Genomic DNA, 57,671 nt, shown 5'->3' on the forward strand with positions numbered 1-57,671 from the left:
AGCTCTTACCACAGGACTTTATCAGAATGAAATTGCCATTTTGATAACACAAATGCCCTATGAGTTATCAAAAGCGCTCATAACAAATCCACTCAATGATACACAATTAATGAATTTACTGGACACAGCAGCAACCAAAGGATTTCAATATGCAGGCCGCCTTTTCCAAGAAACCGTCTTCTTCGAAGCCAATGGACTGCTTTACAGTCTCTTAGGCATCATTATCTTGCTAGCAACAAGCCTCGTAGTAGCAATCGGCGGTGGTCTCGTGCTCCTAACAAAAATCGCTATTACACTTCTCGTAGGATTGGGACCACTCTTCATCATTGCTTTGCTCTGGCAACCAACTCATCGCCTTTTCGAGCAATGGATAATCCAAGTCGTCAATTATATAATCCTCTTTCTACTCTTAGCAACTGTATTTAATCTGATGATGAATATCTTTGCAAACTATTTGAGCGATATGAAACTCGACTACGACCAGAATGTAAGTTTCATGTTTGGGGGAGCTCTCATCTTGTCCATTATATCCATCATGCTGTTACTCAAACTATCAAGCATGGCCAATTCTCTCGCAAAAGGCATTACATTTGGACATCTATGGAGACATAAAAACTAGATGAGATAAAAAGCAATGGTTCCCGTAACAGACGCCCTTAATATCCATATGACAAAATAACAAGGATATCCAATCCTAAAGTAAAAAATATTCGCACTGAAATTGAGCTATTTTCATAAATTAAAAAATGAAATTAAGAAAAGATAAATTATCGTAAACTATACACTTTACTTTAGTGTCAAAATTATAATAATGACAACAAATATCAGAATGTATATAACAGTAAAAAAGAGTCATATTAAAATGAGGTCAATCATACTTGTGATTTTGATTGCAAACCTTTTATCGGCTTGTGCATTAGCACCAAAGCTAAAACAGCCTAATGATAGAAATCGTGTGCCTATTAATAAAACAATCCCTGCCGAAATCAAGCGAGGAGACAGATGAAAAAGCGATTTATTATAACAGGAATGATTACCCTTTTGGGGATGATAAATTTAACTCTAACGTCTAGCTTTAGTTGGGGTTCTGGGACACAAAGTTCAACTGTTAAAAGTCCTTTTTCAAAAGCAGAATATCTGGAAATTATTAAGTTGTTAGAACAACAAATTAAAACAAACGAAAACCAGATCGAAAACGCGAAAAAAATTCATCAGTCTATAACAGGAAATAGGATACAAAAACCAACAATAGGAGAAAACAAGAATTATTTCATACAAGATTTGTTTTCTATCTACCCAAAAACACAGACAAACTACCAAAACATAACTACTGGGGAATTTAAAAAAAGATTTAATGAGATTATTCTCGAAGAGAAAAGGTACGGCTTCCAGCATTTGCCGTATGACCAAATGCGCGAAACAATTAATACGCGTCTTAAATATAGTGGAATTGTCGAAAAAGCTGTAAGTTTTCAAACTTTCCAAGACGCAGAGAACCGCTTTAAACAAATGAACGATTTCTTAGATAAGATAAATAAAACAAAAGATCTCAAAGAAGTTTTCGAACTGCAAACACGCATCAAGACCATGTCAGCCATGATCCAAAATGAATATACAAAGCTACAAATGGTCAGAAATTTAAGCGATGACGAAGAGACTCTTATCGAAATACAAAAACGTAAATTGTACAGAAAAATTGTAGCCTCTAACTACAAAAATATGCCTATAATAAGATCTACCCAATAAAGCTTTTTACAGCATTTGCTTTTTTTCATGAAAACAAAAATCAATGTAGAAGGTTCAGTACTCTCTGAACAATTAAGAGAAGCACAAAGATTTTATCAAAGCCAAAACATCGTAATGAAAATACTTAGGTAATGTATAAATGCAAATGAAGCGTTTAGCATGTATCTATGTTTCAAGGTGATAAAAAGTTGAAAATTTGTTAAAGAGGAATTCCATGGACTTTACAGTGTTCACGCAACTTTTCAATAAAATTGATCAGATAACAAAAACATATGTCACGGATCTTTCCTCAAAAGCAATTGTTACAATTACACCCTTTGTATCAATCGGTATCACAATCGCTTTCATCATCTACGGATGGCTCATCATCCGGGGCGCTATAGATATGCCTCTCTCCGGATTCGTAAACCGTTTCCTGCGAATAAGTATTATTACTTCAATAGCTCTTACCACAGGACTTTATCAACCAAGATATCCAATCCTAAAGTAAAAAATATTTGCACTGAAATTGAGCTATTTTCATAAATTAAAAAATGAAATTAAGAAAAGATAAATTATCGTAAACTATACACTTTACTTTAGTGTCAAAATTATAATAATGACAACAAATATCAGAATGTATATAACAGTAAAAAGAGTCATATTAAAATGAAGTCAATCATTCTTGTGATTTTGATTGCAAACCTTTTATCGGCTTGTGCATTAGCACCAAAGCTAAAACAGCCTAATGATAGAAATCGTGTGCCTATTAATAAAACAATCCCTGCCGAAATCAAGCGAGGAGACAGATGAAAAAGCGATTTATTATAACAGGAATGATTACCCTTTTGGGAATGCTAAATCTGGCACATGCAAACAATGTTGATGATATATCTACTTGCATATGGGAAAGTCTTTTAAGGGCACAGATTCCTTCGGAATCACATACTAAACAGAGTTCACTTGCTTCACCGCCACAATCTGCTCTACCAGCAGAATATCTGGAGCTTATTGATCTATTAAAAAAAGGGGAAATTATTGAGCTCTTAAAAAAACAGCTTGAGTTGAAAAAAGAACAACTTTCGCAAACAGAAAAAACCTATCAGGCTATAACAAATAGTCAAAAAATTGGACCTAAAACTATAGATTTTTCTAGTTTTTTTCTCAAAGAACCAGAATCGCTCTATAAGAGTGATAAGCTTTCAAGGAAATCATATCAAGAGGTATTAGAGGACGAAAACAAAATTTCTGAGCCTTTTGATCAAATGGGTACGTTGCTTTTTGAGCGTTTAGAATTTTTCTCAATACTAAATAAAGCTATAACTTTAAAAAGTTTTGAAAACGTAGAAAATCGTTTTCAATACCTCAAAAGTCTATTTAATGAACTTCAAACNCAATGATAGGAACCGCGTGCCCATTAATAAAACAATCCCTGCCGAAATCAAGCGAGGAGACAGATGAAAACAAAACAAGCAAAACCAGTGAAAGCCGAACAACTTAGAAGTTATTATGAAGAAAGCCGTGGCTTAGAACGTGATCTTATCAATGAATTTATAAGGTCGCGCAGAACGGCATGGCGTGTTGCGAGTACTGTGGGTCTTTTTGGCTTATTCGGTATGATATGTGGAGTTGTTGGATTTTCTCAACCAGCTCCAACTCCCTTAGTATTGCGCGTTGATAATACGACGGGTGCAGTTGATGTTATCTCAATCATGCGTGAACACGAAGAAAGCTATGGCGAAGTTGTAGATAGATATTGGCTAAATCAATATGTGCTTAACCGCGAAACTTACGACTACGATACTATTCAACTGAACTATGACACAACAGCACTTTTAAGTGCGGCATCTGTTCAACAAGAATATTATAAAATCTATGATGGAGAAAATGCACGGGACAAAGTGCTTTCCAACAAAGCACGTATTACAGTTAAAGTACGATCAATCCAGCCTAATGGACTCGGTCAAGCAACTGTACGTTTTACGACTCAGCAACTTGACAGCAACGGTGCTGCTACTGGACCAAAACAGCACCAAATTGCAACAATTGGTTACACCTATGTTGGTGCACCCATGAAATCATCTGATCGATTGCTTAACCCCCTTGGTTTTCAAGTAACAAGTTACCGTTCTGACCCAGAAATACTGTTGAATGATTAAGGAATTGATTGTTATGAAAAAACTTGCGTTCGTTGTTCTATTGTCTTCGTTTTCTTCTCTTTATACGGTACCTGTGCAGGCGCTCAAAAGTCCATCAAATTCACAATATGATCATCGCATTCGCTATATAACATATAACGAAGCCGATGTGGTTCAAATTGAAACAGTTCTTGGTGTGGCAACACATATTATTCTTGAAGAAGGTGAACAGTACATAACTCATGCCTTTGGCGATTCTGAAGCCTATGCCTTTGCTCATAAAGGGCGGCATATTTTTATTAAACCAAAAGCAGAACTTGCCAATACCAATCTCATCGTTGTAACCGACAAACGGAGTTATAAATTCCGACTACAATTTCGGAATGACCGTGCGGGATCAACATATGAATTGGCTTTCCATTATCCCGATTCAAACGATGAAAAGTCAGAAGAAAACAATCGACGCCTTGCGATTGAACGTGGTTTTCACCAAAGCGTCAACGGCTATAATCTCAGTTATACCATGAGTGGTCACCAAGATATTGCTCCGATAAATGCTTGGGACAATGGGCGTATTACTTACTTCAAATTTCCCGCTAACATGGATATGCCATCGATTTATGTCGTAGATGCTGAAGGCAATGAAAGCTTAATACCACGCACCGTTATCGGCAGTTCTAATGATATTATCGCCGTTCATAAGGTCAATCCTAAATGGCTCATACGGCTTGGTAAACGCGCTCTAGCTGTTTTTAATGAAGCCTATGACCCCAATGGCGTACCAAACACAACAGGGACAGTATCTTCGGTGGTTTATCGTATCAATAAAGGAGGAAAATGATGTTTGACAATAAGGAAGGAGAGGGAAAAGGTACAAAACTGGACAACGTCGATCAAAAACATATTGAAGGTGCCTATGGAGGGTCCGAACTAGGTTCTGAACGTCGTCCAACAATTCCAGGTACCCGTGCATTGTTAATGGTAGGACTTATTGTCATAGTAGCGATACCGATTGCCTTGACTTGGAAAGCTTTTAAAATGCGTAATACCGTGGAGGTTGAGGAAGAAAAATCACAACAAATAGTACAGCAAATTATACCAAACTATGTCCCTCGAATTATAGAAGAACCAAAGATTGTAGAAGAAGCAGAAAAATCAACACAAATAGAAGATTCAAACTTGGATATTCCACCGGCCTTAAGTAAGCTTCTTCAAACAGCCATTCCTCCACATATGCTCCAAGATTCTGAAGAATTAGCACGCAAACGTATGCTCAGTTCTAGCCTTAACAACGGTGGTAGCGAAGGATCTACAGATACAAATAATAAAGCATCGAATAATGATAGAGGTAATGGCGTATTATTTGATAACCTTCAGCCCGTGCGTTTAGGTCAATCACATGCGATGCAACTTCGTAACCGTGACTTTTTGATTACACAAGGAACGCAAATAGATTGTACGTTAGAAACAAAAATCATTACATCACAACCCGGAATGACGACGTGTCATTTAACACGCGATATTTATTCCACGAGTGGACGTGTTGTTTTGCTTGACCGTGGTTCTAAAGTTGTTGGTTTTTACCAAAGTGGCATACAACAAGGACAAACGCGCGTGTTTGTGCAATGGTTACGCATTGAAACGCCTTCTGGTGTTGTTGTCAATCTTGACTCACCAGGCACAGGTCCTCTGGGTGAAGCGGGTATTGGTGGCTGGGTTGACAGACATTTTTGGGAACGATTTGGTAGTGCAATTATGGTAAGCATTATCGGTGATTTAGGAGAATGGGTAAGAGGAAAAGTTGGTAAAAGCAGCAAAGAAAATAAAGATAACTCACAAAATAAAGGAGCTCAGAATGCTGAATCTATAGCAATCGATGTTCTTCAAAATTCCATCAATATCACACCAACACTTTACAAAAACCAAGGCGAACGAGTAAATATTTTTGTTGCTCGTGATCTGGATTTCAGCGATGTCTACAGTCTCGTCACACGTTAACCCGATACAAAAAGATCAAGCAGTTTTTCAGCTTCTGCAACCGCTTGATTGTTTTTTAGAAGATCCCACGATCACTGAATTATCGATTTGCCGCCCCTGTGAAGTATGGACGAAAAGCTTTAAGGGTTGGCAAGTACATAGCGTACCAGAGTTAACAACCACTTTTTTGCAAACGCTTATTACAGCTATTATCGTTTATAACGGTATGGCTCCCAGAAGTATTAATTATGTGCTCTTGCCTGGTGGACAACGTGGTACAATTATACAAACACCAGCTGTTGTTGATGGTGCTCTTTCCTTTGTAATTCGTAAACATTCTCTCATAGTTAAAACGTTAGAAGAACTCAAAGAAGAAGGGGCATTTGACGATTTTTCTGATGTAAGTTTTAATAAGCCTTCAGCAAAAGAAGCCAATAACTTGTTATCGAGGCAGGACTTCACACGGTTGGAACCATTTGAAGTTCAACTCTTACAAAGTAAACGTGAGGGAAAAATTCTTGAATTTTTGGAAGAATGCGTCCTTCACAAACGCAACATTATTATTGCAGGCAAAACAGGATCTGGTAAAACAACATTTGCTCGCTCTTTAATTGAAAAGGTCCCTGTAGAGGAGCGTATTATCACAATTGAAGATGTTCATGAGCTTTTTCTACCCAATCATCCCAATCATGTACATATGATTTATGGTAACAATGTAGGCCGTGTTTCAGCTGAAGAATGCCTAGATGCGTGTATGCGTCAGTCGCCTGACAGAATTTTTCTCGCTGAATTGCGAGGCAATGAAGCATGGGAATATCTCAATTCGCTCAACACTGGTCATCCCGGATCAATTACAACAACGCATGCCAACAGCGCTTTGCAAACATTTGAGCGATGTGCCACCTTGATTAAAAGATCAGAAATTGGCCGGCAACTCGAGTTAGAAATGATAAAAATCGTTCTCTATACAACAGTTGACGTAGTGTTGTTCTTTAAAGATAGAAAACTCTCTGAAGTCTTTTACGACCCGATTTTTGCTAAATCAAAAATCGCTTAAGGGGAGCTTCCTCTCTCGGTAATATGAAGCAAACAAAAATAGCCGTAACTAATTGTTACGGCTATTTATTTAACTTTTCCTATTCTCTTTGCTTCTCCAATGGATTTTCTACACTCTTCATGAAGAAAAAAAGAAAAAAGTTAATAGACAACAACTCTACGAGAAAACCAAATTATACATAAGGCTCTCTTTATTCTCTTGCCTTTGATCATTCTTTCCATTTACCTTTTGAAAAAGTATCTTTGATGCAAAAAAGAAAAAATAGCTGCAAAATAAATATTTAAACAAAAGAAAAGAATAAATTTTGATTCGCCTATCAATGAAAGCTTCGTAAAATAGGTACTTTCGATCATCACAAATAATTATCGTCATCAAGACCAAAACTTATCGTTTAAAAATTCTAAGCGCTATTTTCAAGTGATTAATAAATATGTTTTTTAACCAAACAATCTCCAAATACGGAAAACCTCATACGAAATAAATTATCATTTCGATTTAGCATCCATAAACCACGTTCTATTTGGTAATAAAAAGTATAGTGGTATATAGACGTCTTCTTCAGACGAAGAAAGATTCTTAACCTCCAGTTGTTCGTAAACAACCAAATTTCTCTTAGGCAAGCTTTGCTAACCATATCACGTGGCTTATGTCCCTCTCCTAAAGACGATATCCATAGATTCCATAAGGTAAGCTCTACTCTGAATATTCCTGCTCTCTTCTCTGCACCACAAAAAGCAAAAATTCCTAAAAGAACAGATCTACAATCACTCTTCTTAAGCCACGTCACATTGACTTATAAAGAGTGTTCATTATTTTGCGTGTTGGATAAAAGATCTTAGTACCGTAGGATTCTCTCATTTCAAAGCTGTTTATTAACCAAAACCATGTCTCTTGCACATTATAAGTAAATAAAGCCGTATAGAATGAAACTGTACAAAAAGCACTAAAAATGCCTTTTATAAACCATCCAAAATGCCCCAAATTGTCACAATATTGGGAGTTTGCAAAGTGTCTAATGGCACCCAACTTGCTCTTTTATGAAGTGTAAAAATGGAGATGCTCTATAAATTTTATATTATTCATCAGGGCTTTACCATTATACCATCCACGAGCTCTGTAGTGAAATAAGCTTAGGCACCTTAAAGAAAGGTTTCTTAAAAACAAGCGTGTAAATTGACAAGCAAAGTGTATTTGGTTCGGGGCGTTCTGTTTTACATAAGGGTTTTGATCTTATTAAAGAACGAGAGAAACAAAAGCGTGAAGCAATGCATAATCTCTATTATTTAAAAGACATTACTCTAGATGCTTTTGAAAGCTGTAAAGCAGAATTAAAAAATGATGCTAAAAATGGAAACTGGTTTGCACCTTTACAGCTTCATATTCTCCTCAAATTAGGCGGCTGTATAGCAACTTTCAAAGATTACGCCAACAGAGATACATAATACTCTTAACTCCCATTTGATAAGTAAAAGCTGCAACAGCAAAAGCTCTTTTAGAAAAACAACGCCATAAAGTCATTAATAAACCGGCAATGAATTGGAGAAATGTTCCAGATTTTTATCAAACACTCTGCAAAGCAACAAGAATGATACAACTGGCTTTGCGTCTGCTTATTCTTACAGGTGTTCGTACCCATCTCTTGCATCAATTCGTGAAGATCAGATTGAAGAGGATATATGGACAACTCTTGGCTCGAGAATACGAACGGTCTGCGTGATACTACAGGAGATTTCGCATGTCACTATGATCACAAATATTAAAAATTTTAAAACAAGCACGCTTGTTTTTTCGCAATGATTTCTGTTTTCTGTAACCGGTCGTAGTCCTTATTAAGGTGAATTTCCTATCACAATATATAAGAGAGGTTAGGTTAAAAACCTGTCCACGTAGATTTCGCTCTAGTTTACGTAATTGGCTAACAGACTCCACCTATCACACCTCAAAGGACGAAGCCTCTTAACACGCCACTGATCTGCAAACAATCCGCCCCCCTCACCTAGCAGATTTCACCTTCTAACCACTCTAATTACCACATCCTAAATAAGATAGTGTTTTACAGCACAACAGAATAAATACCAAAACAATGGCTGATTATACCGTTAATACTTGGACACCTCTCTTTCATGTTAAGAAATATCTTTTATGCTAAAAAATAAAAAACACTTTTACTGCTTAAATAACTTTCTTCAGCATATATACAAGAACAATGAAATACCCTAACATAATAAATAAGACCTAAACCTAGAAATCTCTATTTTTTATAGATAAAAACATATAAAATCAAAACCTATGAAACTCATAAAAACACAACATGTTTTCTTTGATGATTGAATTCATTCAACTCAAACGAACCTATAAACATCCCTATTCCACATTCGCAACACGTGTTCTTAGAATTCTCACTAGCCTTTTCTAAATTTTTGGAAAAAACTATAAATTTGATATTTTTTAAAAACGCCTTATTTGCTCTTTAATGAATTTAAATCTATGACGTTACAATAATTTTAAATTACTTCCCCCTTAACTGTATGATCTATCTCTACAATAGAGAGGGATTTTACGTTCTCCATTTTTTAAGAACTATAAATTTTGCTTTTTAATGCGATTAACAATCCAATCTTTAAAACAAAAAATATGACCTTTATATATATAATGATATTATCAAAAATTCCTAATCCTTGAATATTAGCAATGTTTTCGATATTACAATAAATGTGTCGTAAAATGACGAATTGTCATAATGATCACTCCTTTGTATTTCATTTAGATAATTTACATGCGTTTAATATTTGTATCAGCATTTATTTTTTCTTCTATATTTATACAGAGTAATCATTTTTTATAAAAAATGATTACTTGAATCTGCATCAAAGTATAAATTATGATGCGAATTTAATAAAAATAAAAACACATGGCATATTGATTTTATTGTTTTTACATAGAACGCTATTTAAAGTATAGTTTGCTCGAAAGACTAATGCCTTTTTAAAGGCAATAATAACTATACTAACCGCCTCATAGAAGCCAATAAATTTTTAGAGATTAAGCCTCAAAGAGGCACAAAAACACGCACAATTTTCTATTTTTCTTTTTACTGTTCGTTAATCGGTCAATTTTCAAAGATAATATTCAACTATGAGTTTTCTACTCAGCCATTGCAAGGATTGCTTCTACAAGGATTGCTTAATTTTTAGAGATTACTTCGCTTTTAGAATGATTATAGCTACTGCACCCTCATAAGCAGCCGATCTTCTTTTAGAGATTTAATTGCTAAAAGGAGATACAATTTTCCACCTTACGCTTTATTTTGATCAATCAGTAAATTTTCAGAGGCGGCGTTCAACCATGAGTTTTTTAATTTCAGCAATCGCTTTCGCTGGATTTAATCCCTTTGGACAAGTTTGCGCACAATTCATAATCGTATGGCAACGATAAAGGCGGAAAGGATCTTCTAAATTATCAAGACGTTCACCACACATCTCATCACGTGAATCCGCAATCCAGCGATAAGCTTGAAGCAAAACAGCGGGCCCCAAATAACGATCACCGTTCCACCAATAACTTGGACATGAAGTCTGACAACACGCACACAAAATACACTCATAAAGACCATCGATTTTTTGGCGATCGGAGTGACTTTGCAACCATTCTTTTGCAGGTTCAGGAGAAACTGTTTGTAACCAAGGCTCAATAACTCGGTGTTGCGCATAAAAGCGATTCAAGTCAGGAACCAAATCTTTAACAACCGGCATGGAAGGCAAAGGATAGACTTTAATGGGGTGTTTTACATCATCCATCCCTTTGGTACAAGCTAATGTATTGGTTCCATCAATATTCATCGCACATGAACCACAGATGCCTTCACGGCATGATCGACGAAGTGTCAAAGTTGGATCAATATGGTTTTTAATAAACAAAAGCCCATCAAGAATCATAGGACCACAAGCAGAACGATCCACATAATAAGTATCTAAATGAGGATTTTCCTCATCATCAGGCGACCAACGATACACGTGAAATTCCGTCAGCTTTGTAGCACCTTCAGGTTTAGGCCAAACCTTTCCCGGTTTTACTTGAGAATTTTTGGGAAGCTTAATTTGTACCATATTTTATTCTCCCCTTAATAAACCCGTTTTTTAGGTGCAATGCGCTTTAAATCGATCCCACCATCAGCTTCAGATGTTAACGGGTCCACATGGACAGGTCGATATGATAATGTCACCTTACCCTCTTTTGACAAATGTGAAAGCGTATGTTTACGCCAGTTTTTATCATCACGCTCTGGATAATCTTCACGAGCGTGAGCGCCACGGCTTTCTGAGCGTGCTTCGGCAGAATGAACAGTCATGATTGCATTCGCCATAAGATTTTCAAGCTCTAATGTTTCAACCAAATCAGAATTCCATATCAGAGAACGATCTGTGACTTTGAGATCCGACAATTCCCCCCAGATTTTATTCATCCGTTGACATCCCTGTTTCAAAGAATCTTCTGTACGGAAGACTGCTGCGTCTTCTTGCATCGTGCGTTGCATTTTTTCACGCAATACAGCTGTTGGTATTGCCCCTTGTGCAAAACGTAAACGATCAAAACGCGCTATAATTTCGTCAACAGCTTCTTCATTGATGGGTGGAATTTCTGCATTCCGATCAATAACTTCACCCGCGCGAATGGCAGCAGCACGACCAAACACCACAAGATCAATTAATGAATTTGACCCCAAGCGGTTAGCACCATGAACAGAAGCACATCCTGCTTCTCCTACCGCCATCAGCCCTGGTTGAATACGATCAGGCGAATCAGTCGTTGGATTGAGAACTTCCCCGTAGTAATTGGTAGGAATCCCACCCATATTATAATGAACCGTTGGCAAGATGGGGATAGGCTCTTTTGTTACATCCACCCCTGCAAATATCCGTGCTGATTCTGAAATCCCTGGTAAACGCTCATGCAAGATTGCAGGATCAATATGATTGAGAACCAAATGAATATGGTCCTTCTTAGGTCCAACGCCACGTCCTTCACGAATTTCAAGTGTGATACAACGCGAAACCAAATCACGTGAAGCCAAATCCTTAAAGGAAGGTGCATAGCGCTCCATAAAGCGTTCACCTTCAGAATTGATTAAATAGCCTCCTTCACCACGAGCTCCTTCTGTAATTAAGCAGCCAGAACCGTAAATCCCTGTCGGATGGAATTGCACAAACTCCATATCCTGAAGTGGCAATCCAGCACGTGCGATCATTCCACCACCATCACCCGTACAGGTATGCGCCGATGTCGCAGAAAAATAAGCGCGTCCATAACCACCGGTTGCAAGAACAACCATTTTGGCAGAAAAACGATGTATTGTACCATCATCGAGATTCCATGCCACAACCCCCGTACAAACCCCATCCGTCATGATGAGATCGAGTGCAAAATATTCAATAAAAAATTGCGCATTATGCTTTAAGCTTTGTCCATAAAGCGTATGCAAAATGGCATGGCCTGTACGGTCAGCTGCTGCACAAGTACGCTGAACAGGTGGACCTTCACCAAATTGTGTCGTATGTCCACCAAAAGGACGCTGATAAATTTTGCCTTCTTGCGTTCGCGAAAAAGGAACGCCATAATGTTCTAATTCATACACAGCAGCAGGAGCATTACGCACCAAATATTCCATTGCATCGGTATCGCCCAACCAATCAGAACCTTTCACGGTATCATATAAATGCCACTGCCAATTGTCAGGTCCCATATTTGAAAGCGATGCAGCAATTCCCCCTTGTGCTGCAACCGTATGTGAGCGCGTTGGAAAAACCTTCGTAATACAAGCTGTCTTTAATCCTTGTTCTGCCATACCCAGTGTCGCACGTAATCCTGCACCACCTGCCCCAACAACAACAACATCAAATTTATGATCTACAGTGCGATAAGGGGTGTTACCTGCTTTAGCACCCAGAGATGATCCTGTACCCGCCATACTTGTTTAACCCCCTAATGCAATTTTCAAAAGAGAAAAAATAATGATACCACCTATGAGAAAACAAAATAAAATATTTAACGTCAAAAAGAATATCCGAAAACCTTCACGTGGAATATAATCTTCAATCACCACCTGCATACCAAGTTTCATATGATAAAGGACCGAAAAAGTCATCAATCCCATCAAAATAGCAACAATAGGATGTGCAAGTCTTGCACGCACAATACTATAGTCCTTTCCCACAAGCGAAAGAATAAGAACAATAAAAAATATCAAAAGTGGTAGATTGATAAACCCCGTCAAACGTTCTAGCCAAAAATGCTCTGTTCCTTCATGAGCACTGCCACGCCCCCGTACTTTTCCAAGTTCCGTTCGAAAATCTTTTTTCATGTCTCTTTTCTCCCCCAGCTAAACAACGGTATATCCAATAATCCAAATCGCAAAAGTAACAATAAGAGAAATAAACACTGTCGCCCAAGCAGTGACTGTTGCCTTTTCTTTTGCCAAAAGGCAAGGCTTCAGATCCCAAACAATGTGGCGAACACCACCAACCATGTGATGAACCCCTGCCAAAGTATAAAGAAACAAAATACACAATCCAAACCAAGAACTATAAATTTCGTAAACTGTTCTAAATGTCTCCTCGCCACACGCAATAGCAATTAACCAAACAGCAAAAAAAACCGTTCCAACATAAAGCGCCATACCCGTAATGCGGTGTGCAATGGACATGGCCATAGTAATTGTCCAACGATAAATACTTATATGAGGGGAACGAGGGCGCTCTTTTATCCTAGTTGTCTCTATCATAAAATATCCTGACCTGGTTTTTGCAACCGCAATGAACGAGAAAGTTCGCGCAAAACGACTAAACATACTCTCTCGTTTTTACTTGTTTGGCATCTCAAGATACCGATATTACAGGTCGGTTGTCTCAAATAACGGATTAAAGGTCACGCATAAAAAAACCGATTACTCTCCGGATATGATCCGCAAAACTCGCCTTAATCTAATACACTTTTATCTTCACGTCAAAGGTCTAAAATCTTTTCCAAATATAAACAGACATTTTTTCAGATTAAACTTATCCTTTTGAGTATCCACGATATATGCAATGGTCTCTTAAATTGCACCCATGATTAAGAATAAAAAGAGGAAAAATTGATAGATTAAACATTTTTATGTCCCCTCCAAGCCTTTTAAAAGGCAAAACGAATCAAGAAAGACACAAATAAGCGGCATAAAAGCCGCTTTTGCATAAAGTTTAGCCGATATAATCTTTACTCAGAAACTTGCTTTTCAACATCTGTGCTGACAGATGCTGCTTCTACTTTCTCAACAACCTTTTCAGCTTTTTTCCGATAATCTCTCTTTTCAGCGATACGTGCAGCTTTACCTCTCAAGCCACGTAGATAATAGAGTTTTGCACGGCGCACTTTACCACGGCGCACCAGCTCAACACCTTCAATCAAAGGAGAATAAACAGGAAATACCCTCTCCACCCCTTCACCATAAGAAATCTTGCGTACTGTAAAGGTCTCATTCAACCCACCGCCTGAACGCGCAATACAGACACCTTCATAAGCCTGAACACGCGTCCGTGTACCTTCTGTCACACGCACCATAACACGGACTGTATCTCCTGGCTGAAATGCTGGAAATTGGCGCTTTTCTTCAATTTTTGCACATTGTTCAGCTTCAAGCTGTGCGATAATATTCATTTCTTTTATCCTTCATGTTCTTTATCGAACAGTCAGAGCGCTCAACTCTTACCAAAAAAGCCTTTATTAAGAATAAGGAGCTCTTTAGGCTATGTCTTACACAGGAGCGAATACACCATTCCTTCATTTTAATTTTGGAACTACAGAAAACCTTTTATAAAAAACTCTCTAAAAAGAGAGCCATGCAATACACCACCTTATCATATGAATCAAGTTTTCTGATGATTTTTATTATAACGCGCATAAAGATCAGGGCGACGTTGACGTGTTAACAATTCGGCTTGGCTTTGACGCCAATCTGCGATCGCTTTGTGATGACCTGAGAGCAATACAGGCGGAATACCCCGCCCTTCGAAAAGAGAAGGGCGGGTATATTGCGGATGTTCCAGCAAGTCATTTTCAAAACTTTCACACCTTGCAGAAGCTGCATTCCCCATCACTCCAGGCAGAAGACGTATAATAGCATCTAAGATAACCAATGCGGCTGTTTCACCCCCTGAAAGAATATAATCACCAATAGAGACTTCTTCTAGTTCTCGTGCCTCTATGACTCGCTCATCAACCCCTTCAAAACGTCCACAAACTAACGTTACACCCGTATCACGAGCCAAGCTATGCGCGTAAGCTTGGTCAAAAGGACGCCCACGTGGACTCATCAACAATCTTGGCGAATCCTGTGGACAGCAATCAAGAGCCGCCGCCAATACATCCGCCCGCATTACCATACCAGCTCCCCCACCAGCAGGTTTATCATCAACGCTATGGTGTTTGTCTAAAGCAAAATCCCTAATCTGTACCGTCTCCAGTGACCAAATTCCACGCTCTAAAGCTTGCCCTGCTAAAGAATACCCTAAAAAACCAGGAAACATTTCAGGATAAAGGGTTAAAACGCGCGCCTGAAATTTCATTTTATTTCTTATCCTTATTTTCTTAAACAGACTCTTAATAGCAAAAATAGCACAAACAAGACTTTTAACGCTATAGCGTTAATCTGAGTCTTCTTGATCTGCGCCATATTTAATACGATCCTTCTAAATACTTGCACTAAAAAAGACTCTAAAAATTCAGGACTATTTCGAGATAAAGTGCTTACAATATCTGCTCAAAAGAGCATTTTTAATATTTTCACACATTCCACTTTTTATTGACGAAATTCATCTGTTGTTTTTTACCTTCATCTTTATTTTTAGATTCAAGCTATTTCCTTTTTATCATTGTCTCCCCCATCAATTAAACCAGCGGCCATGGGATCAACAACAAGAAAACCAGAATCCATACAAATTTCTGGTACCGCCGCCTTACTAAAGGGAATAAGAACTCTTTTACCTGTATTCAAACGTATTTCAAGCAAATCACCAGCCCCGAAATTAAAAAAACCACACACTTCACCTAAGATTTTCCCCCCACAATCTTGGACACACAAGCCTATTAAATCGACTTGATAAAACTCATCCTCCATCAAATCATCAATTAATTGATCACGCGTCACATAAAGGCGAATACCTTTTAAAGACTCAGCCGCATTACGATTTTCTACCCCTTTAAAACGTACAATCGCCTTATTTTTTTGTATCCGAAGAGTTACAATTTCATAAGAACGCCCCATATCATCATAAAGAGTGCTGTAAAACTTGAAACGCTGTGGCTCAGCACTTAGAATTTTAACAAAAACATCTCCTTTTATACCATGAGGCATACCAATAATGGCAAGATAGACTTTATTTTTAAGCTTTTCTTTATTATACTTCATGCAAAAATATTATCTCTCAAAAATGAACCCTTCAATCTTATAGTTTTCTATTCAATCTTGTTGCCATATGAGACAATCTTCTAAAAGACCTTTCTTGGTAACAAAAAACAAATTAATAAAGGAGAAAGTCTTATGGCAAATATTATGCTATTTTACAAAGATATCACGCCAATCAACAAAGTTTCCCATAAAAATCTAAAATTTGCTCCTCCAAGTGATATGTCTTTTGCCAAGGATACTCACTGGGTTCCTTTAGCAAGTACTGAATATTTTCAAGCAGCACTAGACTATCCTATTTTATTTATGTGCGCCGAAGATGAACAAAAAAAACGGCACTACACATCCGCAGCTCTTGTCGGTCTTTCTAATGACGAAAATGACTATATCGCTTCTGATAAAAGTTGGAAAACCAATACTTATGTTCCTGCTTTTGTCCGTCGCTATCCTTTTGTTTTGGCACAAATTAGCAATGAAAAAGAACTTTCTGTTTGCTTTGATCAACAGTCCGGTATGTTTAATGAAGTTGCAGGAACAGAACTTTTTAATTCCGACGGCTCTATTTCTCCTTTTATGGAAGAACGTATTCGTTTTCTTGAAAGTTTTAAAATCGCTATGGAGAAAACCTCTGAGTTTATTGATGCTCTTGTAGAAATGGATCTTCTAAGCCAAAAATCCATCAATGTGAAAAACGATAAAGGTCTCTCAGCGCAATTGGAACATTTTTGGGTTGTTGATGAAGAAAAATTGAATAAATTATCAGCAAGCCAACTTGCCAAACTTCATAAAAATGGCTTTTTAGGATTAATTTTTGCGCATTTGATGTCAACACACAATCTTGTGAAAATACTCTCTCTCAAAGGTGAAAAGCAACTTATCAATCGTGAAGAGCAACCCCAAAACAAGAATGGTCATTCTAACGATGAAAAAGCTAAAAAGAAAGAAACTCTCAACTAGATAATGCCTATCAAAAACGACAAGAGAAAAGATGAAAATATTCCTCTCATTCCAGCAGACCATGCAATTTTAAACGCAAGGAAAAATTGGTTAGAGTGTCTTACCCAAACACGTCGTATGTCAGCACAAACAGTGCAAGCCTATGAACGTGATACGCGGCAATTTTTGTCTTTTCTCTGTCAGCACTTAAATCATACACCAACCCTTACAGATCTTTCTCATTTACGCATCAGTGACTTGCGTGCTTATCTTGCTTATCGGCGTACAAACAATGTAAGTGCGCGCTCTTTAAGCCGAGGGGTGGCAGGCATCCGTTCTTTTTTCAAATACTTATCACGTGAAGGAATCGTTAATGTTCCGGCGGCTCAACTTATCCGAAGCCCCAAACACCCCAAATTGCTCCCAAAACCTTTAGCGATAAAATCAGCACTTCACATAGTCAAACAAGAAAATCAACTGGAAAATGAACCTTGGATTAGCGCTCGTAATGCTGCTGTCCTCATGCTTCTTTATGGCTGTGGAATGCGAATATCAGAAGCCTTAAGCCTCACACCAGAACAATTTTCTGATCCTAAAAAAACAAGTTTATTTATAACAGGAAAAGGCGGCAAAACACGCCTTGTTCCTCTCATCAAAATTGTTTACGAAGCTGTACAAAATTATCTCAAATGTTGCCCATATCCTTTATTGGATAACCAACCCATATTTCGTGGGGCGCGAGGCGGTCCCCTACAGCCCGCCATTATTCAGAAAACTGTACGCAACTTACGAGCAAGCCTTGGTTTACCAGAAACTGCAACGCCTCATACACTGCGCCATTCTTTTGCCACCCATCTTTTATCACGGGGGGGAGATTTGCGCACGATTCAAGAACTTCTTGGGCACGCTAGTCTTTCCACCACACAAATCTATACCCACGTCGATACAGACCATTTGTTAAAAATCTATCAAAAGGCCCATCCCCGTTCCTAAAAACGTCTCATCAAAAAATTAGAGTGTTTCAACCTCAAGTGCCAAAGCATGAACACAAGTAGCTAACTCTTCTTGTAAAACTTTATAAATCGCTCGATGTATTTCTACGCGTGTCATATTAGAAAAAGAAGAAGATAAAATTTTCACTCGAAAATGTGTTTCTCCTTTACCATCAAAAGCATGTTCATTATGAGGATGCCCCTCATGAAGATGACTTTCGTTAATCACTTCAAGCTTTTGCGGATGAAAAGCATCCTGAAGCTTTCTCTGAATTATTGTTTCTATAAACATTTTTCATTCCTCAAACAAAATGAACGTGCAAAAATACACCTTTTTCATAATAGAATAAGTGTGAAAACAAATTTTTCAAAAGTCAATTCTTGTAAAATTAATCAATTTTGCATAAACCAATAATATGACAATAACATCTAAATTATTCGATTCAATTCGCATAAGCTCAAATAAAAAACAAAAAGCTGAGCCAGAAGCACAACAGTGTCAGTGGGAAGGTTGTGAAAAAACAGGGTCCCATAAAGCACCAGCAGGTCGAAATCACGAAGGACAATATTTATATTTTTGTATTGAACACGTACGCGCCTATAATAAAAATTTTAATTACTTCTCTGGTCTTAGCAATAAAGATATCGCAAAATTTCAAAAGGATGCTCTCACAGGACATCGTCCGACATGGCCTACAGATCTGAGCAATGGTACATCGAAAAAAACAGCCGCGAATTATGCAAAGATTCGCTCTGGCACAGCTGCCTATCAAAATCGCATGCGCGATCCCTTCACGCTTTTTACTGGGCAGCATTCAAACAATAAGTTCTCACGAAAATTAAAGCCCTTAGAAGCAAAAGCTTTTGATACACTGGGACTACAGGCAAACGCTTCAGCAGAAGACATCAAAATGAAATATAAAGAGTTGGTAAAAAAGCACCATCCTGATTCCAATGGTGGTAATCGTGCTTCAGAAGAGCGCTTTCGTGATGTTTTACATGCTTACAATTTGCTAAAAAAGTCTGGTTTGTGCTGAAAACATGCGCTTATATGAGTCTATTTTCATTTAGACCATCATTATTTGCGCAAAATGTTACTTTTTTTGCAAAACATTATAGAATACGTAAAAAAATCTTTCTTCAATATCTAAGGCTCTCATTATAGAGCATTGCATAAATACTTTAACTCTTGTATCGTTTCTAATGAATAAATAGCGTCCTCTCCCTTCCAGAAACATAATGACAAATCTTACCGTTGAAAATTTGCCCGATATTACACTTTGTGCTCGCGATCTATTTCATATTGAAACAGATCTGAAAGTCCCTGCTTTTAGCACAAAAAGTCCCCATGTTCCTGATATCGATCCTGATTATCTTTTTGATCAGCAAACAACTTTAGCGATTCTCGCAGGTTTTACCTTTAACCGCCGTGTAATGGTTTCTGGCTATCACGGTACAGGGAAATCAACGCATATTGAACAAGTTGCTGCACGTCTTAACTGGCCTTGTCTTCGCATTAATCTTGATAGTCATGTAAGTCGTATCGATCTTGTAGGAAAAGATGCTATCGTTTTAAAAGATGGTTTACAAATCACTGAATTTAAAGAGGGCATTTTGCCATGGGCTTATCAAAATAATATTGCTCTTGTTTTCGACGAATATGATGCGGGGCGTCCCGATGTTATGTTTGTTATCCAACGCGTTCTTGAAACCTCTGGAAAACTAAGCTTACTTGATCAAAGCCGTGTCATCTCTCCCCATCCAGCATTTCGTCTTTTTGCAACGGCAAACACCATTGGTCTTGGTGATACAACCGGTCTCTATCATGGTACCCAACAGATCAATCAAGCTCAAATGGACCGCTGGTCTATTGTTACGATACTCAATTATTTACCCCATGATAAAGAGGTTAATATCATTTGTTCAAAGGTCAAATCTTTTCAAACGGCTGAGGGAAAAAAGACAATTTCACAAATGGTTCATGTTGCTGATATGGTACGCCAATCTTTTATCAATGGAGATCTTTCAACTGTCATGAGTCCACGTACCGTCATTACTTGGGCAGAAAATACAACAATTTTTCAAGATGTCGGCTTTGCCTTCCGATTAACCTTTCTCAATAAATGTGATGAACTCGAACGTGCCACTGTTGCAGAATTTTATCAACGCGCCTTTGGACAAGAGCTTCCCGAATCACTCATTCATGGTGTTTCGCCTTAAGGAATCTGTCACTCATGGCTACCGATATTGGCGACAACAAAAATCCGGCAAAAGATTCTTCCAACAACACTCTTAATGCTGAAGCTTTAAAAAAAGCACTTTCCACCTGTATGCGTGCGATTGCAGGCACAAACAACCTTGAAGTTTCCTTTAGTCATAACCGACCATCTTTAAGCGAAAGTTGCGCGCGTTTACCAGAATTACCTCAATACGCAACGAATAAAGACATCACTATTACCCGCGGACTAGGTGATTCCATGGCTCTGCGCAAAGCATGGCATGACAACCGCATTCACATGCAATTTTCTCCACCAGAATCAGAAGCACGTGCTATCTTTGATGCCCTCGAACAAACACGTGTTGAAGCAATTGGTACTTTAGCCATGGAGGGACTTGCAAAAAATCTTGATGTCATGCTCGCCGATAAATACAAAAGAGCCCATTATCATAAAATTAGCAACCAAAGTGAAGCCCCCATCCAAGAAGCGATTGCACTTTTATTGCGTGAAAAAATAACAAAGCGCGCAGCTCCAAGAGAAGCGGGTTCTGTCTTAGAATTGTGGCGTAAAGAACTCGAACAAAAAGCAGCAGAACTCAATGAACTCCCACATCATATTTACAACCAACAAGCTTTTGCACAGATTGTTCGCCAAATGCTTGTTACACTCAAAATGACAGTGCAACAAGCTGAAGCTTCTAACAGTGAAAACAATAAAAAGTTAAAAAATGCGTGTGAACCTCAAGACCAAAGAGAAGAAGAGAGTAAAAACAAAAAACACGCTCAAAGTGAAGAACAAACCAGCACTGAACAAGAAAGTGATGTGCAAGATGACGGAAAAACACAAGCGACACAATCAAACAACAATGATCAAGCTGACGGCGAGCAAAAAAATGGACCTTGGCAAGAAAAGCCGAGCAAACCCAAACACCTTTTTTCTGATTCGGAACAAATGGAAAGACTTGGCAATTATAAAATCTTCACCCGTCAATTTGATGAAATTTTGGAAGCAACAGATTTTTGTTCTGAAAACGAGTTAGATCACTTACGCCGTTATCTTGATAAGCAAATCAATCATCTCCAAAACATCGTTGGACGTTTAGCAAACCGTCTCCAGCGCCGCTTGATGGCGCAACAAAATCGCAACTGGAACTTTGACCTTGAAGAAGGATATCTTGATACAACACGGCTTCCACGTCTAATTATTGACCCCATGCAACCCCTTTCTTTTAAAATGGAAAGCAACACCCAATTTCGGGACACAGTTGTTTCACTCCTCATTGATAATTCTGGCTCAATGCGCGGACGCCCCATTAGCGTTGCTGCAAGTTGTGCTGATATTTTGGCACAAACTCTTGAGCGTTGTGGTGTCAAAGTTGAAATTTTAGGTTTTACCACCAAAACTTGGAAAGGGGGCAAATCGCGCGAACAATGGCTTACCCAAAACAAACTCCATAATCCTGGACGCCTCAATGATTTATGCCATATCATCTATAAAAGTGCTGATACCCCATGGCGTCGCGCACGACGCAATTTAGGTTTAATGATGCAAGAAGGATTATTAAAAGAAAATATCGACGGAGAAGCTTTGATTTGGGCTCATCAACGCCTTTTATCACGGCGTGAACAACGTCGCATCCTCATGGTCATTTCTGATGGTGCTCCTGTTGACGATTCGACACTATCGGTCAACTCCAGCAATTATTTAGAAAAACACTTACGCGCAGTGATTCAAGAAATCCAAACACACTCCCCTATCGAACTCATTGCCATTGGAATTGGTCATGACGTCACACGTTATTATCAACGTGCTGTAACAATTATGAATGCTGAAGAACTCGCCGACGCCATAACAAAACAATTAGAAATACTTTTTAGTGATAAAAGGACTCATATTCATAAGAAATAAACCTGCCTTGAATCAGCAACGATTACATTTTAAAAATTATCTCTATCATTAAACCATCGGAATTTGATGGCTAACAACCTGAGAAGATAATCCCACAAATTGAATATCGAACTTTAAAGAAGCTTCTACTTTACTGGATGCATTATGAATTCTAAAAGAAATGCTCCAACCATCTTCAAAAATTGTAATGAGTTTGTTTTTACTTTCTGGTTATATTGCGACTGATAAAACTTTTCTTGGAATTTTTCATTTACGTCCATATCCCAGAGTGCCCTTCAAATTAAAAGACTGAATAATTACCCGTTTTTGTCTCGATCTTGTGTTATTCATTATATTTAAATACACGTATATAGAAAAATATCTCCACTAGACATAGCTCTAAAGTGCTGATCTCACAGAAAATATAATGCCTAGACTTTCACCTTCAGTAACACAAAAAGATAAAAGCTGTATTTATTATACGCAAAAGAAGAATCATCCAAAGAGGATATTTTAAACACTAAGAATTATTTTATAAAAGAATCGGCATAAATGGATTCATAGCAATTTTTCGGCAAAAATCGCTAAAGCAAGCGAAAGCCAACCTGTTCCCTAACCTTCCCAAAACAGTACTCACCACGGGTGATCTATCAACATAAGCTCCCATCTCCTAGATAAAAGAAAAAATCTTTACTCACATAAAATATAAGAAAAACACGAAAAAAAGAATATTACTTCATTCACGAAAAAGAACATACCATTATATATCTTATCCGCACTCCTACTTTAAAGAAACATTCTTCCTTGCTTCCAAGCTTATTTCACGACAGCGCCCATATATGGCATAATGCACAATCCAGAATCATCCTTTACTTTACAAGCTACAAGCCAAAAGCAAAATCCTACTTTCAAGCTTCCAATGTTTTTAAGATAAATCAATATACTTCCAGCGCCTAATATTGCACTTCTATTACATTAAAGCTCTTCATAAGAGTATTGCTTTCTCAAATGACGTTGTCCGCACGCCAATTCCTCTTATAACATAGGCAAGCAAATGATTTTTATTAACTCAATATAAGAGTATTTAAAACGCGTAAAATTTTATGATATTGGGCTCTTTCACTCAAATGAAAAATATAAGTTATCATTTTAAATCAATCTATTAATAAACATCAGTTGCAATTTCTGTCACATTGAATCATTTGTAAAAAGCATATTTATCCCCTTCTCAAACAAATGACTTTATCTTTTCCTCACAAGAGAATTTTGAAATAAAAAAGCGTTTTGTGTTGGAGTTCTTACTTAAGTTGGTAAATGATAAAGTATCCATTATAACTAACGTGTCACACCAAGCATAGCGTACAATTTTCTTGGCTTCAGGAAAACAAAAAGACAAAAATCCTTATTTGTGACAAACAAAAGAGGAATCATCTTTTGAATGACATTGATAAAGAGGAAGCTTTACGATGTTAAGAATTGTCCCATAAGGAATCAACATCAACAGACTCATAATAATTTTTACCGAAAAATCACCAAAAGCAAGCGATAGCCAAACTGGCATGCCTATCCCTCCCAAAACAGTACTCTCCACCAGTGAACTATCTGCATACCCTGTTATCTTATCAAAAACAGCAAACGAGCTAGAAAAAGCAAGAGCAAAAAACAGCACTGTATCCAAAGCTGAACCAACCAACGCTGCTGCTAAAGGTGCTTTCCACCATGTTTTACGTCGCAAAGGAGTAAAAACCACAATATCAAGGAGTTGCCCAAATAAAAATGCAAAACTAGAAGCAAGTGCAAGCCGTGGTGTCGCCAATATCCAAGAAACAAAGACACCCGTAAAAAAACCAGCATAAACCACACGCCGCGCAGCAAATGGACCATAAAAACGATTGGTCAAATCATTGATTAGAAAAGCAAATGGATAGGTAAAAGCCCCGTAAGTCAACAGCTCATTCAAATCAAACCAATAGACAGGATATTGAACTAAAATATTAGAAGCCGTGACAGCAAGGCACATTGCAAAAATAGAAAAAACAACATACCTTTTCTTTTGCTGTTCTAATAAAAGACCGCTTGAAGACATTTTTTTAACCTGGGATATGGAACCAATAAAATGAACCGATCAACCTGCAAAAAACTTAACTTCTAGAACAGAAAACCGAAATCAAAGCGTTAATAAACCAAAAAGAATGGCGCTAACAATTATGCTGCCTGTTCAGCCTTTTGCTCACCTTCTTGCTCAGCTTTTTTCTTAATGATTTGGCGTTTTAGCAAACGCGCACGTTGCGACAACTCTTTATCGTCTGCTTTAATCAAAAAACCATCAAGACCACCGCGGTGCTCAACAGAACGCAATGCATTTGCTGAAATACGCAAGCGATAACTTTGCTGTAACACCTCTGAAATCAATGTCACATTGCAAAGATTTGGTAAAAAACGACGCCGAGTCTTATTATTCGCATGGCTAACATTATTACCATACAGAACCGTCTTCCCTGTCAATTCACATGCACGAGACATAAACTTCACCCTTAAACTCTAAGAAACTTTCAAATCCCCATACCCAAAGGACACAATGAACGCAAAACACGCGCAATGCAACCTTGAACGGGCATCATTGGGAAGTTTCTTTCTAATAGGGGGTCGACAACAAAAGGTCAAGTCTTTTATAAAACCTTTTTCATCTCTTGTTGGCTCATTTTTCATCTTTTTCCTCAATAAGGCGTGCAAATTCTGCCAAAAAGCGTACAAAATGTTTCTTTTAATATATACCATGTTAGAATAAAAGCCTATTGTCCCGAAAGGAAGCACAAATCATGAGCAAAAAAGCCCCCCCCATGACAAAGCTTCAGGGAAATTCTTGCCGTTTTTCTTCTTTTTTATTTGGAACTTTATGTATTTGTTTTTTTCTTCTCTTCAGTGCATTAGGTATATGGCAAGTACAACGGTTAAACTGGAAAACAAATCTTATCACCAGTGCTAATCAGCGCATTCATTTGCCCCCCATAAAAGCCCCTCCAAAAAATCAATGGTCAGATGTTACTTTTGAAAAATATGAATATCAACCTGTTATTATCACAGGAAAATTTTTAACAGATAAAAATATTTTAGTCACTGCTGCCGCTCAAAATACTACAGGCTATTGGGTTTTGACTCCCTTACAAACTGCTGATAATACACTGATCTTTATCAACCGTGGCTTTATCCCCATGGATGAACGTAATAATTTTCAAAACACAGAGAAATCGCATACAAATGCCTCATCTCAGCAAAATTCTACCACGGACACAGAACAAACAATGATTATAGGTTTATTACGCATGAGTGAAAAAAATGGATTTTTCCCGCGTAAAAATAATCCTGACAAAAATTTATGGTATACGCGCGATCTCCCCGCTATGGCACAAAAACTTGGTTTATCCACTGTTGCTCCTTATTTCATTGATGCCAGAAAAACATCTCCACAAGCAAATCTTCCCGTCGTTGGTCTTACGATTATTCATTTTCGAAATAATCATCTCGTTTATGCAATCACGTGGTTTATTTTAGCTGCTGGTGTGTTAGGAGGTTTTCTTTTTCTGCTACGGCAAAAAAACTAAAAAAATACCTCTTCCATCTCAAGTAACAAAAATTTTTAGAATCTTGAAAACTGATAAAGAGAATAAAATCTACCAACTTGCGCCTTTGTTAAATTAAAGATCATAGGCATACAATAGATCTTTATACCATCCACAAAAGATTTACGCGACACTTTTCAAAAAATCGTCATAAACGCTTTTGAAAAACATAAAGCCAAATTTAAAAATAATAGGAAAGATGAGAACTCATTTTTGCCTTTATAATTTTATATTCTTGCTTCATTAGATTATTTCCCATTTCAGAGATTACTCCAATTGATATACGCAATACTTTCGCCTTCATCTAGTATAAAAGCTAATATAGCAGAGAATATACGGAAGCATTTTTTGTTTCACAACTGCTATGAAGATGAGATGTTGAGTTATAAGCAACAAAAAAAACATTTAATGTCTCAATGAGACTTTTATACCTATCACCACACCTCAAATGAGAGTTTTTTACAGGATAATAGAAAAAGGTGAATCATCCTATATTCTAAAAAGACAGTTTATCCTTTCAGTGTATTTTGCTAAAGGCTTATGCTATAAACGTATAAGCGTGTTTTACTAGAATTTTAACTCTTTCATTTTTAAGGCTGCTGTTATGGGTGTTGTTGCCAAAAATTTTCCCATACCTGATCTTCATCGGGTTCGTCGTGTTCTCTTTTCTGTGTCTGATAAAACGGGTGTGGTTGCTTTTGCACAAGCCCTTCATGCTACTTACAATGTTGAATTAATTTCAACAGGAGGAACAGCCAAAACCCTCATAGCGGCTGGTTTACCCGTAAAAGATGTTGCTGAAGTTACCGGATTTCCTGAAATAATGGATGGGCGTGTAAAAACACTCCATCCTTTGATTCATGGTGCTTTGTTAGGGGTAAGAGAAGATCCTAACCATAGGGAAGCTATGGAAAAGAACAGCATTCATGGAATTGATCTTTTGGTGGTGAATCTTTACCCTTTTGAAGAGACGATCCTATTGGGAGCCGATGGGCAAACGATTCTTGAAAATATTGATATCGGTGGACCGGCGATGATTCGCGCCGCGGCAAAAAATTATGCTTATACCGGTGTTGTAACAGCGATAAAAGATTATGATTCGATTCTAGCTGAATTAAAGCAGCATAATGGATGTTTAAGTTTATCTATGCGTCATCAGCTAGCAATGCGCGCTTATGCACACACCGCTGCTTATGATACGGCAATAGCATCGTGGTTTGCAAGGGATTTAGAAATTGAAACTCCATCGTGGCAGAGTTTTTCCGGTCATCTTGAAAGTGTTATGCGCTATGGAGAAAATCCACATCAACAGGCAGCATTTTATCGCAATAATGAAAAACGTTTTGGTATTGCAACAGCAAAACTTTTACAAGGCAAAGCGCTTTCTTATAACAATCTGAATGATACAGATGCAGCCTTTGAACTTGTGGCAGAATTTGATCCGCAAAAAACCGCTGCTGTCGCTCTTATTAAACATGCCAATCCTTGTGGTGTTGCGGAAGGAGAAAATTTGAAAGAAGCTTATTTGAAAGCTCTTATGTGTGATAATGTATCGGCATTTGGTGGAATAGTTGCTTTAAATCAAACCCTTGATGAGGAATGTGCTGAAGAGATTGTTAAAATTTTTACAGAAGTGATTATTGCTCCTGATACCACAATGGCGGCACGTGAAATTATTGCCAAGAAAAAAAATCTTCGTTTGCTCATTACAGGTGGAGTTCCTGATCCACGCTGTGGAGGACTTCTTGCGAAAACACTTGCGGGAGGCATTTTAGTGCAATCACGTGATAACGTGGTAGTCGATGATCTTAAATTGCAAGTAGTGACAAAGCGGGCACCAACTCAAGATGAAATGCGTGATCTTCAATTTGCTTTTCGTGTAGCAAAGCACGTTAAATCAAATGCTATTGTGTACGCGAAAAATAGCGCAACAGTTGGAATTGGAGCCGGACAAATGAGCCGCATCGATTCAGCAAAAATTGCTGCAAGTAAAGCAGCAGAAAGTGCGCAAAGAGCAGGCTTAACAGAAACCCTTACAAAAGGATCTGTTGTTGCATCAGATGCATTTTTTCCTTTTGCAGATGGTTTATTAGCAGCAGCTGAAGCAGGGGCAACAGCAATTATTCAACCAGGAGGCTCCATGCGTGATGAAGAAGTTATCGCCGCTGCTGATGCACAGGGTTTAGCAATGGTTTTTACAGGAACACGTCACTTCCGCCATTAATAATTTTGCTGATTCCCTCTTCGTATGAGACAAATGTTTCAAGGAATTTTTCATAATCATCGTATAACTATTGATAACTATTGAAATGGAAGCAGTTATTCAATCCAAAGAATCTACACGTGAAGAAGTTTATCACCGCAGAAAATGCACATAATTTAGCCATTGGTTAGGGATAAGATGTTCTTGTTGATATTTTTAATGGTTACCCTTTCGCATGAGAAAAATGTTAAAGGGACATTATCTTGTATTAGATGCATACCTGCTATGATATTATAACACAACTCTTTTTAGTAATATACTCTATTCTTAAACTAAAGAGTGTAATGAAAAGTTTGAGTAGAGGATATGAATATTCTACGTTTTTATAGTAATTGGCGCCGTTATCGTCGAACCGTTAATGCGTTAAGTCGTCTTTCAACATATGAACTCAGCGATCTTGGAATTTGTCGAGGTGATATTGATTCAATTGCACGACGTTATTCGCGTAAATCTTTATGAAAGTTGTTTGAAATATTTGAGAGAATGCTTTGCTATGAAAAAGCATGCATTTTGTGGTTTGTTATTATAACTTCATTTTTAGTATAATAACAAAGAGCAGAAGAGTTGTTTTTCTCGACCATTGTAATGTATTGTTTCTCAAATTTTCAGTGCTTCTGTGCTATACAACATTTGATTTATAATGATAATTTAGCGTTATTCATATTGAATTAGAACTCCGAATACCGTAAAATTCTTCCATTTCAAATCTATGTATGTTGAATCAATCAAAACCATTCGCCTGCACGTTACAAGCGGGGAGAGCTGTATGGATAAAAGCTATTAAGAAAAGGCTAAAAATGCCTCTTATGAACTATCTCTAATGCCAAGAGCTTGTTACAAACATTGGGCACTGATAAATAGTGTGATAGTGCCGAACTGCTCCTTCATAAGCGTAAAGATGGGGGGTGCTTAATGGATTTACCGTTATACCCATCACGGGCATCGTCGCAAAATAAGCTTGGAAGCGTTAAGGGATTTTTCTTTAAAATAAGTCCGTGAATATACAATACAATAGTGCTCTGTTTTTCGTGAGGAGTGTAGCCCTATTAATGCAACTCTCTCAGAGATAAATATTGATCCCAACAGCACACTTAAAAACTTATCGAAGATAAGCAACAGCTTAATTTTCTCTCCATATCTTTAAAGGATTAAAATCTTTAACTAGTACTCATCTGTCAACAATGGTCTTTCAAAAAACTTTTTTTCTGGAGCCAATCCCTTTTAGCATCACCTCATGAGATTCTATGAGCAAACCTTGCCTAAAAACATCCACCCCATACTCTAACAAAACTCTTCATGTATAAAATTGATATGATCTTCAAATTTTGAGAATATTACTACAATAAACGATAATGTTTTGCGACACGCAAGATAAAACGCAATATACTATGGGTTGGAATAATGTTCTAATTTTTTATCAAACGCTTTACGGATAAAACGCCAACGAACTTTTTCCTGAAATGCAGGACGAAAATATAAAACAATCTGTTGTGTCCGTTGTGGACCTGTTAATTCTGCAAAATCAATCGAATCTTCAAGACAAATATCTGCGTCAGGCGATATAAAATACCATACTTGTTCGCTCTTCACGTTCTCGTTCTTTACGGCTAAACACACACGTTTGCCATCATAGTTAACTTCAACTTGTGGATGAAGATGAAACCGAACAGCAACATAATTTTGTTCATTTTGCACACTCTTGTGTCTCTTTCTCCCTTTATTTGGCATAAAAAAGCGATCAAAACCTTCGATCGTATCTCCATTTGTCGCCAAAATAAGACCACGCTCATGAATAAGATTAAAGGGTCGCACATAACCATTATGACTCGCAATAAAACCTGTCTTCTCTGAATCCTCTATACGGCACACTTGAACATCTGTTGGTCCATCAAACAAAAATGGCGCGCCATTTTTCTTTTTATGATAAAAAGCACCCACTGAACAATCATTAAGCGTAGCTGTTGAATGTGCTGCAGTAACACGCCCTAAATGTCGATACTCTTCCCGCCCATCAGGGTTAACACCGGTATTGATAATAAAACGGTGCCCTTGTGAAGACATTTCAAAAGACAAACACCCCGAACAAGCCTGCTGTGCTACAGAGCGGGGTGGAAACTTTCCTGTATCTGCAAGCACTGTTGTTTGATTGGCTTTTAAGCGCTGAAATCCTGAATAACGGGCATAACTAAAAGGATGTCCTCCTGTTTCATCAAGCTCCAAAAGTGATGATAATCGTTCCGACACAAGGGGACCAACCCCATTAAAATGGGCCAACGTTTGATCCTCATGGATAAAGAATCGTAAAGCTGGCAACATACGCTCAACAGAATCAATCAAAATACGGGGTGCTGTTTCATTGCTACGCATAAAAAGATGCCGTAACGACAATAAATCCGATAACAAATTCAGCAAAATAACAGGACTACGGGAAATATGCCCACCATCAACTAGGATTTGACGAGAAAGCTCCTCTATAAGTGTGGTTTGTACCTTTTTTTTCACTGCCGCAGAAACAGGCAAAGCAAGAGATGCAAACGTCAAAGCTACAGCTGCTTGTAATCGTTGATCATTGTGCTCCATACTACAAATTGTTACGCGCAAATAACGAAATTGCAAACCAAGTGCACGCAAAAAGCGTTTTTCAAACCGCTCACTTGCCCCTTCTAACAACATTTTCGAATGACAAATCCATGAAATCAAGCGCCGCGCCACAACAGGACCACTCCAAGCAAGTCCTTTTACCTTCTTGCCAGCATGGTCAAACCAATCTTCTAAAAGAGAGCGCGCATGTGCAGAAGCTAAATCACTTCCTGCTGCCTCCATATGGCGCAACCAATGAAAATCATGTAGAGCCGCTTCCCATTCTAGCGTTGGTGGAACCAATGAAAACGGCGAAACAGCACCAGAATGAACAATATGACCAGCAAAAGCAAAACGACCATGATAAAATTCATGCGCCATCATCGGATCAGCTACATGCAAATCCATGGGATGCGCTAAAATTTTATGAGGACGAAACCCTGAAAATCGCCAACGAAACAATGGTCCAACCCATAAACGCCGCATAACATTCTGTATCGTATCGATACAGGTTGCCACTTTTACCTGAGGAGCTTTTACCGCAACCGCCAAAATTTCATCTCCATTTATGCTGAATCAAATACAATTTCGACCATTTTTGTAAATGAAGCGTTAATTAAGCAATTTTTCGTAAGCGCGCAGCGAAAAAACCATCCATTCCTAAAAATACGGTTTTCTCAGCATCAAAATTTTTATGACAAAAATCCGCAGGCGTTGTCCGTAACATCCCCCCACAAAGCAAATGTTCCAGTGCTCCCATTTCCTCTGGATAAATAGGGTCTAAAACAATGTCATTGCGTATCGATAAAATTTTCTCAATAAGATCTTCACCTTCTTCTCTTGCCAACGAACAATTGGAAAAAACAATCCGCCCCCCCTCCTTTACCAAAGAAATTGCTGCGACAAGCAAATCATATTGCAACGCCGCTAACTTGACGATATCTTCCCTCGATTTCGTCCATAAAATATCTGGATGACGACGGATTGTTCCTGTAGAAGAACAAGGAGCATCAAGAAGAACCGCATCAAAAAGCTGTGTGGGATAGAAATTTTTCACATCGCCCTGCCAAATATGAACTGAAAAATGAAGCCGTTCCATATTTTCTTTTAAACGCTTTATGCGGTTAGCAGAAAGCTCAATTGCAGTCACCTCAGCCCCTTGCAAAGCCAATTGTGCTGTTTTTCCTCCAGGGCTCGCACAAAGATCAGCAACGCGTTTACCCTCAATACTCCCAAGTAAACAAGCAGGCAAAGCTGCTGCAAAATCTTGAACCCACCAAGACCCTTCACGATAGCCTGGTAAATCAGAAACAGAACACTCCAGACGCTTCAATCGAACAGAACCATTGGGCAATACCACACCGCCAAGCCTTTCAGCCCATCCACCACTATCAGATTTCACTGTCAAATCGAAAGGAGGTTCCACACTTTGAATTGCGATAATCTTATGTGCCTTTTCTGTTCCATAAGCTGATATTAAAAGCTGTCCAAACCACGCTGGCACACCTTCAATGGTAGGAACTTGTTGACGTAAAGGCTCTGCCTCACGTGCAACATTGCGCAAAAGAGCATTCACCACCCCTGAAAAACGGCGCATTCGAGGATCAAGTTTCGCCACACGCACAGCTAAATCAATAGCCGCATGATCGGGAATATCAAGATAAAGAATTTGTGCAACACTGATATGCAAAAGATGCTGAAGTGAAAGTGCTTGTGAAGGCAAAGGACGCGCCAAAAAGCGTGAGAGAGCCGCCATAATCTGCCCTCGATGACGCAATGAAGCTGTTAAAATAGCCCGACATAATAAACGATCTCGTTGTGAAAGCTTCAAATATTGTGGATGTCCGTGTTCATTATCCGTCAAACCAGACAGAGACGTGTACTTATCAACTACCGCCCCCAAAAGACGCACACACACCTGTCGAACAGCTAATCCTGGAACATTTTTTTCAGACACATGCCCCGCTTTTTTGTGTTTCAAACCACCACCTTTATATCACAGTTTTCTCAAGAGCTCCCTCAATAACTCTATGAACGAGATCTTTTTGAATTTTCATAACGAAGCCAAGAAGGACGTTTTGTAACGCGCTGAAAAGAACTATTTTCTTTCTCACCTAATACATGAGCCTGACCACTATGAAAATCTCCATAGTTCATCCCGCTGCTTTTTTCATGTATAGCGTCTTCTTTATTCCATCCCACACTTTTGGCAAGAGCCCCTTTCATCTCTTCTGCTTGCCGATAAAGAGCAGCGATACGATTTGCAGTTGCTGGATGTGTCGAAAAAAGACTATCCGCTCCCTCACCGCTCAAAGGATTAATAATAAACAGATGCGCGGTTGCTGGATTATGCTCTGCTTCTTCATTATATACCCCACGTCCCCCATCAGCAATCTTACGCAATGCCGAAGCCAACCATAAAGGATTACCACATATTTCAGCCCCTCTACGATCCGCAGCATATTCCCGTGTACGGCTAATCGCCATTTGCACCAGCATCGCTGCAAAAGGCGCCACGAGCAATGCAATAAATCCTCCAATTGCCCCAGCGCCATGAGAATCTTCTGAAGAATTACGCTGTCCTCCCATAAAGAAAGCAAAATTACCAAGCATTGAAATTGCCCCTGCAATCGTTGCGGTTAGAGTCATTGTTAACGTATCACGATGCTCAATATGTGCGAGCTCATGCGCCATAACGCCGGCAATTTCCTCAGCGCTTAACCGCTCTAACAACCCAGTACTTGCAGCAACAGCTGCATTTTGCGGATTACGTCCCGTTGCAAAAGCATTTGGCTGTGCATTCTCAATAACATAAATTTTTGGTTGAGGAAGAGAAGCTTTTTTAGCTAAATCGCTTACAATCTTATAATAAACTGGTGCTGAATGCTGATCAACTTCACGCGCCCCGTACATGCGTAAAACGATTTTATCTGAATTCCAATAAGAAAAAAAGTTTAAACCACTTGCCATTAAAAGAGCAATGACCATGCCACCACCCCCTCCAACAAGATAACCAACTCCCATAAAGAGAGCAGTTAAAAAAGCCAAAAGCATAGCTGTACGCATTATATTCATTACTCAAAAAACTCCATGATAAAAGTCAATCAATACTATATGATGGTGTTTTCTTTCTGCTTCTTCAATGGAATAGGTGTAAAATGAATAAAAAAGATGAGAAAACAAGCAAAAAAAATGCAACTGTCATTAAACAGCAATCTCTTTCTCCCGCAGCACAACGCGCCCTTAAAGAAGCTGAAGAAAGACGAAAACGCGCAACAAAAAAAGAACAACCTTTAGAAAACGGCGGACGCGGCGGCAAAGACCCTTCCCGCTATGGAGACTGGGAAATTAAAGGCCGCGCCATTGATTTTTAAAACCATTGATTTAAAAAAACCAGCGCGATTTAAACAAGCAGCTTTTTAAAGAAAATCCGTTTTTGATAGACAAAAACGGATAATATTTATTTTTCTAAAGCTTTTAAAAACACGTTGATTAAACAACCATGCTTCTTATGCTGTAGCAGATTCTGCTTCAGCCGCTGCCGCTGCTTCTTCTGCCGCTTGCTTTGCTGCTGCTATACGTTCTTGTGCTTTTTTACCCGGTTCACCTTTATGTGGATTATTACGAGTTGGACGCTTTTTCAAGCCAGCTGCATCTAAAAAACGTAAAACGCGATCTGTTGGTTGAGCCCCTTGCCCAAGCCAATATTGGATACGCTCTTCATTAAGTTTCACCCTCGGTCCATCTTTAGGCAACATTGGATCCCATGCACCAACACGTTCAAGAAACCGCCCATCGCGCGGACTACGAACATCTGCAACGACGATATGATAGTAAGGACGTTTTTTTGAACCTCCACGGGACAAACGAATTTTCAATGCCATATTTTATCTCCTATTGTCATCTCTGGCTTTCGTTTAAATTGACTTTTTTTGTTTTTTGCTCTTCAGCAATAACTTCATGATGACTCACAACTTCTTTAATAATAAATTTTAAAAATCTTTCAGCAAAATCAGGATCAAGATGACTATCAATAGCCAATTGCCGCAAACGCGCTACCTGATATTGCTCACGCAGAGGATCTACTTTAGGCAAATCATAACGGGCTTTTAAGCGCCCAACAGCTTTCGTACAACGAAATCGCTCTGCTAAGATATGAATCAAGGTTGCATCAAAATTATCAATGGATGCTCGTAAATGTGCCAATTCGTTTAATAGTGTTTCCTGCATTATATTCCTTTCCCTCTTTACATCTTATTTTTTCTTAGGATGCTGAGGAAAATTTCCCCCATCGACAATGCCATTGGAAAGACCAGGAAATGTAGGTCCACGCTTAGGAAGTCCGGGCAAGAGCTTCCCTCCATTACCATTTTCAATTTGCTTTTGAAGCATTGAGAATTGCTTTGGATCCAATCCCGACAAATCCGGCATAGCTGGAGAATCCCCTCCCAAGTTTCCCATACCACCCAAACCCATTTTGGAACCAAGGCCTCCCAACATTTTTCCCATAAAACCACTTTTTCCTTTACCACCCATGGCTTTCATCATATCAGCCATTTGGCGATACATCTTCAAAAGTTTATTAATATCAGCCGCTGTCGTACCAGACCCCTTAGCAATTCGTTGTTTGCGGCTATGTTTTAAAAGCTCTGGATTCGCCCGCTCTTTGGGTGTCATAGATGAAATAATGGCCAATTGACGATCAAACAAACGATCATCAAACCCCGCAGCCGCAATCTGCTCTTTGACCTTCCCCATTCCTGGCAACATGCCCATAATACCGCCCATTCCACCCAGTTTTTTCATTTTCTGCAACTGTTCTGCAAGATCATTCAGATCAAATTTTCCAGCTTGCATTTTTTTTGCAAAAGCAGCAGCTTTCTCGTGATCCATTGTTTCAGCAGCTTTTTCAACCAAAGAAACAATATCCCCCATTCCGAGAATACGATCAGCAATACGACTGGGATGGAATTCTTCTAAAGCATCTATTTTTTCACCAGTTCCAATTGCTTTAATTGGTTTACCTGTAACAGCACGCATGGAAAGAGCAGCACCACCACGCCCATCACTATCCATCCGTGTTAAAATAATCCCCGTAATCCCTACACGCTCATCAAAAGAACGAGCAAGATGAACGGCATCTTGCCCCGTCAAACTATCAGCCACCAACATAATCTCATGAGGAAGGGAACATGCTTTAATTTCAGCCAATTCGAGCATCAAAGCTTCATCAATATGATTACGTCCTGCTGTGTCAAGAAGAAGCACGTCATAACCACCCAATTTAGCAGCCTGCACAGCACGTGATGCAATATCAACGGGCAGCTGACCCGCAATAATAGGCAAGCTTGCAAGTTTTGCCTGTTCTCCCAATTGGCGCAATTGCTCCTGTGCAGCGGGACGGCGTGTATCTAATGACGCCATGAGAACTTTTTTATTGTGCTTATCAGTAAAACGTTTTGCAAGCTTTGCTGTTGTGGTTGTTTTTCCCGAACCTTGCAAACCAGTCATCATGATAACAACAGGAGCTGGTGCATTTAAATCACTCAGAACGCTTTCATTTCCAAGAATATGAACCAATTCATCATGAACAATTTTAACCACCATTTGGCCTGGTTTAATTGATTTAACGATTTCGGCCCCAACAGCTTTTTCCCGAACTCTATCGGTAAAAGAGCGCACAACATCAAGAGCAACATCAGCTTCCAATAAAGCGCGACGAATTTCACGCAGCGCCTCTACAACATCCTGATCCGATAAAGCGCCACGTCCCGTCAAATGAGACAGGATAGAACCAAGTCGCTCTTGCAAGGATTCAAACATCATTTACCTCATTGTTGCATAACAAACAAACCAAAATAGCATCCGAGAACGCATCGCGCCGTCGGATGTTGACCTCTGAGATCTCTTTATACCCTTAAACTGGGGTCTCAGTCGGTGGCTCCAAGTTAATTTTGTCACTGAAAGCTTGCTCCTTCAAACAATAAAACCCCAGCTTTGTCAAGTTTTATCATAAAATATCTTTTTATACGAAGAAATAAAAACAACAAATACTATACTTCAAAGCTTTCAACTTCAACACGCATAAAACAACCTGTTTCCTGTTCCATGCTCCATAATTTTCCGCTAGAGATATCAAACCAAACACCATGCAATGTCAAAAAACCTTGATCTTTGCGAAGCTTTATCCACGGAAACGTCTCTAAATTTCTCAACGAATGGCGAATAGAAAGCTGCTCTAATGCCGTCTGTTTTTCTGGCCAAGACAGCGACTTATTATTCAAAACGATTTCTGCTGCTGGTGCTAAAAGACTGATCCATTGACCGATAAAATCATTTGATAATAAAGATTTATATGTCTCATTAAGAGCAGTACGAATGCCTCCACAATGGGCATGACCAAAAACGACAATATGTCTCACCTCAAGCAATTGCACAGCATATTCAAGAGCTGCTGATGTTGCGTGATATTGGTCATCAGGAGAAAAAGGAGGAACCACATTCGCCACGTTGCGCAGAGTGAAAATTTCCCCTGGCTTAGCATCAAAGATCATTTCTGGTACTGCACGCGAATCACAACAAGCAATGACCAAAACTTCAGGTTTCTGCCCCTCAATCGCCAATTGCTGATAATCTGCTATTTTATATAAAAAATGATTGTTTATAAAGTTTTGGTAACCACTTAAAAGTCTTTCTGGTAAATGCGCCATTCTCTCTTTACTTTTGCTTCTTTTTTTACTTTCATTTTGTATATTTTAAAAAACAAACTATTAACATACAAAAATACTAAAAGCGCCCTTTCCTTGAAGCAAAATATTTCTTTAAAGTACAAAATATTACTAAAAAATAGCAAAAACAAACTCATTCTTTCCAAATAAAGAGCTATTTTCTTTAGAAAGAAGGTGTTACAGTATATAAAAAATATAATGGTCTGCTTTTAAAAAGAGAAGAAAAGACCCCTTAAGAGCAAAAAGGGAGAGTGAATGTGTTGCAACAAAAAAAAACAGAAACAAAAAACACCCAAGATAAAATAGAACAAATCCTTTTTGCCCAAACCGATAAAGAAGATATTGCTTATTACGAAAATGAAGAACTTCAAAAAGCCACAGCCATCGCGGTAAAAGCTTTTAATCTCCATCAGACGGGAAAAAATACCATCTGCTTTGAGCAAAATTTAACCCGTAGTAACAGACCTATAACCGTTATCACGCTTGTCAATGATAACAAACCCTTCCTTCTCGATTCTATTTTAAATGTTTTTAATCAACACAAAAACCATATCTATTTGATTGCACACCCCATTATTGATTGTGTTTCTGGAAAACGCATCAGTCTGATGCAAATTCACATCGAGTCATTAAACAAACAGCAAATACAAAAACTTGAAAATGAACTCACCTTAGTTCTTGAACAGGTTAATGCTGCTGTACAAGACTGGAAACCTATGCTTGAAGAAGTTGAAAAGCAGATTCATGCCTACCAAATAAGTCTTCCCCCACACTACAAACAAGAAGGCGAAAAAGCCATTGAGTTTCTTCACTGGCTAATGGACGATAATTTTATTTTCCTTGGTATGCGCACTTACAACTTCATCAAAGACCAAAAACCCCTAAAATCCTTTACAGCGAGTAATATTGAACTTGGTATACTCACGGATGCTTCTATTCATATTGTTGACGATAAAAGTATGAAAGAACCTCCTCAAGAAGTTTTATCCTTCATGGAAAGCGATAATCTGTTTATCGTGACAAAAGCGAACAGCCGCTCCAAAATTCACCGTTCTGTTTGGCTCGATTATATTGGTCTTAAAATCTTTGATAAAGAAAACCAACTCTGTGGAGAATTACGCATTGTAGGGCTTTTTACCTCCTCAGCTTATACACGTTCTATTTTGCAAATTCCTTTCTTAAAAGAAAAAGCCCGAACTATTATTCAACGTCTTGGACACAATCACGCCGATTATTCAGGAAAAGTACTCATCAGTGCTTTAGAAACCTATCCAAGAGATGAAATGTTTCGCTCTGATGTTGATACATTGACAGAAAACATTAAGCTTATTCTACAATTAGATGAGCGCCCACGTTTACGGGTTCTTGCCCATACTGATTCTTTTGGGCGCTTTGTTTCTATCCTTGTCTACGTACCGCGTGACCAATATAGCAGCAGCCTGCGTGAAAAAGTTGGCGAACATTTTGTTGAGCTTTATAAAGGTGACTTTTTTGAATCTTATCCGCTATTTTTGGAAAGCACCCTTATACGTGTCTATTATATCATCCATCGCAAAGGAAACGAAACTGTTCCCCTTCACGAGCGCTCCACACTTGAACAACATGTACGTTCGATTGCACGAAGTTGGGAAGACAGGGTTCAAGCCATCGCTCTTAACAAGAAAATAACAGAGCAACAAACACGTCTAGCCAGTGAATTCCCCAACAGCTATCGTGATTTATTTTCAGCTGAAGACGCTATTAACGATGCCGGACATATTCTAAGTCTTCATGATGAAAAGCCCCTTTTCGTGATCTTTTATCACGCACAAAACAAAGAAAAACAGTGCATTTCTCTTCGGCTTTTTCACCGCCATGAAGCACTTGCCCTTTCCAAACGTGTACCACTCCTTGAAAATATGGGGTTTCGCGTTATTGCTGAACAAACCCTTGAATTACCAGATGGCAATGGGCGCTCTGTGTATCTTCATGATATGCAGCTAGAAAGTACTTTCCAACGCTGTATCGATTTTGAAAAAGACGGTCAAAAACACGCCGAAACCTTTGAAGCCATTTGGGCACAAAATGCTGATAATGACGGCTTTAATGCTCTCACCCAAACAGCTGAGCTTGATTGGCATGAAATTGTTATTTTGCGCCATTATGGGCGCTATCTCCAACAAGCTGGAATTCCTTATTCGCAAGATCGCGTTGCCCAAACTTTAAATGCTTATCCTAACATTACCCAAGATCTTTATGCTTTATTTCATTTAAAATTTCATCAAAGCCATACAGAAAAAGAACGAGAAAAAAACCAACAAGTCATTCAAAAGCGCATTGAAGAAAAATTACGGAAAGTCTCTGGTTTAGATGATGATCTCATTTTACGCCGTTATTGTAACCTTATCGAGGCGAGTTTACGAACGAATGCCTTTACGCCTCTTCCTGATGGAAGTCCACGGCGTATTTTAGCCACCAAATTAAATCCGCGCCAGATTGAAGGTTTGCCTGAACCGCGCCCTTACCGAGAAATTTTTGTTTATGGACCAGAAGTTGAAGGGGTCCATTTGCGTTTTGGACCTATCGCTCGTGGCGGAATTCGTTGGTCTGACCGTGCATTAGATTATCGCACCGAAGTGCTTAGCTTAGTCAAAGCCCAACAAGTTAAAAATGCGGTTATCGTTCCTGCAGGTGCAAAAGGTGGATTCTATCCCCATCGGCTTCCCCAAACAAATGACCGTGCTGTCATCATAGAAGCAGCACGACAAGCTTATACAGACTTTATCACAGCTTTGCTCTCCATTACAGACAATCTGATTAACGGCAAAATAAGTTCTCCCCACAATGTCATCTGTCATGATGACCCTGACCCCTATTTTGTTGTTGCGGCGGACAAAGGAACAGCAACTTTTTCTGATACAGCCAACGCCATCAGCCAAGCAAACCACTTTTGGCTTGATGATGCTTTTGCCTCTGGAGGTTCAGCAGGTTACGACCACAAAGACATTGGTATTACAGCTAAAGGTGCATGGGAAGCCGTCAAAAGACATTTTAGAGAATCATTTAATCACGATATTCAAACAACGCCCTTCACCTGTGTCGGTGTTGGCGATATGTCTGGTGATGTCTTTGGCAATGGAATGCTGCTTTCCAAACAAACAAAATTGATTGCCGCTTTTGATCACCGCGATATCTTTATTGATCCAGATCCGAACATAGACGAAAGCTATGTAGAGCGTACGCGTCTCTTCAGACTACCTCGCTCAAGCTGGCAGGATTACGATAAAACCAAATTATCAAAGGGCGGTGGTATCTTCTCACGAAAAGAAAAAACCATTACTCTCTCACCTGAAGCAGCACAAGCCATTGGTTTCGAAAAACAAACAGGAACACCCTTTGAAATTATCTCTGCTCTTCTCAAAGCCCCTGTTGATCTTTTATGGTTCGGTGGCATTGGTACTTATATCCGTGCTGCAACAGAAAATGATGCCCAAGTAGGTGATCGCGCAAATGATGCAATACGCATTACCGGAGAACAAGTGCGTGCAAAAATTATTGGTGAAGGAGCTAATCTTGGTGTTACACAACGTGGACGGATTGAATATGTCTTAAATGGTGGTCGATGCAACACGGATGCCATTGACAATTCTGCTGGTGTGAATTGTTCTGATATTGAGGTCAATCTCAAAATTGTTCTTGCATCAGCACTACGTGCCAAAACGTTAACCCGCGAAGATCGCAATAAGCTCTTGAAAAAAATGACGCCTCAAGTCGAGCAACTCGTCTTGCGCAACAATTATCTACAACCCCTTGCGCTTTCTTTGGCGGAAAACCAAAGCACTACTGATTTGCCCTATCAAATACGCTTTATGCACGATTTGGAACAAAAAAAGCTTCTAGATCGCAGAGTTGAAATACTCCCTGATGAGCAAATTTTACGACAAAGAACAACCCAAGGCAAAGGTCTTCTCCGTCCAGAACTCGCCGTTATTTTTGCCTATGCTAAATTGACCTTAAAAGAAGAAATTGCTAATAGCCCCATTGTTGATGATCACTATTTCAATACAGCCCTGCTGAACTATTTTCCAACCCAAATTCAAGAAAATTTTAAGAAGGAAGTTATTAACCATCAATTGCGTCGTAATATTATCGCAACGCTGATTGCCAACGATATTGTAAATCGTGGAGGCCCCACTTTTGTTAATAGACTACACGATGCAACAGAACAAAAGACTGAAAATATTATTCGCGTTTTTATTGCCATCCGCGATGGTTTCGAAATTCCTCAATTGTCTGAGCAAATTGATAAGCTTGATAATAAAATACCCGGTCTTGTCCAAAATAAATTCTACGCAACAATGACCCCAATGCTCTTTGAAACAACCAATTGGGGTTTGCACAACATAGATCTCTCACGTCCATTAGAAGAAATTGTAAAAACAATAAAGCAAGCCCGTAGCGTTATTGAAAAAGAGCTTATGCATTCTCACGACAACGATATTAAGCAAAAGATTGAAGAAAAAGCATTACACTACAGCGAAGAGGGAGCACCAAAAGCATTAGCGAAACAATTAGCCCTCTTGGAAGCTGCTTCAACAATCTGTGATATTTCTTTAATTGCAAAAAAAAGCAACAGTGATCTTATTAAAACTGCAGAGATCTACTTTTCACTTGCGCAAATCATTCGTATAAACCGCATTAACGAAGCAAGTCGTATAATCCCTGTAGTAGATTATTATGATAGTATGGCTTTAAGCCAAGCCAAAGAAAATGTTTCTGAAAGTTTTCGGCAAATCGTTATGAAAATCCTCAAAAATTATGGAAAGAAAAAAGATCCTTTTGACACTTGGAAAAAAACAGAAGAAGATCATATTCACAACATTACAAACCGCATTAGCGCCCTTATTGAAAATGATCTCAATATTTCTCGTTTTACTTTTGCAGCAGGATTGATTTCTCAACTTCAAAATATTGGCTTTCAAACCTAAAGCAAATACAAAACGACCCACTCAATCTCCCGTTCTATCCCACCACCACAACAAACCAACAAAAATAGAGAGCGGGAGTTTGCATTTTAAACATAACACCAAAAATAAAAATCTCGCTATTTATCACAATAGAATTGTTTGCAACAATGTCAAAAAAACAGCAGGATTGATTTTTCACCCTAAAAACATAAACTTTCAGACTTAAAAGCAGTACAAAACAGCTAAGCTTTTGCCCCGTTCTATCCATCCATGACGAAGCAGCAAGGAAAGAACGGAGGCGCTATCCCGCATTTTTAGACAGAGCACTAAAAATAAACTCAAATTTTACTGTCAAATATCCTTCATCATAAAAATATAATATATTGATTTACAATCATAATTTTATCATTTTTATGATAACTGATAATCCGATATTCTAAATTTGTCTCATTTAAAATCTATTTATATTCAATTAATTAACCCCATTTCCCCTTGTATATTGCAAATGGGAAAGCCGAATAGATAAAAACAGTAAAGAAAGGACTAAAAATGCCCCTCATAAACCGCCTCAAGTGCCAAAAGCTGCAGTAACATTGGGAGTTAGCAAATATAAGCAAATATAATATGATGATGTTTTCCCCTAGCTTGTTACTCCGTAACCGAAAAGATGATGGTGCTTAATGGCTTTATCCTTATACCATTCATAGGCGACATCGTGAAATAAGAAGCACTGAGAAATATTGTTTTAATAAATACGTAAATATGCAATACAAATATATTCTGTTTTACGTGGAAGACATATGGCTTCATTAAAAAATATCAGAAATAAAAGGATAAGCTTAATCCATTATTTAAAAGATATAACTATAACTGCTTTTGAAATGCGTAAAATCGAATAAAAAATGACAGTAAAGATGGATGTTGATTTTCCCCTTTACAACTTCATATCTTCCTCCAACTAGGCTATTTACTTGTTTTAAGAGGTTACACCCAAACAGATATATGCAATATGCTCATTCCATATATAAAGAAAAAGGTTCCTAACAAGTACCACACCACCTGTATAAAAAGGCAATTCAGCATACTTTAAAATGCCACTTTTTCTATAGAAACACTGTTGCTATATGTAGTTTGACATAAGATTTTGTACTAAGTGAAAAGAGGTTGGACGAGTTAGGAGTAAGTGGTAATTTTTTATTTTTATAGCTATTTTTTTACCATTAAATACGCATTTTGTTAAAATAAATGTTTAACACTCTAAAATTGCAAAAAAGTGTGAAAATCAGAAAAAGTCGAAATTTGATAGTAAAGATGAAAAAAGGCTTTGGTACAACACCTAAAGTGGAGCAAGACGACCAAGTTTTAAAAATCCCAGTTTTACCCACCCATTGTTAATAAGCAAAGAAAGAACGGGAGCGCCGTCCGCATTTTTAGGCAAAGCACTCAAAATAAAAAATAACGCTTGAAGATTATTGGCTTGCGCGGGAAATAAGCGCTGCAGAGTGTCAAGAAGCTTCATGGACTGAATAAGGACAAGTTCAAATTTTGCTGTCAAATATCCTTCATCATCAAAAGAAAAAGGTCCACTAATACGCACTACACCACCTGTATGAAAAGTCAATTCACCTTGCTTTAAAAGTCCACTTTTTCCATACAGTCGCTGTTTCCAATTTTTTTCTTCATCTTCAGACAAAAAAGAAATGTCATTTAAAATCCATTTCAAATTGCCATCAATTTTAGGAATATCAACAAAAGAAGATTTTAAAAAGGGAGAAGCATCAAAACCGTCAAAAGTTATATGTCCCGACAAATCATTCTTTTCATGTTTTAGATCAAAACGCAAAAATTCTGCCGTTATTTTTGGGGAAGCTTCTTTTGGCTCTAACGGCTGAATAATTACGTTATGCGTATTTTGCAAAGATGCCGGATCTTCAATATTTTCTTGTGTCGTTTTTTTATCTATCGTTTGTGCTCTTAATGCTTCTTGAAGCTTTTGATCTTCAGGGGAAAAGGAAAAAGATGAAATCTCAAGCCCTTCAGCTATAAACTTCAATGTTTTACCCGTTTTCCAATAAGGCTCTGTTTCAATCACCAAATTGCGCCAATGCGATACTATGGGAGTTTTTCCGGAAAAAACAATTAATGCAGGAGAATGAACATTAAACTCGACCAAATGAGGTGCGTAAATTGGTGCACCAGCTGTCAAACGCCCCGTCGATAAAGAAAACCCATGTAAAGGCCAAGAAAATTGAAACTTGTCACAAACAACACCGACACGTAAAGGATAACCATCCTTGTGCACATTCTCACATACCGCCGCCATATTATGGGAAGATACTTTTGTGAATATATCAGAAACATAGTCTTCTATTTTACGTGAAAAAAAAACCAGAGTGCGCTATAAATAAATATCAGAGCAAGACAAAAGAGCCCACAAATTAAATAACTCAAAGAAAAACTTTTTTGTGATGATGGTATTTGAAAGGATTTAGACAATATTCAAACTTTCTTTATCTCTTAACTTCCTCCCCACCCTAAAAAGGGTAAAGATTCCCAACCACGTTCAGTTTATACACAATCCAACTTCTTAATCGACCGGATTTTATCTACTGATCACTTCAAGAAGTCCCTATACATCGTTCTAAAGTACTGTATCTCATAAGCTTAACAAGATTTTCTTAAAAAAAAACCCATTACACCCTTTAACAAAAAACACCTCATGTGTAAAGTTTTACATAGATTTTCTACCTCTGCCTTAAACCATACTGTTTTACAGAACAACAAAAATGATAATGAATAGTGTTTCTTAACGATAAAGCCATTGAGCCCCCCATCTTTACGCTTATGGAGACCCCAAAGCCAGCACCATCATTATATTTGGCTAGCCCCCAAATGTTGCGACAGCCCTTGGCACTTAAGACAGTTCATAAGAAGCATTTTTAGTCTTTTCTTATACAGTTTTGCCCACACGCCAGCCCTACTTGTGACATGCAAACAAGAGGTTTTTATTGAGTCAAAATACACAGGTTTGGAATGAAAAAACCTTACTATATTCGGGGTTCTCATTCAATATACAAAACCGTGAATTACCTATATAAATCAATTCGTTGTCAACAATCACACAAGTACGGGCGGTGTACAAAAAATCTGGTGTAATGCGCTTTCAAACCATTGGCTCAAAGCTCGATCATAGATTAAACGACCTTTCAAGTGTGCACAAGCAGGTTGAGCACCTTTTTCAGTCAATTTATGTGCCGAACGCACGACCAAACGCCGCATCATAGCGCGTGTAAATTCAGCATGAAACTGCAAGCCCCATGCATTGTTTCCATAACGAAAAGCTTGTGTAGGATATGTATTCCCTGTTGCCAAAAGCATTGCCTCTTTCGGTAAATCATAAATACCTTCATCATGGAAATGGTAGACCATCTCTGGCCAATTCATCAATTCCTTCCCTTGTGGGGTTGCTTCTAGTGGATACCAGCCGACTTCAACAGTCCCATCACTTCTTGTACCAACGCGCCCCCCTAGATTTCGCGCTAACATTTGTGCTCCAAGACAAATACCCAAAAAAGGCTTATTTTCCTTTAGTGATAACGAAATCCAATCAATTTCCTCACCAATATAGGCTTCGCTGTCATTCACACTCATCGGTCCCCCTAAAATAACAACGCCGGCATAATGCTCTAATGTATCAGGGAGTTTTTGTCCAAAAATAGGACGATAAATATCAAGAACAAAACCATTTTGTTGTAAAAATTTTCCCAACCGACCAGTATAGGTAGAGCGCCGATGAATAACGACAGCAATCCTTGGTTTGTTATTTTTTTGTTTTTTATCAAGACATCTCTGATTTAAAAACATTTTTTAACCAATCACCTCTGCTATCAAGCAAAACTTTATTTTTAAAGCATAAGAGAATAATTTTATTGGACAAGACTAACGATATTTTTTCTTCTAGGTCAATTGTTTCTTCTGAGAAAACATTCGTATTATCACATTGGTGCAATTTAAAATAAACGAAATTTTTTCCTCGATAAAGATGTTTCTTCTTCTGTTTTAACCCCTGGATCATCAACATTTAAGTGAGTTTGACTGAACATTTTTACATCTTTTTCTTTTATATCTTGTTTCTCCACCTGCACATTATGCAAAAGAGAATCATCTATAGGTGTTAATTTTTCAAGCTTCTTATCTCCAACATCATCACTTTTTCCCATAACATACTCTTTGTCTTGCTTTTTCGACACAATATTGTCCGCCTCTAATGTGAGAGAAGGCATACAAGGAGGCGCCTTCCATTCAAAACAGCCCAAACGTCCACTGATTGGAGAAACCGCTGACCAAGAAGAAAAAATGGCCCCATCACACATCCACACTGGATCACGTTCAGCACGAAGTGCTAAAGAAAGCCATTGACGCACAGCACCTTGATTGTTTCCCTGTGCCTCTTCAATATCTGCCAACAATAAATAAACACTTTCCCGTGGATGACATTGTAATGCTTTTTGTGCCTTCTCTCTTGCTAATGCTGTTTCACCAGCATCCAAAGCTGCTTTAGCAATAAGGAAAGCCGACTCAAATGCATCTTTATTATAAGAAGCAAGTGTCTTAGCCCTTTTCAATCGCCCAATGGCTCCTTCTTCTCTTTCAAGATAAAGCGCTCCCAAGTCAGGATGAGGCTCCTTTTGCCAAGCCGCTATAATCATTTTATCCGCTTTACGCGTTTCGTTTAATTTATAAAGAATATCAGCAGCAATAACTATTATTGGAACAAAATCAGGCGCCAATTTATGGGCTTTCAAAATAGCTTCACGTGCTTGTACAGGATGTGTATCAAACAAAGAAAGTGCCTGCCCACTTAGTAGTAAAACCTGTATATGCTGCCGCTCTGGAGTCGCGCGAATAGAACGCGGGAGAGCTTTTTGCGTTCTTTCAAAAATAGTAAGTGCCTTATCCCATTTACCCTCAGTACTTAACCGATCAAGCACCGCCTTATGCGCCCATAAAAGTGCTGGCGATAAAGTCAGTGCCTCTTCGGCATATTGTTGCGCTGCCTCATAAGCTTTACTCTTCATTGCTTCACGAAACAAACCATAAAGTCCAACCAGTTTTGTCGGATCTTCCTTTCTCATCTCCTCATAAAGACCGATGGCGCGAACAGAGTCATTTTGTAAAGACAAGGTTTGCGCTTGTAAGAGTTTTACCAATGGCTCTTGTTTTCCTGCAAGATATTTAGCAACCCGTGCTTCCATTTTTTGCGCAACCATACTATCACCAGCAAAAGTTGCAAGAATCCCCTTTGAAAGAGCTTCGTAACCACGCTTTTGATGGCGTTTATAAAAATAATTGCAAAGAGCATTCGGTATGGAAAAAAAGAAAGACAATAACCACCATAAAAGCACCAGCGTTACAAAAAACAAAATAAGCACACTTAACACTGTAAGAAATGAAGCAGAAAATCTGAAATGCAAAAATGTGAGAACAAAAATACCATTGTGATTAGCAACCCACGTGAAAGCTAAACCGAGGATACAAACAACAAAAATATAAATAAAAACACGTATCATCTTGGGCCTATTTACATCTTTGTTGCTTTAAAAGATCCTTGTTGCACAGACAATAACAATTGCTGCAACAACTGTTGAATAGCAATATGTCTTTCAAGCTGCTTAACAAAATCCATTGAAACATCTTTTGCACTTTGAGGCAATGATTGCCATTCGCTCAAAGCCTTTTCGTAATCACCAGCTTGAATGGCAACTTCCATGCGTGCCGCAATAGCCCCCAGCGTTGTCCCTTCAACATTTCCAATCGGTCGCGAAACAATGAGCCCTTTTATCCACGCTAAAATTCGGTCAAAAAAACCAGCATCTGACGCAACAAGATTTTGCGTACCAACAATTGCATCGGCAACATGAGCAAAATCAACTGAAAGTTGTGCTGAACTTGGAAGACCCACAGTAGCTGTTTTTTGCAACACATCAAGTCCATTAATCGAAGGCGATAATTGTTGTAACAGCTTTAATTCATTATTATAAGATCCACCACGCTCTACAGCATTTTTTAATGAACTAATTGCAGTAAAGAGCGCGGTATCTATTTCTTTTTTCTCACTATTTTTAACAGCAGTTTCTTCCTGTAGTGCTTCTAACTGTTGTTTTAACGCAGCAAGATCATTTGCATTGCTCTGCCCAACAGACAAAGCCGTCTCTATATCTTTCGACTTTCTAACAAAAGTTTGTACAGTTTCTTCAAGAGCTTTTACTTTTTCCTCTAAAATCGCAAAAGCTTTTTTGCTTTCTTCTTTCGATAGTTCATCATTTTTCGTTGTTTTAAACTGTTGTGATGAAAAAGAAGAAAACTCTGTTTTTAACGTATCAATTTCTTGAAAGACCCGCCTCAATTGTTCCTTTGTGTCTTCACCTTGACTTTTTGCGGCTTCAGCAATCTGCAAAGCTTTTTCTCCTCCAGCAGAATTTTCCACAAAAGGAGAAGGAAAAAAACCAGCCCATTGAAGCCCCATAAAAATTCCCAAAGCAATGAATCCTCCCAAAATCCCAGAAAGGGACAAGAAAAGCCAAGTTGTACTAGAGATACTTTTATCCTGACCTTGCATATTCTGTTCTTCTCGCGCATGAGATTCTACAGAATTATGGATTTTTTCCTCTGAATCATGGGGAACAGCTTCATGTTCAATAACTGGTTTCTTACGGCGCGTACCAGCATAATGTGGTTTAACTTTTGGTTTTGAAGAATCGACCATCTCTGTCACTTTTCGTGCACACTTTTTTTAATGATAAAATAATAAAATGAAAAAAGTTTTAAAAACGCAGCTTTTCTCAATAATATTTACAAGTATCGCCTTTAATAGACAAGTTTTTAAAAAACATTTGCATTTTATACTCGAAAATACAGCTTTATTTTTTAATCAACGATATCATAAAATTCAAAGAAAATGCCAAAACACATATTTTTCATAGAAAAAACAATTCTAAGAGAAATACTTTGCATCTTTTTCTGTTCATGGTACGCACGCAGGAAAGAAGCTTCAATATAAGGTTTTGTTTAAAATGCGTCTGCTGGGAATAGAAACAAGTTGTGATGAAACGGCAGCGGCTGTCATTGAATATAACAACGAATCAAACAGCCGAATTCTTTCCAATGTTGTTTGGAGTCAAATTGATCACCATGCACCTTACGGCGGTGTTGTTCCTGAAATTGCTGCTCGTGCCCATGTTGAAGTTCTTGATCATTTAATTCTGCAAGCACTAACAGAAGCAAACACAAAATTAAAAGATATTGATGGCATTGCAGCCACCAGTGGGCCTGGTTTGATAGGAGGATTGTTGGTAGGCGTTATGAGCGCAAAAGCACTCTCTCTTGCCACTGGCAAACCATTTATTGCGGTAAATCACTTAGAGGGACATGCTTTAACAGCCGTGTTAACGCACAACGTCAGCTTTCCTTATTTATTACTTTTAGTTTCAGGAGGTCATACACAAACAATTATTGTTCATGGAGTAGGCAACTATCAACGTTTAGGAACCACTATTGATGATGCATTAGGAGAAGCCTTTGATAAAACAGCAAAACTTTTAGGTCTTCCCTATCCTGGTGGACCAGCACTTGAAAAAGCAGCTTTATTTGGTGATAAAAATCGCATCCCTCTTCCACGACCTTTAAAAGGTGAAAAACGGTTAGACTTTTCTTTTTCAGGACTCAAAACTGCTGTTCGACAAGCCGCAACAGCCATAGCTCCTCTTACAGAAAATGATATTGCTGACATTGCCGCAAGTTTTCAAGCCGCCGTGACTGATACGGTACGTGATCGTGTTCACCTAGCTTTACAACACTTTGCCCACCAATATCCTCTCTCTCATGATCAAGAAAAGCATTCTCCTGCTTTAGTTGTTGCGGGCGGTGTTGCCGCAAACCAAGCCATTCGCTCTACGTTGCAAGAACTTGCCCGTCAACATGGTTTTGAATTTATAGCCCCTCCTCTTTCCTTGTGTACCGATAATGCTGCAATGATTGCTTTTGCCGGTGCACAAAAACTCGTACGAGGAGAAACAAGCTCTCTTGACATTGCACCCCGCTCACGCTGGCCATTAGATGAAAAAGCCCCGCCCTTGATCGGGATGGGACGCCGTGGAACAAAAGCATAATAAAATTGACGTCCCACACACATCTTAAAGAACGAAGATTTCTACTCAATCCGGTCTATAGATAGTCCGAATTCTCTATCGAGCAGATTCCACCTGCTTCCCACTCACACAATTCACTTAACCCAAAGATCGACACGTAAACCTAAATATTCACCACACATTCTTAAAAACTTCATGTTTCAAAAAACTGCCTTATATCATTACACTTCAAATGACAGTATTTTACAGCATAATAAGACGCACTCTATCCCACAAAGCATAGATATGAATGCCATTCGTTGACCTCATCATCTTTGATCATTTATTCGTTTCATTGTCATTGTAATCTTAAAGCTTTTTAGAACCAATTTTCTTAATTTTTTCCAACAAACTCTTATAGTAACCGCATTTCAAACCATAGCTGAAAAGATAAGCAAAGAGCAAAATACTTTTACACAACATGAAATATCAATGGAGCGCGTCTCTCTACTACACATTATTTTGAAACAAGAAAAAATAGATAATAGCCGTTCTTTACCCCATTTTAAAAATCATCGTTGATGGTATTACAAAGATGCTTATAAAAATGCATAACAGTCTATGAAAAAGGAGAACTCATGGCTTATTGGCTTTTTAAATCTGAACCCCATAAATGGTCATGGGAGATGCAAAAGAAAAAAGGAGTTAATGGCGAACAATGGGATGGTATACGCAATTATCAAGCCCGTAACAATATGCGCGCTATGAAATATGGTGATAAAGGTTTTTTTTATCACTCAAATAAAGGTTTAGAAATTGTAGGAATTGTAGAAATATGTGCTGAAGCACACCCTGATTCTACAAGTTCTGATCCACGCTGGGAATGTGTGGATATCCGCGCACTTTGTGACATGCCAACACCTGTTTCATTAAAACAAATCAAAGCCAATCCCAAACTAGCAAATATGGTGCTGGTCAAAGCCAGCCGCTTATCAGTGCAACCCGTAACAGAAGATGAATGGAAAGAAGTCTGTTTAATAGGCAACCTTAAGGAGGAAATGCTTTTATCTTAAAACAATAATTTTTATTCATTAACTCATATAAAAAGATGCTTCATAGCGCAGAAGAATAAGCTCAACACATCCTTCTGTTGAGGTATTCTCATGCTAAATGCATAAATATGATATTTTTCTTTGTCATTTTTTATCCTGCACTCTTTCTCAATACAGTCTCCTTCCAAATTACACAAAAAACCTCTTTATGATGCATCTTTTCGGCATTGCTAAAGGCAAAGCTTGCTCAACGATTATAATAAGCAACACCACGAACATAACACACAATCCCCTTCGCACACAAATGCAACAAAAAAACAAACCTGAACGTGGATAAAAACAATAAAAACGATCGTGAAGTTCTCCTAAACAGTGCATATGTGCTAAGTGTTGCACAATTCTCTTCACGCTTAAAAAACGCATCATATTGCGTGTTCATTGTTTTGCATGTTGGACGAGTGCGCCTCATACCGCAGGATTCTCTCATTTCCAACCTGTTTTATATTGAATCAATCAAAAGCTATTGGCTTGCACATTCTAAGCGGAGAAAGTCCCATATAGATAAAAAACGTGAAAGAAAGCACTAAAAATTCCTCCTATGAATCGTCTCAAGTGCCAAGGACTGTCCGCAACACCCACGAACTGGCAAAGTGAATGATAGTGCTAGCTTGTTTCTCCATAAGCGTAAAGATGATGACACTCAATAGCTAAAACACGTTCTAGAACATAAAAAACGCTTCCAACCAATACGTAAAATACTCTGCAGACGGAATACCTTCTTTTCAGCAAGCAACCATTAGAAATTATAAAAGTTTATTTTTTAGAAGCGCTCTTTTTTAATTTTCCTCTTTTAATTTTTCTTGCATGAAATCTCATTTTTCATGAAACTATATCAATCAGTGCATCAACATACCTATAAGGAAAAACATGAACCACTATACTCTTTTAATCGTTGAAGACGATGATCTACGCCCCATTTTAGTAGAACAATTGCAAATGCATCAAGAGTTTAAAATTTTCCAAGCAAAAACAGCAGAAGCGGGAATGAAAATAATCCAAGAAGAAAATATTGATCTCACTATTTTGGGATTTCAACTTCCTGATCTTGATGGCTACAAAGCCGTTAAACAATTACGCACCCAAGGATTTCGTGCCCCCATTATCATGATAATAAATTATGATACAGACTGTGATAATATTTTAGATCTTGAAACAGGCGCCAATGATTATGTAACAAAACCCTTTCGCTTTGCGGTGTTATTAGCGAGAATTCGAGCACAGTTGCGCCAATATGAACAAAATGAAGACGCAACCTTTCATATTGGTCCCTATACTTTTAAACTAAGACAAAAACTTCTTCTTGATCAATGCAACAATAAAATCTGTCTCACAGAAAAAGAAGCAGCGATCCTTAAATGTCTCTATCATGCCAATGATAAAATTGTCAGCCGTGAAACATTGTTAGAACAAGTTTGGGGATATAATGAAAATATTATCACCCATACTTTAGAAACCCATATCTATCGTTTGCGACAAAAAATCGAAAACGATCCCTCCAATGCGCAAATTCTCATAACAGATCAAAATGGTTACCGTTTAAATCTTTAATTCGAGATTTTCTGTTTCAAAAATAATTTTAATATTCTAAATGAAAACAGAAACGAGATGAAAAAACCTTCGCATATAATTCGAATGCTATTACATAGAACTTACTCTTATGACAAAAGATATAACATTATGAATAAAAAACGAAATATTCCAACATGAGAACCAGAAACAAAAATGCTTTCAAACCTCACAATATACTTTGTAACTTCTGTTTCACATGCTTTTGTTCTTTTTAAAATTTTTAATATGTTCCGCATATAAATAATCGTGATATCTTTTAGCAACATTCTTGATCATAACTATCATCTTTAGATGAGTGCTATTTATGATTATTTTTTCAGAAACACCGCTCCACGCACTGCTTTATCTCACATTCACTAGCCTAAATTGAGAAATGTTTTTTATCTTTATAGTTTTTCTCCATTCTTTATGACTTTATCTCCTCTTAAGAGGTTATATAATTCATGATATAACGCTAAATGTTTATCCTAACGATAAAGCCACTGAGCACCACCATCTTTACGCTTATAAAAGAACAAGCCAGCACCATCACACACTTATGTTAGATCTCGATGTTGCAGAGGAGCCCTTGATAATTGAGATGGTTTATAAGAAGCATTGTAATCCTTCCTTGTACAGTTTTTAACCACCATAAACCATATTATGCAAGATCCCTTGGACTCTGCTATTTTTATACTTACGAAGATACCAGCATTTTTTTCTTTTAAAATGTTTCCACTATTCATGAAATATGGTTCGGTATATAGATACTTGAGATTTTTATTCACATACCAATTCCACATATTAATATACAAAAGAATATTTTTTAATTGTAAATGCAAAAAATTGAAATAAGAGAATCCTTCTATATTTGCGGTTCTTATGCCAATGGCAAAATGATTAATTATCTTTATAAATTAAAATATTCCGCACTTGTGGTGATAAAGCAGGAATAAAAATACGTCGCGACTGACGACGCTGTACGAGCAAACCCTGATAAACACGTTTTTGTGCCTGACACATTAAGAGTCCACCAAAATAAGGCAAAAGATAGCGAGCAAATGGCTCATAAAAAAACGAGAACAACCGCGAAAAATACCCCGTAGAGGGCATATAGTGTACAATTTCTTGTATTGGCCCAGAAACAAAATTTGTTTTTTCGAACAAACGAGTAATTTGTTGCCGACTATAGGGTTCGCCATAACCAAAGGGCGTAGTAATATTGCGCGCCCAAAAGCCAGAGCGATTAGGTACAATAACGATCAAGTGGCCATTGGGTGCTAAAACACGCCATATTTCATTCAACGTTTCAAACGAATTTTCTGTATATTCTAATGCATGTACCAATAAAATACAGTCAACTGACGCATCAGGAAGTGGCAAATCTTCTTCAAAAACAAGCGCTGTAGCAACTTGCTCAGAACAAGGCCAAGGCGAAACACCCTGAGCAGCAGGCATAAAAGCAAAACATTGTTGGGCACGTTCACGCAATGTAGAAAGATAAGGAAGTGCATAACCCAATCCCATAATCCGTTTATCCGTAAGATCAGGCCACCATAAATTCAATTGGTCACACAGCGTCTTTTGCACACGCAGTCCAAGTGCAGAAGCATAAAAATCTTTCAGCGTAACGATATCCAACTCAACATACCATGTAGAAACAAATTTCAAACATTACAGATTTTCATATACCAAACCTATATGGACTTCTGCTTTTTTTCCGCAATAGCGAACATTTCAATATTGCATATCTTAAACTTAAATGATTAAAAAATCAGTACAACAGGATGATTATTGCCTTACAAGCACTTTAATCATTTTTTTGGAGATAAACCCCATAGAGGTTCTTCATACACTGTTTTCGACATCAATTAAGAAAAAAGCCAACACTGGTTAATTAAAATGAAGCAATCTTTCAAGATAGTTTTTTTCTTCTTCTGAAAGATGCTCTTTACCAAGACGTTTGCGAATTTCATCCAAAATCTGCCGCGTACGCATTTGATCACTTTCTTGTGGTAGTGCCTCGCCTTCTTGTTCTTCATCTGTTTTTGAAGAAAGTGGACGTCCTAACGGATCTTTAGGACCAGAATCAGCATTTTGATCATCTCCCGTTTCTTTAAGTGTTTCGCGCATTTTTTTCAAAACATTTTGTGCACCTTGCCTCAAAGATTCCAAAGCATCAGACTGATTTTGTATAGATACCTGATGATTTCCATTATCAAGCGCATTTTCCGCAGAATTCATTTTTTCTTCTGCCCTTTTCAACGCTCCCCCTGTTTCAAATCCTTGTTCTGATAATTCTTTTTCTAATGTTGATAATTCAGATTGCAATTCAGCTTGACGTTTTTTTAAAGATTTTTTTTGTGTTTCCGGTACATTTTCTCCGCGTTTTTGTTCCATCTCTAACTGATGTGTTTCATTGAGAATTTCTTGCTGACGACGCATTAAATCTCCAAGCTGGTCCATCTTTTCTTTCATTTGTGCAGATTGGCTTTTTTCTCCCTCATTTTGATTGCCTTTTTGCACATGCAAATGATCAAGCGTCTGTTCAACTTCTGCCAAGAGTTGTTCAGCTGCTAAAGAAGAGCCTGTTTTAGCCATTTCCTCAATTAAATTTAGCTTTTCTTGTAATGTAGCTTCAGAAAGATTAGGACTTTTTGAGCTTTTAGAATTTTTAGAAACTTGACTATCCGGTGCTTTTTCAGCCAAAGCACGAATATACTCATCCATAGCTTGACGTAAATCTGCCATAAGCCGTTCAATTTCTGCCGCTGAAGCACCGTAACGCAATGCATCACGTAAAGCAGCTTGTGCTTGTTTTAACTTTTTTTGCACGGATTCAAGTTGATTGCCTTCAATACCCAAAGCAATTTGCCATAAATAATCCACCACATCGCGCAAATCCTCGTCTGTTTGTGCTAAAGAAAGTCTTGTCCACGCACTTTGTAGAACAATAAAATGCGATGCATTTTGCAACCCCTTTTCTGGACGCACAAGCAAAGCAGAAAGCATATCCAATACACGCTCTTTCACAGAAGCATCAAGCGCTAATAAACGACGCAGTTCAACCACTGCGCGTGCAACAGGATTCGAAAAAACACGCTGTGGTAATATCATAACAAAAGTTTTGCTACGCCCTTTCTGCCCCGCACCATCTTCTGCCACCAAAGTAATTTTGACTTGCGAACCCGCCCATGGATGCGCTGATATATCCTGTACCATTCGCATTTTCCCCTTTCCACCACGCGGAAGAAGAAGCTCTATTTCCGGAGCATTATAAAGAGAAGAAGCACTTTTATTCTGAGGAAGAAAAGGCTCTATTTCAACAAAAGCCTTTGTCACACCATAATCATCATCCACCACATATCGTAACTCCAATGATCCCGTTAAAATCCTCCCTGGTTTTTCCAACCAATGAATTGTTGGAAGCGTGTCCTTAATTATCTGCAAATGCCATTGCTGTTTTTTACGACGTGATGATACAAATAAATTTATTGGATGCTTTAAATGTATTTCAAAATGAACAATTGGATCATTCAAAGCTGTTTGTTCCGTTTTCTCTGAAAACGAAACTTCCCTCCCATCTTCTACAGACTTTGCTTTTACTGTAATGCCAGCCCCATTGACAACACGCACAACAACATTACTCCCTTCAGGGATTTCTAGTTGTGTTTTCTCATCTTTTGTCAAATAAATCGGTGCCACACCGGTATAAGCAGGTGGTGTTACCCAAGCATCAATCCGCATGAGTTTTTCATCAACGATAGGACGAAAATCAAAGGCATCAGCCAAACGCCCCCCTTGTGAACCAAAAGAAAAACTAAAAGCGCACACAAAAAGAAGAGCACACAAAGCCCTCAAAGCTAAAGGATCATAATCCGCACTATTAAGAGAGATAAATCCAGTTTTTAAATGGTATAATTGCTTTGCCATTCGGCGTTGATGTTCACGCCAAATAACAGCACTAAAATCTTCATCATTTTCAGAACATAAACGATCTGTCTGAATATTCAAAGGCTGGTGTCTAAGATCATTGACGCGTTCAAGGCGGCAATTTACTTCCCGCATTGTGGGAAACCGAAAACGAATAAGAAAAAATAAACTCGCCCCAGCACAAATAAGTATAACCCCAAGTAAGAGCAAATGTGACCAATAGCCCAAAATACCAAAAAGTCCCAACCAGCTAAACGAACAAAAGAGACTAAGAACGAGGAAAAATGGCAACAACCGTACCCACATCCGTTCAAATGAAAGGATCCCCCACATCAAAATGCGCACACACAAAAGCTTCATTGCAAAACCTTTGATGTTTTTATTTTTCATAAACAAGCATTTATCCCCTTTTATCGTGGTGCATTAAGATCATAAACCCCATACAAAA

45 protein-coding genes and 2 pseudogenes are annotated in these 57,671 nt (G+C 38.2%); 23 read left to right on the forward strand and 24 right to left on the reverse strand.

The features are described 5' to 3' along the window. The 10 genes and pseudogenes from ACFIMG_RS01250 to ACFIMG_RS01295 all read left to right on the forward strand — a co-directional run. A partial coding sequence (locus tag ACFIMG_RS01250) for a type IV secretion system protein (RefSeq protein ID WP_375693556.1) occupies window positions 1–619 on the forward strand: 619 nt, incomplete at its 5' end. A gap of 243 nt (window positions 620–862) precedes the next feature. Next, window positions 863–1,006 (forward strand): TrwH protein, encoded by a 144-nt coding sequence (locus tag ACFIMG_RS01255; protein WP_375679257.1) that lies wholly within the window; start codon window positions 863–865, stop codon window positions 1,004–1,006. Next, window positions 1,003–1,746: a type IV secretion system protein gene (locus tag ACFIMG_RS01260; protein WP_375679258.1), complete on the forward strand. Its 744-nt coding sequence runs from the start codon at window positions 1,003–1,005 to the stop codon at window positions 1,744–1,746. Before ACFIMG_RS01255 ends, ACFIMG_RS01260 begins: the two co-directional genes overlap by 4 nt. A gap of 214 nt (window positions 1,747–1,960) precedes the next feature. Continuing rightward, window positions 1,961–2,212 (forward strand): annotated as a pseudogene (locus ACFIMG_RS01265) (type IV secretion system protein); the annotation flags it as partial. A 182-nt stretch (window positions 2,213–2,394) separates the two neighbouring features. Next, entirely contained in the window at window positions 2,395–2,538 is a 144-nt protein-coding gene (locus tag ACFIMG_RS01270; RefSeq protein ID WP_273791747.1) for a TrwH protein, read from the forward strand. 644 nt (window positions 2,539–3,182) lie between these two features. After that, a complete protein-coding gene (locus ACFIMG_RS01275) occupies window positions 3,183–3,884 on the forward strand; it encodes a virB8 family protein (protein ID WP_375606007.1) in 702 nt (233 codons plus the stop codon). 13 nt (window positions 3,885–3,897) lie between these two features. Beyond that, window positions 3,898–4,704: a P-type conjugative transfer protein VirB9 gene (virB9, locus tag ACFIMG_RS01280; protein ID WP_375606008.1), complete on the forward strand. Its 807-nt coding sequence runs from the start codon at window positions 3,898–3,900 to the stop codon at window positions 4,702–4,704. After that, on the forward strand, window positions 4,704–5,861 hold the full coding sequence (gene virB10, locus ACFIMG_RS01285) for a type IV secretion system protein VirB10 (protein WP_375678696.1): 1,158 nt from the start codon (window positions 4,704–4,706) through the stop codon (window positions 5,859–5,861). The genes virB9 and virB10 overlap by 1 nt, the downstream gene beginning before the upstream one ends. Next, on the forward strand, window positions 5,836–6,897 hold the full coding sequence (gene virB11, locus ACFIMG_RS01290) for a P-type DNA transfer ATPase VirB11 (protein WP_375618302.1): 1,062 nt from the start codon (window positions 5,836–5,838) through the stop codon (window positions 6,895–6,897). Before virB10 ends, virB11 begins: the two co-directional genes overlap by 26 nt. Before the next feature lie 1,265 nt (window positions 6,898–8,162). Beyond that, complete coding sequence (locus tag ACFIMG_RS01295) at window positions 8,163–8,339, forward strand: hypothetical protein (protein WP_375678666.1); 177 nt, start codon at window positions 8,163–8,165, stop codon at window positions 8,337–8,339. Window positions 8,340–10,223: 1,884 nt separating this feature from the next. On the opposite strand, the gene ACFIMG_RS01300 is transcribed toward ACFIMG_RS01295, so the two are convergent. From ACFIMG_RS01300 to rimM, 7 genes are all read right to left on the reverse strand, one after another. Then, window positions 10,224–11,003, reverse strand: coding sequence for a succinate dehydrogenase iron-sulfur subunit (locus ACFIMG_RS01300; protein WP_273790055.1), 780 nt, complete (start codon window positions 11,001–11,003; stop codon window positions 10,224–10,226). A 14-nt stretch (window positions 11,004–11,017) separates the two neighbouring features. Further along, entirely contained in the window at window positions 11,018–12,862 is a 1,845-nt protein-coding gene (gene sdhA / locus ACFIMG_RS01305) for a succinate dehydrogenase flavoprotein subunit (protein WP_375678667.1), read from the reverse strand. 6 nt (window positions 12,863–12,868) lie between these two features. Beyond that, window positions 12,869–13,255, reverse strand: coding sequence for a succinate dehydrogenase, hydrophobic membrane anchor protein (gene sdhD, locus ACFIMG_RS01310; protein ID WP_375612246.1), 387 nt, complete (start codon window positions 13,253–13,255; stop codon window positions 12,869–12,871). Window positions 13,256–13,273: 18 nt separating this feature from the next. Beyond that, window positions 13,274–13,675, reverse strand: a complete 402-nt coding sequence (gene sdhC / locus ACFIMG_RS01315; RefSeq protein ID WP_375678668.1) for a succinate dehydrogenase, cytochrome b556 subunit — start codon at window positions 13,673–13,675, stop codon at window positions 13,274–13,276. A 470-nt stretch (window positions 13,676–14,145) separates the two neighbouring features. Further along, on the reverse strand, window positions 14,146–14,586 hold the full coding sequence (gene rplS, locus ACFIMG_RS01320; RefSeq protein WP_375612245.1) for a 50S ribosomal protein L19: 441 nt from the start codon (window positions 14,584–14,586) through the stop codon (window positions 14,146–14,148). A 209-nt stretch (window positions 14,587–14,795) separates the two neighbouring features. Further along, complete coding sequence (gene trmD, locus ACFIMG_RS01325; RefSeq protein ID WP_375612244.1) at window positions 14,796–15,494, reverse strand: tRNA (guanosine(37)-N1)-methyltransferase TrmD; 699 nt, start codon at window positions 15,492–15,494, stop codon at window positions 14,796–14,798. A gap of 284 nt (window positions 15,495–15,778) precedes the next feature. Continuing rightward, the gene (gene rimM / locus ACFIMG_RS01330; protein WP_375618306.1) at window positions 15,779–16,336 is read right to left on the reverse strand and encodes a ribosome maturation factor RimM; all 558 of its coding nucleotides are present in this window, start codon (window positions 16,334–16,336) and stop codon (window positions 15,779–15,781) included. Window positions 16,337–16,468: 132 nt separating this feature from the next. Between rimM and ACFIMG_RS01335 the strand changes: the two genes are divergently transcribed. Further along, window positions 16,469–17,290, forward strand: coding sequence for a SapC family protein (locus ACFIMG_RS01335; RefSeq protein ID WP_375678669.1), 822 nt, complete (start codon window positions 16,469–16,471; stop codon window positions 17,288–17,290). 3 nt (window positions 17,291–17,293) lie between these two features. Then, entirely contained in the window at window positions 17,294–18,262 is a 969-nt protein-coding gene (locus ACFIMG_RS01340) for a tyrosine recombinase XerC (protein ID WP_375678670.1), read from the forward strand. An 18-nt stretch (window positions 18,263–18,280) separates the two neighbouring features. Here the strand turns inward: ACFIMG_RS01340 and ACFIMG_RS01345 are convergent, their stop codons facing one another. Further along, entirely contained in the window at window positions 18,281–18,553 is a 273-nt protein-coding gene (locus tag ACFIMG_RS01345; protein WP_375612716.1) for a BolA family protein, read from the reverse strand. A 124-nt stretch (window positions 18,554–18,677) separates the two neighbouring features. Between ACFIMG_RS01345 and ACFIMG_RS01350 the strand changes: the two genes are divergently transcribed. From ACFIMG_RS01350 to cobT, 3 genes are all read left to right on the forward strand, one after another. Further along, window positions 18,678–19,298: a J domain-containing protein gene (locus ACFIMG_RS01350; protein ID WP_375612239.1), complete on the forward strand. Its 621-nt coding sequence runs from the start codon at window positions 18,678–18,680 to the stop codon at window positions 19,296–19,298. A 202-nt stretch (window positions 19,299–19,500) separates the two neighbouring features. Then, a complete protein-coding gene (gene cobS, locus ACFIMG_RS01355; RefSeq protein ID WP_375612717.1) occupies window positions 19,501–20,481 on the forward strand; it encodes a cobaltochelatase subunit CobS in 981 nt (326 codons plus the stop codon). A gap of 14 nt (window positions 20,482–20,495) precedes the next feature. Beyond that, window positions 20,496–22,388: a cobaltochelatase subunit CobT gene (cobT, locus tag ACFIMG_RS01360; protein ID WP_375678671.1), complete on the forward strand. Its 1,893-nt coding sequence runs from the start codon at window positions 20,496–20,498 to the stop codon at window positions 22,386–22,388. Between the two features lie 48 nt (window positions 22,389–22,436). Here the strand turns inward: cobT and ACFIMG_RS01365 are convergent. From ACFIMG_RS01365 to rpmB, 3 genes and pseudogenes are all read right to left on the reverse strand, one after another. Beyond that, a pseudogene (locus ACFIMG_RS01365) lies at window positions 22,437–22,583 on the reverse strand (HaeIII family restriction endonuclease); the annotation flags it as partial. Between the two features lie 1,186 nt (window positions 22,584–23,769). Further along, on the reverse strand, window positions 23,770–24,453 hold the full coding sequence (locus ACFIMG_RS01370; RefSeq protein WP_375645287.1) for a VUT family protein: 684 nt from the start codon (window positions 24,451–24,453) through the stop codon (window positions 23,770–23,772). A 119-nt stretch (window positions 24,454–24,572) separates the two neighbouring features. Then, window positions 24,573–24,890, reverse strand: a complete 318-nt coding sequence (gene rpmB / locus ACFIMG_RS01375) for a 50S ribosomal protein L28 (RefSeq protein WP_375612235.1) — start codon at window positions 24,888–24,890, stop codon at window positions 24,573–24,575. Window positions 24,891–25,186: 296 nt separating this feature from the next. On the opposite strand from rpmB, the gene ACFIMG_RS01380 reads away from it, so the two are divergent. The 3 genes from ACFIMG_RS01380 (at window position 25,187) to ACFIMG_RS01390 (ending at window position 28,709) form a co-directional block, all read left to right on the forward strand. Continuing rightward, window positions 25,187–25,969, forward strand: a complete 783-nt coding sequence (locus tag ACFIMG_RS01380) for an SURF1 family protein (RefSeq protein WP_375678672.1) — start codon at window positions 25,187–25,189, stop codon at window positions 25,967–25,969. A gap of 622 nt (window positions 25,970–26,591) precedes the next feature. Continuing rightward, window positions 26,592–28,211: a bifunctional phosphoribosylaminoimidazolecarboxamide formyltransferase/IMP cyclohydrolase gene (gene purH, locus ACFIMG_RS01385; RefSeq protein ID WP_375678673.1), complete on the forward strand. Its 1,620-nt coding sequence runs from the start codon at window positions 26,592–26,594 to the stop codon at window positions 28,209–28,211. 345 nt (window positions 28,212–28,556) lie between these two features. Beyond that, on the forward strand, window positions 28,557–28,709 hold the full coding sequence (locus tag ACFIMG_RS01390) for a DUF1127 domain-containing protein (protein WP_273790070.1): 153 nt from the start codon (window positions 28,557–28,559) through the stop codon (window positions 28,707–28,709). Window positions 28,710–29,636: 927 nt separating this feature from the next. On the opposite strand, the gene ACFIMG_RS01395 is transcribed toward ACFIMG_RS01390, so the two are convergent. The 3 genes from ACFIMG_RS01395 to htpX form a co-directional block, all read right to left on the reverse strand. Continuing rightward, window positions 29,637–31,382: a heparinase II/III family protein gene (locus ACFIMG_RS01395; protein ID WP_375678674.1), complete on the reverse strand. Its 1,746-nt coding sequence runs from the start codon at window positions 31,380–31,382 to the stop codon at window positions 29,637–29,639. A gap of 64 nt (window positions 31,383–31,446) precedes the next feature. Beyond that, the gene (locus ACFIMG_RS01400; RefSeq protein ID WP_375678675.1) at window positions 31,447–32,811 is read right to left on the reverse strand and encodes an RsmB/NOP family class I SAM-dependent RNA methyltransferase; all 1,365 of its coding nucleotides are present in this window, start codon (window positions 32,809–32,811) and stop codon (window positions 31,447–31,449) included. A gap of 47 nt (window positions 32,812–32,858) precedes the next feature. Further along, on the reverse strand, window positions 32,859–33,905 hold the full coding sequence (gene htpX / locus ACFIMG_RS01405) for a zinc metalloprotease HtpX (protein ID WP_375678676.1): 1,047 nt from the start codon (window positions 33,903–33,905) through the stop codon (window positions 32,859–32,861). Between the two features lie 83 nt (window positions 33,906–33,988). Between htpX and ACFIMG_RS01410 the strand changes: the two genes are divergently transcribed. Continuing rightward, window positions 33,989–34,204 carry a DUF1674 domain-containing protein gene (locus ACFIMG_RS01410; protein WP_375606032.1) on the forward strand — a complete coding sequence of 72 codons (216 nt, stop codon included), beginning with the start codon at window positions 33,989–33,991 and terminating at the stop codon, window positions 34,202–34,204. Between the two features lie 135 nt (window positions 34,205–34,339). Here the strand turns inward: ACFIMG_RS01410 and rpsP are convergent, their stop codons facing one another. The 4 genes from rpsP to ACFIMG_RS01430 all read right to left on the reverse strand — a co-directional run bounded on the left by rpsP (window position 34,340) and on the right by ACFIMG_RS01430 (window position 37,540). Beyond that, on the reverse strand, window positions 34,340–34,714 hold the full coding sequence (rpsP, locus tag ACFIMG_RS01415; protein WP_375612227.1) for a 30S ribosomal protein S16: 375 nt from the start codon (window positions 34,712–34,714) through the stop codon (window positions 34,340–34,342). A 16-nt stretch (window positions 34,715–34,730) separates the two neighbouring features. Then, window positions 34,731–35,060, reverse strand: coding sequence for a chorismate mutase (locus ACFIMG_RS01420; RefSeq protein ID WP_375678677.1), 330 nt, complete (start codon window positions 35,058–35,060; stop codon window positions 34,731–34,733). A gap of 24 nt (window positions 35,061–35,084) precedes the next feature. Beyond that, window positions 35,085–36,653: a signal recognition particle protein gene (ffh, locus tag ACFIMG_RS01425; protein ID WP_375638445.1), complete on the reverse strand. Its 1,569-nt coding sequence runs from the start codon at window positions 36,651–36,653 to the stop codon at window positions 35,085–35,087. A gap of 230 nt (window positions 36,654–36,883) precedes the next feature. Next, a complete protein-coding gene (locus ACFIMG_RS01430; protein ID WP_375612226.1) occupies window positions 36,884–37,540 on the reverse strand; it encodes a carbonic anhydrase in 657 nt (218 codons plus the stop codon). A 275-nt stretch (window positions 37,541–37,815) separates the two neighbouring features. Here ACFIMG_RS01430 and ACFIMG_RS01435 point away from each other — a divergent pair, with 275 nt between their 5' ends. Further along, window positions 37,816–42,525, forward strand: coding sequence for an NAD-glutamate dehydrogenase (locus ACFIMG_RS01435; RefSeq protein ID WP_375678678.1), 4,710 nt, complete (start codon window positions 37,816–37,818; stop codon window positions 42,523–42,525). Between the two features lie 1,315 nt (window positions 42,526–43,840). Here the strand turns inward: ACFIMG_RS01435 and ACFIMG_RS01440 are convergent. The 4 genes from ACFIMG_RS01440 to ACFIMG_RS01455 all read right to left on the reverse strand — a co-directional run bounded on the left by ACFIMG_RS01440 (window position 43,841) and on the right by ACFIMG_RS01455 (window position 49,270). Then, complete coding sequence (locus ACFIMG_RS01440) at window positions 43,841–44,827, reverse strand: DUF2125 domain-containing protein (protein ID WP_375678679.1); 987 nt, start codon at window positions 44,825–44,827, stop codon at window positions 43,841–43,843. 794 nt (window positions 44,828–45,621) lie between these two features. Further along, window positions 45,622–46,368 (reverse strand): glutamine amidotransferase, encoded by a 747-nt coding sequence (locus tag ACFIMG_RS01445; protein ID WP_375606037.1) that lies wholly within the window; start codon window positions 46,366–46,368, stop codon window positions 45,622–45,624. A 146-nt stretch (window positions 46,369–46,514) separates the two neighbouring features. Further along, entirely contained in the window at window positions 46,515–48,074 is a 1,560-nt protein-coding gene (locus ACFIMG_RS01450; RefSeq protein WP_375678680.1) for a heme biosynthesis protein HemY, read from the reverse strand. 11 nt (window positions 48,075–48,085) lie between these two features. Beyond that, on the reverse strand, window positions 48,086–49,270 hold the full coding sequence (locus ACFIMG_RS01455) for a COG4223 family protein (RefSeq protein WP_375678681.1): 1,185 nt from the start codon (window positions 49,268–49,270) through the stop codon (window positions 48,086–48,088). Between the two features lie 307 nt (window positions 49,271–49,577). On the opposite strand from ACFIMG_RS01455, the gene tsaD reads away from it, so the two are divergent. From tsaD to ACFIMG_RS01470, 3 genes are all read left to right on the forward strand, one after another. Continuing rightward, a complete protein-coding gene (gene tsaD, locus ACFIMG_RS01460) occupies window positions 49,578–50,672 on the forward strand; it encodes a tRNA (adenosine(37)-N6)-threonylcarbamoyltransferase complex transferase subunit TsaD (protein ID WP_375678682.1) in 1,095 nt (364 codons plus the stop codon). A 596-nt stretch (window positions 50,673–51,268) separates the two neighbouring features. Continuing rightward, the gene (locus ACFIMG_RS01465; RefSeq protein WP_375678683.1) at window positions 51,269–51,703 is read left to right on the forward strand and encodes an EVE domain-containing protein; all 435 of its coding nucleotides are present in this window, start codon (window positions 51,269–51,271) and stop codon (window positions 51,701–51,703) included. 906 nt (window positions 51,704–52,609) lie between these two features. Next, on the forward strand, window positions 52,610–53,290 hold the full coding sequence (locus ACFIMG_RS01470) for a response regulator transcription factor (protein WP_375678684.1): 681 nt from the start codon (window positions 52,610–52,612) through the stop codon (window positions 53,288–53,290). A 900-nt stretch (window positions 53,291–54,190) separates the two neighbouring features. Here ACFIMG_RS01470 and ACFIMG_RS01475 read toward each other — a convergent pair. Together ACFIMG_RS01475 and ACFIMG_RS01480 are read right to left on the reverse strand one after the other, a co-directional pair. Then, entirely contained in the window at window positions 54,191–54,961 is a 771-nt protein-coding gene (locus tag ACFIMG_RS01475; protein ID WP_375678685.1) for a class I SAM-dependent methyltransferase, read from the reverse strand. Between the two features lie 222 nt (window positions 54,962–55,183). Continuing rightward, a complete protein-coding gene (locus ACFIMG_RS01480) occupies window positions 55,184–57,613 on the reverse strand; it encodes a TIGR02302 family protein (protein WP_375678686.1) in 2,430 nt (809 codons plus the stop codon). Window positions 57,614–57,671: the final 58 nt, after the last annotated feature.

Origin of the sequence: Bartonella sp. AP11XZML (genome assembly GCF_042196445.1) — a bacterium.
Taxonomy (GTDB): domain Bacteria; phylum Pseudomonadota; class Alphaproteobacteria; order Rhizobiales; family Rhizobiaceae; genus Bartonella.

What these genes read in the sequence shown, in the direction of transcription:
- rplS (WP_375612245.1), bottom strand. Translation starts at nt 14,586, where the DNA reads ATGAATATTATCGCACAGCTTGAAGCTGAACAATGTGCAAAAATTGAA.
- ACFIMG_RS01455 (WP_375678681.1), bottom strand. Translation starts at nt 49,270, where the DNA reads ATGGTCGATTCTTCAAAACCAAAAGTTAAACCACATTATGCTGGTACG.
- ACFIMG_RS01470 (WP_375678684.1), top strand. Translation starts at nt 52,610, where the DNA reads ATGAACCACTATACTCTTTTAATCGTTGAAGACGATGATCTACGCCCC.
- rimM (WP_375618306.1), bottom strand. Translation starts at nt 16,336, where the DNA reads ATGAAGTATAATAAAGAAAAGCTTAAAAATAAAGTCTATCTTGCCATT.
- ACFIMG_RS01335 (WP_375678669.1), top strand. Translation starts at nt 16,469, where the DNA reads ATGGCAAATATTATGCTATTTTACAAAGATATCACGCCAATCAACAAA.
- ACFIMG_RS01295 (WP_375678666.1), top strand. Translation starts at nt 8,163, where the DNA reads ATGCATAATCTCTATTATTTAAAAGACATTACTCTAGATGCTTTTGAA.
- cobS (WP_375612717.1), top strand. Translation starts at nt 19,501, where the DNA reads ATGACAAATCTTACCGTTGAAAATTTGCCCGATATTACACTTTGTGCT.
- sdhA (WP_375678667.1), bottom strand. Translation starts at nt 12,862, where the DNA reads ATGGCGGGTACAGGATCATCTCTGGGTGCTAAAGCAGGTAACACCCCT.
- ACFIMG_RS01430 (WP_375612226.1), bottom strand. Translation starts at nt 37,540, where the DNA reads ATGGCGCATTTACCAGAAAGACTTTTAAGTGGTTACCAAAACTTTATA.
- virB10 (WP_375678696.1), top strand. Translation starts at nt 4,704, where the DNA reads ATGTTTGACAATAAGGAAGGAGAGGGAAAAGGTACAAAACTGGACAAC.
- ACFIMG_RS01410 (WP_375606032.1), top strand. Translation starts at nt 33,989, where the DNA reads ATGAATAAAAAAGATGAGAAAACAAGCAAAAAAAATGCAACTGTCATT.
- ACFIMG_RS01440 (WP_375678679.1), bottom strand. Translation starts at nt 44,827, where the DNA reads ATGGCGGCGGTATGTGAGAATGTGCACAAGGATGGTTATCCTTTACGT.
- ACFIMG_RS01345 (WP_375612716.1), bottom strand. Translation starts at nt 18,553, where the DNA reads ATGTTTATAGAAACAATAATTCAGAGAAAGCTTCAGGATGCTTTTCAT.
- ACFIMG_RS01445 (WP_375606037.1), bottom strand. Translation starts at nt 46,368, where the DNA reads ATGTTTTTAAATCAGAGATGTCTTGATAAAAAACAAAAAAATAACAAA.
- ACFIMG_RS01260 (WP_375679258.1), top strand. Translation starts at nt 1,003, where the DNA reads ATGAAAAAGCGATTTATTATAACAGGAATGATTACCCTTTTGGGGATG.
- ffh (WP_375638445.1), bottom strand. Translation starts at nt 36,653, where the DNA reads ATGTTTGAATCCTTGCAAGAGCGACTTGGTTCTATCCTGTCTCATTTG.
- sdhC (WP_375678668.1), bottom strand. Translation starts at nt 13,675, where the DNA reads ATGATAGAGACAACTAGGATAAAAGAGCGCCCTCGTTCCCCTCATATA.
- ACFIMG_RS01255 (WP_375679257.1), top strand. Translation starts at nt 863, where the DNA reads ATGAGGTCAATCATACTTGTGATTTTGATTGCAAACCTTTTATCGGCT.
- ACFIMG_RS01450 (WP_375678680.1), bottom strand. Translation starts at nt 48,074, where the DNA reads ATGATACGTGTTTTTATTTATATTTTTGTTGTTTGTATCCTCGGTTTA.
- purH (WP_375678673.1), top strand. Translation starts at nt 26,592, where the DNA reads ATGGGTGTTGTTGCCAAAAATTTTCCCATACCTGATCTTCATCGGGTT.
- ACFIMG_RS01270 (WP_273791747.1), top strand. Translation starts at nt 2,395, where the DNA reads ATGAAGTCAATCATTCTTGTGATTTTGATTGCAAACCTTTTATCGGCT.
- virB9 (WP_375606008.1), top strand. Translation starts at nt 3,898, where the DNA reads ATGAAAAAACTTGCGTTCGTTGTTCTATTGTCTTCGTTTTCTTCTCTT.
- ACFIMG_RS01275 (WP_375606007.1), top strand. Translation starts at nt 3,183, where the DNA reads ATGAAAACAAAACAAGCAAAACCAGTGAAAGCCGAACAACTTAGAAGT.
- ACFIMG_RS01480 (WP_375678686.1), bottom strand. Translation starts at nt 57,613, where the DNA reads ATGAAAAATAAAAACATCAAAGGTTTTGCAATGAAGCTTTTGTGTGTG.
- ACFIMG_RS01465 (WP_375678683.1), top strand. Translation starts at nt 51,269, where the DNA reads ATGGCTTATTGGCTTTTTAAATCTGAACCCCATAAATGGTCATGGGAG.
- ACFIMG_RS01350 (WP_375612239.1), top strand. Translation starts at nt 18,678, where the DNA reads ATGACAATAACATCTAAATTATTCGATTCAATTCGCATAAGCTCAAAT.
- rpmB (WP_375612235.1), bottom strand. Translation starts at nt 24,890, where the DNA reads ATGTCTCGTGCATGTGAATTGACAGGGAAGACGGTTCTGTATGGTAAT.
- virB11 (WP_375618302.1), top strand. Translation starts at nt 5,836, where the DNA reads ATGTCTACAGTCTCGTCACACGTTAACCCGATACAAAAAGATCAAGCA.
- htpX (WP_375678676.1), bottom strand. Translation starts at nt 33,905, where the DNA reads ATGAATATAATGCGTACAGCTATGCTTTTGGCTTTTTTAACTGCTCTC.
- rpsP (WP_375612227.1), bottom strand. Translation starts at nt 34,714, where the DNA reads ATGGCATTGAAAATTCGTTTGTCCCGTGGAGGTTCAAAAAAACGTCCT.
- sdhD (WP_375612246.1), bottom strand. Translation starts at nt 13,255, where the DNA reads ATGAAAAAAGATTTTCGAACGGAACTTGGAAAAGTACGGGGGCGTGGC.
- ACFIMG_RS01370 (WP_375645287.1), bottom strand. Translation starts at nt 24,453, where the DNA reads ATGTCTTCAAGCGGTCTTTTATTAGAACAGCAAAAGAAAAGGTATGTT.
- ACFIMG_RS01420 (WP_375678677.1), bottom strand. Translation starts at nt 35,060, where the DNA reads ATGCAGGAAACACTATTAAACGAATTGGCACATTTACGAGCATCCATT.
- ACFIMG_RS01340 (WP_375678670.1), top strand. Translation starts at nt 17,294, where the DNA reads ATGCCTATCAAAAACGACAAGAGAAAAGATGAAAATATTCCTCTCATT.
- ACFIMG_RS01390 (WP_273790070.1), top strand. Translation starts at nt 28,557, where the DNA reads ATGAATATTCTACGTTTTTATAGTAATTGGCGCCGTTATCGTCGAACC.
- ACFIMG_RS01300 (WP_273790055.1), bottom strand. Translation starts at nt 11,003, where the DNA reads ATGGTACAAATTAAGCTTCCCAAAAATTCTCAAGTAAAACCGGGAAAG.
- tsaD (WP_375678682.1), top strand. Translation starts at nt 49,578, where the DNA reads ATGCGTCTGCTGGGAATAGAAACAAGTTGTGATGAAACGGCAGCGGCT.
- trmD (WP_375612244.1), bottom strand. Translation starts at nt 15,494, where the DNA reads ATGAAATTTCAGGCGCGCGTTTTAACCCTTTATCCTGAAATGTTTCCT.
- ACFIMG_RS01380 (WP_375678672.1), top strand. Translation starts at nt 25,187, where the DNA reads ATGAGCAAAAAAGCCCCCCCCATGACAAAGCTTCAGGGAAATTCTTGC.
- cobT (WP_375678671.1), top strand. Translation starts at nt 20,496, where the DNA reads ATGGCTACCGATATTGGCGACAACAAAAATCCGGCAAAAGATTCTTCC.